The 57,128-nt window shown below is 57.0% G+C and carries 56 protein-coding genes; 45 read left to right on the forward strand and 11 right to left on the reverse strand.

Annotation, left to right across the window (positions count from 1 at the left end; genetic code table 11):
• Both ELR57_RS28600 and lexA read right to left on the reverse strand, forming a co-directional pair.
• Positions 1–168 (reverse strand): transposase (locus tag ELR57_RS28600; RefSeq protein WP_148125550.1); only part of this gene is annotated, 168 nt, incomplete at its 3' end.
• A 456-nt stretch (positions 169–624) separates the two neighbouring features.
• On the reverse strand, positions 625–1,248 hold the full coding sequence (lexA, locus tag ELR57_RS10415) for a transcriptional repressor LexA (RefSeq protein WP_126959008.1): 624 nt from the start codon (positions 1,246–1,248) through the stop codon (positions 625–627).
• 166 nt (positions 1,249–1,414) lie between these two features.
• Between lexA and ELR57_RS10420 the strand changes: the two genes are divergently transcribed.
• The 4 genes from ELR57_RS10420 (at position 1,415) to ELR57_RS10435 (ending at position 3,656) form a co-directional block, all read left to right on the forward strand.
• Positions 1,415–1,873 carry a LysM peptidoglycan-binding domain-containing protein gene (locus ELR57_RS10420; RefSeq protein WP_158629991.1) on the forward strand — a complete coding sequence of 153 codons (459 nt, stop codon included), beginning with the start codon at positions 1,415–1,417 and terminating at the stop codon, positions 1,871–1,873.
• A gap of 214 nt (positions 1,874–2,087) precedes the next feature.
• The gene (locus ELR57_RS10425) at positions 2,088–2,279 is read left to right on the forward strand and encodes a DUF896 domain-containing protein (protein ID WP_126959010.1); all 192 of its coding nucleotides are present in this window, start codon (positions 2,088–2,090) and stop codon (positions 2,277–2,279) included.
• Positions 2,280–2,315: 36 nt separating this feature from the next.
• Positions 2,316–2,834, forward strand: a complete 519-nt coding sequence (locus ELR57_RS10430) for a hypothetical protein (RefSeq protein ID WP_126959011.1) — start codon at positions 2,316–2,318, stop codon at positions 2,832–2,834.
• A 30-nt stretch (positions 2,835–2,864) separates the two neighbouring features.
• On the forward strand, positions 2,865–3,656 hold the full coding sequence (locus ELR57_RS10435; protein WP_126959012.1) for an HAD family hydrolase: 792 nt from the start codon (positions 2,865–2,867) through the stop codon (positions 3,654–3,656).
• 59 nt (positions 3,657–3,715) lie between these two features.
• Here the strand turns inward: ELR57_RS10435 and ELR57_RS10440 are convergent, their stop codons facing one another.
• The gene (locus ELR57_RS10440; RefSeq protein ID WP_126959013.1) at positions 3,716–4,255 is read right to left on the reverse strand and encodes a 1,2-dihydroxy-3-keto-5-methylthiopentene dioxygenase; all 540 of its coding nucleotides are present in this window, start codon (positions 4,253–4,255) and stop codon (positions 3,716–3,718) included.
• A 156-nt stretch (positions 4,256–4,411) separates the two neighbouring features.
• On the opposite strand from ELR57_RS10440, the gene metH reads away from it, so the two are divergent.
• The gene (gene metH / locus ELR57_RS10445) at positions 4,412–7,864 is read left to right on the forward strand and encodes a methionine synthase (RefSeq protein ID WP_126959014.1); all 3,453 of its coding nucleotides are present in this window, start codon (positions 4,412–4,414) and stop codon (positions 7,862–7,864) included.
• A gap of 202 nt (positions 7,865–8,066) precedes the next feature.
• Here metH and tlp read toward each other — a convergent pair whose 3' ends face one another.
• Positions 8,067–8,297, reverse strand: a complete 231-nt coding sequence (tlp, locus tag ELR57_RS10450; protein ID WP_126959015.1) for a small acid-soluble spore protein Tlp — start codon at positions 8,295–8,297, stop codon at positions 8,067–8,069.
• A 160-nt stretch (positions 8,298–8,457) separates the two neighbouring features.
• Between tlp and ELR57_RS10455 the strand changes: the two genes are divergently transcribed.
• The 17 genes from ELR57_RS10455 to ELR57_RS10535 all read left to right on the forward strand — a co-directional run bounded on the left by ELR57_RS10455 (position 8,458) and on the right by ELR57_RS10535 (position 25,957).
• A complete protein-coding gene (locus ELR57_RS10455) occupies positions 8,458–9,438 on the forward strand; it encodes a metal-dependent hydrolase (protein WP_126959016.1) in 981 nt (326 codons plus the stop codon).
• 212 nt (positions 9,439–9,650) lie between these two features.
• Positions 9,651–11,897: a DEAD/DEAH box helicase gene (locus ELR57_RS10460; protein WP_126959378.1), complete on the forward strand. Its 2,247-nt coding sequence runs from the start codon at positions 9,651–9,653 to the stop codon at positions 11,895–11,897.
• A gap of 32 nt (positions 11,898–11,929) precedes the next feature.
• On the forward strand, positions 11,930–13,483 hold the full coding sequence (locus ELR57_RS10465) for a ribonuclease H-like domain-containing protein (protein WP_126959017.1): 1,554 nt from the start codon (positions 11,930–11,932) through the stop codon (positions 13,481–13,483).
• A 108-nt stretch (positions 13,484–13,591) separates the two neighbouring features.
• The gene (locus ELR57_RS10470; protein ID WP_158629992.1) at positions 13,592–14,440 is read left to right on the forward strand and encodes an HAD-IIA family hydrolase; all 849 of its coding nucleotides are present in this window, start codon (positions 13,592–13,594) and stop codon (positions 14,438–14,440) included.
• Positions 14,441–14,458: 18 nt separating this feature from the next.
• Positions 14,459–15,277 (forward strand): Fpg/Nei family DNA glycosylase, encoded by an 819-nt coding sequence (locus ELR57_RS10475; protein ID WP_126959019.1) that lies wholly within the window; start codon positions 14,459–14,461, stop codon positions 15,275–15,277.
• 3 nt (positions 15,278–15,280) lie between these two features.
• Positions 15,281–16,117: a deoxyribonuclease IV gene (locus ELR57_RS10480; protein ID WP_126959020.1), complete on the forward strand. Its 837-nt coding sequence runs from the start codon at positions 15,281–15,283 to the stop codon at positions 16,115–16,117.
• A 5-nt stretch (positions 16,118–16,122) separates the two neighbouring features.
• On the forward strand, positions 16,123–16,473 hold the full coding sequence (locus ELR57_RS10485; protein ID WP_126959021.1) for a cyclic-phosphate processing receiver domain-containing protein: 351 nt from the start codon (positions 16,123–16,125) through the stop codon (positions 16,471–16,473).
• A gap of 2 nt (positions 16,474–16,475) precedes the next feature.
• A complete protein-coding gene (locus ELR57_RS10490; protein WP_126959022.1) occupies positions 16,476–16,793 on the forward strand; it encodes a thioredoxin family protein in 318 nt (105 codons plus the stop codon).
• A gap of 116 nt (positions 16,794–16,909) precedes the next feature.
• Positions 16,910–17,686, forward strand: a complete 777-nt coding sequence (locus tag ELR57_RS10495; RefSeq protein ID WP_126959023.1) for an ABC transporter ATP-binding protein — start codon at positions 16,910–16,912, stop codon at positions 17,684–17,686.
• 7 nt (positions 17,687–17,693) lie between these two features.
• Positions 17,694–18,719, forward strand: a complete 1,026-nt coding sequence (locus tag ELR57_RS10500; protein WP_126959024.1) for a 23S rRNA (cytidine(2498)-2'-O)-methyltransferase RlmM — start codon at positions 17,694–17,696, stop codon at positions 18,717–18,719.
• Positions 18,720–18,868: 149 nt separating this feature from the next.
• Complete coding sequence (locus ELR57_RS10505) at positions 18,869–20,518, forward strand: serine/threonine protein kinase (protein WP_126959379.1); 1,650 nt, start codon at positions 18,869–18,871, stop codon at positions 20,516–20,518.
• A gap of 212 nt (positions 20,519–20,730) precedes the next feature.
• Complete coding sequence (locus tag ELR57_RS10510; RefSeq protein WP_126959025.1) at positions 20,731–21,426, forward strand: response regulator transcription factor; 696 nt, start codon at positions 20,731–20,733, stop codon at positions 21,424–21,426.
• Entirely contained in the window at positions 21,423–22,784 is a 1,362-nt protein-coding gene (locus ELR57_RS10515) for a sensor histidine kinase (RefSeq protein ID WP_126959026.1), read from the forward strand. Before ELR57_RS10510 ends, ELR57_RS10515 begins: the two co-directional genes overlap by 4 nt.
• 117 nt (positions 22,785–22,901) lie before the next feature.
• Positions 22,902–23,759 (forward strand): carbon-nitrogen hydrolase family protein, encoded by an 858-nt coding sequence (locus ELR57_RS10520; RefSeq protein WP_126959027.1) that lies wholly within the window; start codon positions 22,902–22,904, stop codon positions 23,757–23,759.
• A gap of 21 nt (positions 23,760–23,780) precedes the next feature.
• Entirely contained in the window at positions 23,781–24,470 is a 690-nt protein-coding gene (locus tag ELR57_RS10525) for a GNAT family N-acetyltransferase (protein WP_126959028.1), read from the forward strand.
• A gap of 2 nt (positions 24,471–24,472) precedes the next feature.
• A complete protein-coding gene (locus ELR57_RS10530; RefSeq protein ID WP_126959029.1) occupies positions 24,473–25,156 on the forward strand; it encodes a GNAT family N-acetyltransferase in 684 nt (227 codons plus the stop codon).
• A gap of 27 nt (positions 25,157–25,183) precedes the next feature.
• Positions 25,184–25,957 carry an MBL fold metallo-hydrolase gene (locus ELR57_RS10535; RefSeq protein WP_370452247.1) on the forward strand — a complete coding sequence of 258 codons (774 nt, stop codon included), beginning with the start codon at positions 25,184–25,186 and terminating at the stop codon, positions 25,955–25,957.
• 20 nt (positions 25,958–25,977) lie between these two features.
• Here the strand turns inward: ELR57_RS10535 and ELR57_RS10540 are convergent, their stop codons facing one another.
• Positions 25,978–26,646: a thiamine diphosphokinase gene (locus tag ELR57_RS10540; RefSeq protein ID WP_126959031.1), complete on the reverse strand. Its 669-nt coding sequence runs from the start codon at positions 26,644–26,646 to the stop codon at positions 25,978–25,980.
• Between the two features lie 157 nt (positions 26,647–26,803).
• On the opposite strand from ELR57_RS10540, the gene ELR57_RS10545 reads away from it, so the two are divergent.
• Positions 26,804–27,271 carry a low molecular weight protein-tyrosine-phosphatase gene (locus ELR57_RS10545; protein ID WP_126959032.1) on the forward strand — a complete coding sequence of 156 codons (468 nt, stop codon included), beginning with the start codon at positions 26,804–26,806 and terminating at the stop codon, positions 27,269–27,271.
• Between the two features lie 87 nt (positions 27,272–27,358).
• Here the strand turns inward: ELR57_RS10545 and ELR57_RS10550 are convergent, their stop codons facing one another.
• On the reverse strand, positions 27,359–28,105 hold the full coding sequence (locus ELR57_RS10550) for an alpha/beta hydrolase (protein ID WP_126959033.1): 747 nt from the start codon (positions 28,103–28,105) through the stop codon (positions 27,359–27,361).
• 379 nt (positions 28,106–28,484) lie between these two features.
• Between ELR57_RS10550 and pdhA the strand changes: the two genes are divergently transcribed.
• Genes pdhA through lpdA form a run of 4 tightly spaced genes read left to right on the forward strand, consistent with a single transcriptional unit; the run spans position 28,485 to position 33,392 of the window.
• A complete protein-coding gene (gene pdhA / locus ELR57_RS10555; RefSeq protein WP_126959034.1) occupies positions 28,485–29,588 on the forward strand; it encodes a pyruvate dehydrogenase (acetyl-transferring) E1 component subunit alpha in 1,104 nt (367 codons plus the stop codon).
• A 41-nt stretch (positions 29,589–29,629) separates the two neighbouring features.
• Positions 29,630–30,607 (forward strand): alpha-ketoacid dehydrogenase subunit beta, encoded by a 978-nt coding sequence (locus ELR57_RS10560; RefSeq protein ID WP_126959035.1) that lies wholly within the window; start codon positions 29,630–29,632, stop codon positions 30,605–30,607.
• A 28-nt stretch (positions 30,608–30,635) separates the two neighbouring features.
• A complete protein-coding gene (locus tag ELR57_RS10565) occupies positions 30,636–31,967 on the forward strand; it encodes a dihydrolipoamide acetyltransferase family protein (RefSeq protein ID WP_126959036.1) in 1,332 nt (443 codons plus the stop codon).
• Between the two features lie 3 nt (positions 31,968–31,970).
• Positions 31,971–33,392: a dihydrolipoyl dehydrogenase gene (gene lpdA, locus ELR57_RS10570; protein WP_126959037.1), complete on the forward strand. Its 1,422-nt coding sequence runs from the start codon at positions 31,971–31,973 to the stop codon at positions 33,390–33,392.
• A 71-nt stretch (positions 33,393–33,463) separates the two neighbouring features.
• Here lpdA and ELR57_RS10575 read toward each other — a convergent pair whose 3' ends face one another.
• Entirely contained in the window at positions 33,464–35,275 is a 1,812-nt protein-coding gene (locus ELR57_RS10575; RefSeq protein ID WP_126959038.1) for an ABC transporter substrate-binding protein, read from the reverse strand.
• A 444-nt stretch (positions 35,276–35,719) separates the two neighbouring features.
• On the opposite strand from ELR57_RS10575, the gene ELR57_RS10580 reads away from it, so the two are divergent.
• The 8 genes from ELR57_RS10580 to ELR57_RS10615 all read left to right on the forward strand — a co-directional run bounded on the left by ELR57_RS10580 (position 35,720) and on the right by ELR57_RS10615 (position 43,095).
• Positions 35,720–36,211: an acyl-CoA thioesterase gene (locus ELR57_RS10580; RefSeq protein WP_126959039.1), complete on the forward strand. Its 492-nt coding sequence runs from the start codon at positions 35,720–35,722 to the stop codon at positions 36,209–36,211.
• 131 nt (positions 36,212–36,342) lie between these two features.
• The gene (gene thyA / locus ELR57_RS10585) at positions 36,343–37,137 is read left to right on the forward strand and encodes a thymidylate synthase (RefSeq protein WP_126959040.1); all 795 of its coding nucleotides are present in this window, start codon (positions 36,343–36,345) and stop codon (positions 37,135–37,137) included.
• A 122-nt stretch (positions 37,138–37,259) separates the two neighbouring features.
• On the forward strand, positions 37,260–37,751 hold the full coding sequence (locus tag ELR57_RS10590) for a dihydrofolate reductase (RefSeq protein WP_126959041.1): 492 nt from the start codon (positions 37,260–37,262) through the stop codon (positions 37,749–37,751).
• 185 nt (positions 37,752–37,936) lie between these two features.
• Complete coding sequence (locus ELR57_RS10595; protein WP_126959042.1) at positions 37,937–39,427, forward strand: glutamate synthase subunit beta; 1,491 nt, start codon at positions 37,937–37,939, stop codon at positions 39,425–39,427.
• 134 nt (positions 39,428–39,561) lie between these two features.
• Positions 39,562–39,873 carry a hypothetical protein gene (locus ELR57_RS10600; protein WP_126959043.1) on the forward strand — a complete coding sequence of 104 codons (312 nt, stop codon included), beginning with the start codon at positions 39,562–39,564 and terminating at the stop codon, positions 39,871–39,873.
• A gap of 135 nt (positions 39,874–40,008) precedes the next feature.
• Positions 40,009–41,124: a glucosaminidase domain-containing protein gene (locus tag ELR57_RS10605; protein ID WP_126959044.1), complete on the forward strand. Its 1,116-nt coding sequence runs from the start codon at positions 40,009–40,011 to the stop codon at positions 41,122–41,124.
• Between the two features lie 143 nt (positions 41,125–41,267).
• A complete protein-coding gene (locus ELR57_RS10610; protein WP_126959045.1) occupies positions 41,268–42,440 on the forward strand; it encodes a hypothetical protein in 1,173 nt (390 codons plus the stop codon).
• 94 nt (positions 42,441–42,534) lie between these two features.
• Positions 42,535–43,095 carry a 5' nucleotidase, NT5C type gene (locus ELR57_RS10615; protein ID WP_126959046.1) on the forward strand — a complete coding sequence of 187 codons (561 nt, stop codon included), beginning with the start codon at positions 42,535–42,537 and terminating at the stop codon, positions 43,093–43,095.
• Between the two features lie 61 nt (positions 43,096–43,156).
• Here ELR57_RS10615 and ELR57_RS10620 read toward each other — a convergent pair whose 3' ends face one another.
• Both ELR57_RS10620 and ELR57_RS10625 read right to left on the reverse strand, forming a co-directional pair.
• The gene (locus ELR57_RS10620; protein WP_126959047.1) at positions 43,157–44,638 is read right to left on the reverse strand and encodes a methyl-accepting chemotaxis protein; all 1,482 of its coding nucleotides are present in this window, start codon (positions 44,636–44,638) and stop codon (positions 43,157–43,159) included.
• A 24-nt stretch (positions 44,639–44,662) separates the two neighbouring features.
• Entirely contained in the window at positions 44,663–45,244 is a 582-nt protein-coding gene (locus ELR57_RS10625; protein ID WP_126959048.1) for a hypothetical protein, read from the reverse strand.
• A gap of 366 nt (positions 45,245–45,610) precedes the next feature.
• Here ELR57_RS10625 and ELR57_RS10630 point away from each other — a divergent pair, with 366 nt between their 5' ends.
• From ELR57_RS10630 to ELR57_RS10655, 6 genes are all read left to right on the forward strand, one after another.
• Positions 45,611–46,645 (forward strand): LLM class flavin-dependent oxidoreductase, encoded by a 1,035-nt coding sequence (locus tag ELR57_RS10630; protein ID WP_126959049.1) that lies wholly within the window; start codon positions 45,611–45,613, stop codon positions 46,643–46,645.
• Positions 46,646–46,827: 182 nt separating this feature from the next.
• A complete protein-coding gene (locus ELR57_RS10635) occupies positions 46,828–47,784 on the forward strand; it encodes an ATP-binding protein (protein ID WP_126959050.1) in 957 nt (318 codons plus the stop codon).
• Between the two features lie 28 nt (positions 47,785–47,812).
• On the forward strand, positions 47,813–48,688 hold the full coding sequence (locus ELR57_RS10640; protein WP_126959051.1) for a tetratricopeptide repeat protein: 876 nt from the start codon (positions 47,813–47,815) through the stop codon (positions 48,686–48,688).
• A 194-nt stretch (positions 48,689–48,882) separates the two neighbouring features.
• Positions 48,883–49,362: a DUF6530 family protein gene (locus ELR57_RS10645; RefSeq protein ID WP_126959052.1), complete on the forward strand. Its 480-nt coding sequence runs from the start codon at positions 48,883–48,885 to the stop codon at positions 49,360–49,362.
• A gap of 32 nt (positions 49,363–49,394) precedes the next feature.
• Entirely contained in the window at positions 49,395–49,763 is a 369-nt protein-coding gene (locus tag ELR57_RS10650; protein ID WP_126959053.1) for a GIY-YIG nuclease family protein, read from the forward strand.
• Positions 49,764–49,861: 98 nt separating this feature from the next.
• Entirely contained in the window at positions 49,862–51,046 is a 1,185-nt protein-coding gene (locus tag ELR57_RS10655; protein ID WP_126959054.1) for an FAD-dependent oxidoreductase, read from the forward strand.
• Between the two features lie 64 nt (positions 51,047–51,110).
• Here the strand turns inward: ELR57_RS10655 and ELR57_RS10660 are convergent, their stop codons facing one another.
• Positions 51,111–51,866 (reverse strand): SDR family NAD(P)-dependent oxidoreductase, encoded by a 756-nt coding sequence (locus ELR57_RS10660; RefSeq protein WP_158629993.1) that lies wholly within the window; start codon positions 51,864–51,866, stop codon positions 51,111–51,113.
• A gap of 168 nt (positions 51,867–52,034) precedes the next feature.
• Here ELR57_RS10660 and ELR57_RS10665 point away from each other — a divergent pair, with 168 nt between their 5' ends.
• The 4 genes from ELR57_RS10665 (at position 52,035) to ELR57_RS10675 (ending at position 55,404) form a co-directional block, all read left to right on the forward strand.
• Entirely contained in the window at positions 52,035–52,622 is a 588-nt protein-coding gene (locus ELR57_RS10665; RefSeq protein WP_126959056.1) for a TetR/AcrR family transcriptional regulator, read from the forward strand.
• Positions 52,623–52,630: 8 nt separating this feature from the next.
• Entirely contained in the window at positions 52,631–53,467 is an 837-nt protein-coding gene (locus ELR57_RS10670) for a phosphotransferase family protein (protein ID WP_126959057.1), read from the forward strand.
• Positions 53,464–53,637, forward strand: a complete 174-nt coding sequence (locus ELR57_RS27855; protein WP_158629994.1) for a tetratricopeptide repeat protein — start codon at positions 53,464–53,466, stop codon at positions 53,635–53,637. The genes ELR57_RS10670 and ELR57_RS27855 overlap by 4 nt, the downstream gene beginning before the upstream one ends.
• Before the next feature lie 285 nt (positions 53,638–53,922).
• On the forward strand, positions 53,923–55,404 hold the full coding sequence (locus ELR57_RS10675; RefSeq protein ID WP_126959058.1) for an Lsa family ABC-F type ribosomal protection protein: 1,482 nt from the start codon (positions 53,923–53,925) through the stop codon (positions 55,402–55,404).
• A 25-nt stretch (positions 55,405–55,429) separates the two neighbouring features.
• Here ELR57_RS10675 and ELR57_RS10680 read toward each other — a convergent pair whose 3' ends face one another.
• On the reverse strand, positions 55,430–57,103 hold the full coding sequence (locus tag ELR57_RS10680; protein WP_126959059.1) for a ribonuclease J: 1,674 nt from the start codon (positions 57,101–57,103) through the stop codon (positions 55,430–55,432).
• Between the last annotated feature and the right edge of the window lie 25 nt (positions 57,104–57,128).

The following is a 57,128-nucleotide window of genomic DNA, read 5'->3' on the forward strand; positions in this document are numbered from 1 at the left end:
CTGCGATTTTTCTCCGGCATTAGCAAACTTTTTTCTCCATGCACGAATGCTGCTTACGGGAATGTCCAGCTCTTTAGAAACTTCAGCTGGTGTTTTACCGTTCTCTTGCATGTGTTTAATCGTTTGACGCTTAAACTCATCATCAAAATGCTGACGGATATCGCCCATGACACACCTCGACCTTTTTAGTGATTTTATTGTAGCAGGTCGCTGTTACAGCGTGTCTACTTTCTAGACTACATCCAATCGAGTGCGCCGATAGTCGAAAAAGTCGACTAACGTCCCGCCGGTAGCTTGATCGAGAGCGCCGATAGTCGAGAAAATCGACTAACGTCCCGCCGGAAGCTCGATCGGGAGCGCCGATAGTCGAGAAAATCGACTAACGTCCCGCTGGAAGCACGATTCGCAAAACACCTGTACGAACAGCCGGGGCACAGCCCGAACTTTCTCATTTTCGCCATATCCGCCTCTTCCGCTTCGCCAATCGCCCTTTTCAACGTTAGATTAATTTTTATTGGCAAACAGCGAGTCGAGAAGTTGCCGTACGACACGGTCTCGGCCTCGCGGGCACGCATCAAAAAAAAGGACCGAACAGATCGAAATCCGTTCGGTCCTTTTGCCATATTATCCGATGCTGCGGATCAAGCCGATGACCTTGCCGAGAATGCTCACCTTGGTGAGGCGCAGCGGTTCCATCGTGCTGTTCTCCGGCTGGAGACGGATGTGGTCGCGTTCCTTGTAGAAGGTCTTGACGGTCGCTTCGTCTTCTTCCGTCATCGCCACTACGATATCGCCGTTGTTGGCGGCTTGCTGCTGCCGGACGATGACGAAGTCGCCGTTGTGGATGCCGGCTTCGATCATGCTGTCTCCCTGAACGGAGAGCATGAACACGTTCTGATCGCCGACCATGCTAGTCGGAAGAGGATAGTACTCCTCGATATTCTCCGTGGCGGTAATCGGCACGCCCGCCGTTACTTTGCCCACGAGAGGAACCCGGCGAACCGAGTAGTTGAACTGCACGAAGTTCTCGTCTTCTTCATCGAGGATCTCGATGGCGCGAGGCTTGGTCGGGTCTCGGCGGATGAGGCCTTTCTTCTCCAGGCGATCCAGGTGACCGTGCACGGTCGAGCTGGAGGCTAGTCCAACGGCTTCTCCGATCTCTCTTACGGAAGGGGGATAGCCCTTCTCGCGAACTTCGCTCTTAATGAATTCCAGAATCGCAGTCTGGCGATTGGACATCTTCGACACGCCGCAGACCTCCCATAGGATAAGTACATGATGACAAATTATAACACAGAACCGGAGTTCGCACAAACATTCGTTCTCGGGGAACAAATGTTCTAAATTATGGTTGATTCAAACGTATGTTCGTGTTATGATCATACCAGAACAAACGTTTGGGGAGTGGGAGCTCATGGTACATGTATGGGAATTAGGTTCTGGAACTCAACCGCAACGCAAGGCGAACATGCCGAAGAGGGTGTCGTCCGATCGTTTACATAGAAGCCATTCGATCACGCCAAGATCCGGGGCAGAATACGTAACGAGATCCGAAGGCGGATCGAGATCGGCGGCGGGATGGAAGCTGGCAAGAACGTTATTCTTCGTAGCGGCGTTCCTGCTGCTGTTTACGGGGTTTTCCTTTATGAGATCGTTCGCGGATGAGTCGACGCCCGCTGTGCCGGCTGCGGAAGAGGCCGTCGTTATCGCGGATAGCGGCGATACGCTGTGGTCGATTGCTGCCGAGGTGAAGAGAAGCGGAATGGACACCCGGCAAGCCGTGCATCGGATCATGGAGCGCAACAGCCTGACGTCCTCCAGCCTCGACGTCGGCACGAGTCTCATCGTTCCGGTCGAGGTCACGAACAGCTGACTTCACGGACGGAGCTTTTCTCGGAACTGACTTCCTTCTTTCTATAGAAGGGAGTCAGTTTTGTTTTCCTTTGAATCCAAATGAAAGGTCGGACGTATAAAGCAATGGCATCTACAAGCATAGGCGAATGCGGTTGGAAGGCTTCTTGACAACGCCCAGAGGTTAATGTCAAAGTAGGAAGAGGATTTGGACCGGAAGGGGTGTGAATACAGCAATGGATAAACTGATAGAGAGAATCAATGAGCTCGCCCATAAACATAAAACCGTAGGGCTCTCCGATCAAGAGCTTGCCGAACGCGCTGACCTTCGGAAGAAATACCTCGATCGGTTCCGCAAGGCATTCCGTCAACAGCTTGACAATATCGAGATCGTCGATGAACCGCCGAGCCAAGGGCTCACGCACTAACTTGACAATTGAATGGATTAGAGGAGGCCCCCATACATGTCGCGTTCCTGGGAGCGTAAGGTAGAGCGCAATTCGAAAAATATCAATGCACGCCGCAAGAAAGACGGCAAGGACCGGATCTCAGCCCCCGCCCAGCAAGTGGATCGGTTCAAAGGACGCAGCTATGTCGTGCCGATCCTGCTTGTCTTGCTGATGGCGTTCTTCATCATCGTTTCCCAACCGTGGTCTTCCGACTTCCAACAGAGCCAAGGATTGTTCTGGGGTACGGTAGGCTGTTACTTCCTTCTGGCGATCTTCTATTATCTGCGCCGTCCGTTCCTGTCGATCTACAAGGATTCGCTGGAGACTCGCCGTTTCTCCGGATACAAGCGTCTGAAGCCTACGGAGATCCGCAAGATTACCGTGCAGCCCGGCTATGTGACCATCGAGACGGTTAAGGGCACGAATTGGGTATTCTCGAAGCTCATGAATCTTTATCCGATTCAAGCGATGGGCGAGCGGCTTCACGCGTTCGCGACCGCAAACCACATCGAGTGGGAAAAGAAAGACAAATAAAGAAACGCGCATAGAGAAGGGGAACACGGAATGACGATCAAGGCGGTACTTTTTGACCTGGACGATACTTTGCTGTGGGACGACCGCAGCGTAAAGGAAGCTTTCCGCGACACTTGCAGGCTGGCTGCGGAAGCGGCCGGCGTGAATGAAGAGGCTCTGGAAGAAGCCGTACGCAAGGAAGCAAGAGCGCTCTATGAGAACTACGAGACCTTCGCCTTCACCCAGATGATCGGAATCAACCCGTTCGAAGGGCTGTGGGGCAACTTCACCAAGGGCGAGCATCCGATGTTCCGGAAGATGGAAGCGATCGTGCCGGAATATCGCCGCAATGCCTGGACTAGAGGTCTGGCGGCCCTTGGCGTGGACGATCCCGAGCTTGGCCATAAGCTGGCCGAATGGTTCCCGGCCCAGAGAAGAAAGCTGCCTTACGTCTACAACGAGACGTTCTCCGTATTGGACGAGCTCAGCGGCTCGTATCGGCTGCTGCTCTTGACGAACGGTTCTCCGGATCTGCAGCAAGAGAAGCTGAACGGGGTTCCGACCTTGATTCCTTACTTCGATGAGATTGTCATCTCCGGCGATTTCGGCGAAGGCAAACCGTCGCCTCGCCTTTTCGCTCACGCGCTCGATCGCCTCGGCATCGCGGCCGAGGAAGCCGTCATGGTTGGCGACAAGCTGACGACGGACATCAAGGGGGCGAACGGCGCCGGCATCATATCTGTCTGGATCAACCGGCATGGCGCGGTTCGGTCGGACGAGATCGTGCCTCGATATGAGATCTCCGATCTGCAGGAACTCATTCCTCTCCTTAAATCGCTATAAGCATCGAGAAAACCCCGGTTCAGGAACGACGTTCCTGCCGGGGTTTTCTCGATGTCCTTTTACTTGGCGAACGAAGGATCGGCGAACGGATGAGCGATCCAGCCTTCGGTCTCGATGAACAAGCGTACGGCTACGACCTTGCGGAGATCCGTCAGCGTGAAGAAGTGCGGGTTGCCTTCCGGAACGGAGATGACATCGCCAGGGGAGAGAATGACGTCGAAATAGCCGACATCGTCATTGCCCTTGATGATGAAGATGCCTTCGCCGGCGGCGATCGCGCGGACTTCGTCTTCCGTGTGCGTATGGATATTCTCGAACTTCTTCAGCAGCTCTTCGATATTCGGAGTGGCGTCGGAGAGAGCGATGACGTCCCACGTCTTGTATCCGCGACGTCCGGCGAGATCCGTGATCTCGGCGTTGTAGATGTCGAGGAGCTCTTGCTTCTCCGCGTCGGTAGGAGTGAAGTTGTTCGCCAGATGTGCAGGAAGCTTGCTCGTATCCCAATGTTCGTACAGAACTTCGAATTGTTCGAGGAACGAACGGACGTTCTCTTCTCCGGAAATCAGCTCACCGGTGTTGCGCACGCGAATTTGAGCCATGGATTATTCCTTCTTTCCCAATATGGATTAATGAGATTATTATAGCCCAATTAACGCCTGATGTCGACGGTCCTTCAGGTATACCTTTTCGGAAATGATCGATTCTGGTAGTATAAAGGTTAACGATTTCGCAGACGAAGGATGAGGGCTTCTAAAATGACTTTAACGCAAACGAAACCGTCTTTGCAAGGGGAGCTCGAGAAGCGCATTCTGTTCCTGGATGGCGCGATGGGCACGATGATTCAACAAGCCAATCTGACAGCAGAGGATTTCGGCGGGGAAGAGCTCGAAGGCTGCAACGAGATGCTGGTGCTTACTCGCCCGGACGTGATACAAGGCATTCATTCCGCTTATTTGGAAGCGGGTTCCGATATCATAGAGACCAATACCTTCGGCGCGACGGCGGTCGTTCTGGCGGAATACGACATTCCCGAGAAAGCCCGCGAGATCAATCTGGCGGCAGCCAAGCTGGCGAGAGAAGCCTGCGACAAGTACTCGACGCCGGATAAACCTCGTTACGTGGCCGGAGCGATCGGGCCGACGACCAAGACGCTGTCGGTAACGGGCGGCATCACCTTCGAGCAGCTGATCCTGGATTACGAGGAGCAAGCTCTTGCCCTGATCGAAGGCGGCGTCGACGCGATTCTGGTCGAGACTTGCCAGGATACGCTGAACGTCAAGGCGGCGGGAATCGGCGTTCGCCGGGCGTTCGACACCCTTGGCGTCGAGCTTCCGGTCATGATCAGCGGCACCATCGAACCGATGGGAACGACGCTGGCCGGCCAGAACATCGAGTCCTTCTACATCTCGCTCGAGCATCTGAAGCCGATCTCGGTGGGGCTGAATTGCGCGACGGGCCCCGAATTCATGCGGGACCATATTCGTACCTTGTCCGGCATCGCGAACGTTGCGGTCAGCTGTTATCCGAATGCCGGCCTTCCGGACGAGAATGGGCATTACCATGAATCGCCGGAGTCGCTAGCCAAGAAGCTGAAGGCGTTCGCGGAGCAGGGCTGGATCAACATCGCCGGCGGCTGCTGCGGGACGACTCCGGCGCATATCAAGGCGATGGCCGATGCCATGAAGGAAGTTGCCCCTCGCAAGAGAGAAGGCGAACACCCGCCGGCCGTTACCGGCATCGATACCGTCTACATCGAGAACGACGGCCGTCCTTATATGGTCGGCGAGAGGACGAACGTTCTCGGTTCCCGCAAGTTCAAGCGGTTGATTGCCGAAGGCAAATACGAGGAAGCGTCGGAGATTGCGCGTGCTCAAGTGAAGACGGGCGCGCATGTCATCGACGTCTGCGTACAGGACCCCGACCGGGACGAGACGGAAGACATGAAGCAGTTCCTGGAATTCGTCACGAAGAAGGTAAAAGCGCCTCTGATGATCGACACGACCGATCCCGCGGTTATCGAATTGGCCCTTAAGTATATCCAAGGCAAGTCGATCATCAACTCCATTAACTTGGAGGATGGCGAAGAGAAGTTCGAGAAGGTTGTTCCGATCCTTCATCGCTACGGCGGCGCGGTCGTCGTCGGTACGATCGACGAGCGCGGGCAAGCCATCACCCGCGAGGATAAGCTGGAGGTTGCCATCCGCTCGCACGATCTCCTCGTCAATAAGTACGGCCTTAAGTCGGAAGACCTTATTTTCGACGCGCTTGTGTTCCCGGTCGGTACAGGAGACGAGCAATACATCGGTTCCGCGAAGGAAACGATCGAAGGCATCCGCCTCATCAAGCAGGCGCTGCCGAAGTGCCAGCAGATTCTGGGCGTCAGCAACATCTCCTTCGGCTTGCCTCCAGCCGGCCGCGAGGTGCTGAACTCCGTCTTCCTGTATGAGTGTACGAAGGCCGGGCTCGATTATGCCATCGTGAACACGGAGAAGCTGGAACGCTACGCTTCCATTCCCGAACACGAGAAGAAGCTGGCGGAGGAGCTGCTCTACAACACGAATGACGAGACGCTGGCCGCCTTCGTCGCCGCTTTCCGCGACAAGAAGGTGGAGAAGAAGGTCAAGGCGGAGAACCTGACCCTCGAGCAGCGCTTGGCGAATTACGTGGTGGAAGGAAGCAAGGACGGCCTCATTCCGGATTTGGACGAGGCGCTGACCAAGTATGCTCCGCTCGACATTATCAACGGCCCGCTCATGGACGGCATGAGCGAAGTCGGACGCTTGTTCAACAACAACGAGCTTATCGTCGCGGAAGTCCTTCAGAGCGCGGAAGTGATGAAGGCGTCCGTCGCCCATCTGGAGCCGCACATGGAGAAAGCCGATTCCGCCGTCAAAGGCAAGATCATGCTCGCCACGGTCAAGGGCGACGTGCATGACATCGGGAAGAACCTGGTCGAGATCATTCTCTCGAACAACGGCTACAAGATCGTCAACCTCGGGATCAAGGTCCCGCCGGATCAATTGATCGAGGCATACCGCGAAGAGAAGCCGGATGCGATCGGGCTCTCGGGACTGCTCGTGAAGTCGGCGCAGCAGATGGTGCTCACCGCGCAGGACTTGAAGAGCGCGGGCATCGACGCGCCGATTCTCGTCGGCGGTGCCGCCCTTACGCGCAAATTCACGAAGACGCGGATCGCTCCGGAATACGACGGCGTCGTACTGTACGCGAAGGACGCGATGGATGGTCTCGATATCGCGAACAAGCTGAGCAATCCGGAACAGCGGGCGATTATCGAGCAGGAGCATAAGGCCGCGCTGGCTACGCTGACCTTGGAAGGGGAGCAGAAGAAGGAGCTCCCGACATTGACGAGAGCCCGCCGCTCCAACATCTCGCAGGATGCGCCGGTATTCCTTCCGCCGGATTACGACCGGCATGTGCTTCGCGACTATCCGCTGGCGCACGTCATGCCGTACGTGAACATGCAGATGCTGCTCGGACACCATCTCGGCGTCAAGGGCAAGGTCGAAGAACTGCTTGCCGCAGGGGACGAGAAGACCGTTCATCTCAAGGAGACGGTAGAAGCTATCATGACGGAAGCGCAGCATACGGGCTGGCTGAAGCCCCAAGCGATGTACCGCTTCTTCCCGGCGCAATCGGACGGCAACGATATCTTGATCTACGACCCGCAGGACACGGGCAAAGTGCTTAAGCGCTTCTCGTTCCCGCGCCAGTCGGTTGAACCGTTCCTCTGTCTGGCGGACTTCCTGAAGTCCGTGGAGAGCGGCATCATGGATACGGTCGGCTTCCTTGTCGTAACGGCCGGTCAAGGCGCAAGAGAGCAAGCCGACAAGTGGAAGGAGAGCGGGGACTATCTGCGCTCCCACGCGCTTCTCTCGACCGCGCTCGAGGTTGCGGAAGGCATGTCGGAACGGGTTCATCAGATCATGCGCGACAACTGGGGCTTCCCGGATCCGGCGGAGATGACGATGAAGCAGCGCTTCGGCGCCCGCTACCAGGGCATTCGCGTATCGTTCGGCTATCCCGCATGTCCGGACCTGGAGGACCAAGGGCCTCTGTTCGAACTGATGAAGCCGGAGGATATCGGGGTTCAGTTGACGGAAGGCTTCATGATGGAGCCGGAAGCCTCCGTATCCGCAATGGTGTTCGCCCATCCGGAAGCGCAATATTTTAACGTGGATAAAAGTTAATCTCATAAACCGTTCCGAAAATCGATGGATGGAACGAGCGAATCGAGCATAGAAGTAAGTCGTGCCGGTATCGCGCGCCAGCCTGTCATTTCCGGATCGCTTCGCCTTCCGCTTCATCGGAGGGCGAGGGCGGGAAAAGGAGAAAGCGGGCCAGCTAGGCCCGCTTTCTCTTCCTGTCTATAACCTTGCGAACGATCCGAGATCAGGATTCGTCTTGGGCAAATTCCGTCTCGTCGGCAATCTCTTCTTCAAATCCTTGAACCGCTTGGCGCCGGCGGGCGTTTTTCCTCTCCAGCTGAGAAGTTTCTTCCCCGGAGATCTCGTCTGCGTGCTCGTCCAGGTAGTCTTCCGTTTCTTGAATGTTGCCTACCGTATTCGATTTGGCATTCTGGATTCTCTGCGCGTTGTTCGAACGGTCGTCCGGTTTGCTCATTCGTAACCCTCCTGATTATCGTTGTCGTTTCCATGGAGAACGCTTCTGCCGCGTTCCGCCTCATAGGGTGGCAGTTCCAGTCGGTTTCTATCCCTCGCGTAAAGCTCTTTTCTCCGATCGTTTGACTTGCCGTATGGTATAGAAAGGGGAGGATCCGTGTTTGGATACGGGATCGCACTTGCTGTTTGGCTTGTCGCTCGCGGGGTTGGCCCACCTAAGCCCCGCCGTTCAAGGGGACCCGGCGTTGTCCGGGGCAATCGTCTGCGCGACGATGATCGGCTCGCACGCGCCGGACTTCGATATGGTCTACCGGCTTCGCGGCATGGATGAATACCTCAAGCATCACCGAGGCTGGAGCCATTCGCTTCCCGCGCTCGCCATATGGCCGATGGCGGTGGGGCTCTTGACGGCTTGGGGCTGGGGGCAATGGACTCATCTGGCGCCGATCCTGCTATGGTCGTTTATCTCGGTCGTCATCCACGTCCTGCTCGATTGGACGAACGCCTACGGGGTCCGATGCCTGCTCCCGTTCCGAGGCGAGTGGATGCACCTCGATTCGCTGTGCTTGACGGATCCTTTCCTGCTAGTCGTTCATCTTGGCGCGACGTCCGTTTGGTTAACGGGCATTCTCTGGAACTCCGATCCCGGAATCCTCTTCGCGCTTGCCTGGGGCACGACCGCGTTGTATGCGATATGGCGAGTGATTCATCATGACCGGATCGTCTTTAGGGTGAAGCGCCGATTCCCGGAATGGCAAGCCGTTCATGTCCTTCCGGACCTGAGGTGGTTCCGCTGGCATTATATCGTTCAGACCGGAACCGATTTTCACATGGGCGTCATCAAGGGCCGCCGAATCGAACCGTCGGAAGATTTGCCCGCCGGGATCGATCATTCCCACGATTGCGTCAAAGCTTCCATGGCGGTTAAGGTCGTGCAAGCGCTGCTCAGCTTCGCCAAACGAGCGTACGTGAAGTGGCAGCGGCAGCCCGAAGGGGGCTATCTGGTGACTTGGACGGATCTCCGCTTCTGGAGGGAGCGGGATTGGCCGTTACGCGCGGAGGTTCGCATGGATGAGCAGCTGAACGTCATCGAACAGAAGCTGGGCTGGCATAAGAAAGCGTGGGAACCGCCTTACGTATGATCGAACGGAACGAGCCGCGAATTCTCCTCCGGCGGGGGGAGAGACGCGGCTTTACCTTTTCCCGGGAAAGCGCAGGGATCGACAGTTCTGTCGAGCGGATCGGAAAAAGCTCGGCGGCAGACGAAATCCATCCGCTCGGCGCTTCTCGGGCTAGTCAATCGAACAGATATTCGCTAAACTGAGAGATATGTTAAGAGGAGACATGGCCCATGATCACGAAGAAAACGTTGCCTGAGATGATCGCGGAGCTCAGGACCAATGAGAATATAGCCTATTGGCACGAGATGGAACCGCAGGAGGCGCGAACTCGGCCTTTTCCCGAAGACGTCGATCCGCGAATCCGTTCCGCGCTCCAGAGACGCGGCATCGCGGAGCTTTACACCCACCAGGAGTCCGCTTACCGAATGGCCGCGCGCGGCGAGAATATCGTCGCGGTAACGCCGACCGCCTCCGGCAAGACGCTTTGCTACAATCTGCCCGTCCTGCAGGCGATCGCCAAGGACGACACGAGCAGGGCGCTTTACTTGTTCCCGACCAAGGCGCTGGCGCAGGACCAGATGAGCGAGCTGAACGAGATCATTCAGGAGATGGGGATCGACATCAAGAGCTATACCTACGACGGCGACACGTCGCCGGCGATCCGCCAGCTCGTCCGCAAAGCCGGGCATATCGTCATCACCAATCCCGACATGCTGCATTCCGCCATCCTGCCTCATCATACGAAGTGGGTCAGCCTATTCGAGAATTTGAAGTATATCGTCATCGACGAGCTGCATACCTATCGCGGCGTATTCGGCAGCCATGTCGCCAACGTCATTCGCCGGCTCAAGCGGATTTGCCGCTTCTACGGCAGCAACCCCGTCTTTATCTGCACGTCCGCGACGATCGCGAATCCGAAGGAGCTGGCGGAACAGCTGACCGGCAGCCCGATGCGTCTCGTCGACGATAACGGCGCGCCGCGCGGGCGGAAGCACTTCGTCTTCTATAACCCGCCGATCGTCAACGTTCCGTTGAACATCCGCAAGAGCTCGACGGTCGAAGTCAACCAGTTGGCCAAGCAGTTCCTCAAGAACAAGATCCAGACGATCGTTTTTGCCCGAAGCCGGGTTCGGGTCGAGATTATTCTCAGCCATATTCAAGAGCTGGTGAAGAACGAGCTTGGTCCGAAGTCCATTCGCGGCTATCGCGGAGGCTATCTGCCCAAGCAGCGCAGAGAGATCGAGAAGGGGCTGAGGGACGGCGATATTCTTGGCGTCGTCAGCACGAACGCGCTGGAGCTCGGCGTAGACATCGGCCAATTGCAGGTGTGCGTGATGACCGGATATCCGGGAAGCATCGCCAGCACGTGGCAGCAAGCGGGCCGGGCCGGCCGGAGGCATGGAGAAGCTCTGATCGTCATGGTGGCGAGCTCCACGCCGATCGATCAATATATCGTCCAGAACCCCGATTATTTCTTCGAACGGTCGCCGGAGCAGGCGCGAATCAACCCGGAGAACCTGATCATTCTGGTCGACCACTTAAGATGCGCCTCCTACGAACTTCCTTTCAAGGTTGATGAAGAGTTCGGTCCGCTCGACGTGACGGACATTCTGGAATACCTGCAGGAAGAGAGAGTGCTGCATCGCAACGGAGATACGTTCTATTGGGCCGCCCAGTCGTTCCCGGCCAGCGAGATCAGTCTCCGTTCGGCTTCGCAGGAGAACGTCGTCATCGTCGACCAATCGAACGTCGCCGCCGTCAAGATCATCGGGGAGATGGACCGGTTCAGCGCGATGACGCTCTTGCACGACGAAGCGATCTACTTGCATCAGGGCGTGCAGTACCAGGTCGAGAAGCTGGATTGGGAGAACAAGAAAGCGTACGTGCGCGAGGTCGACGTCGAATATTACACCGACGCGAACCTGGCGGTGAACCTGAAGGTGCTCGAGATCGACCGGACCCGGGATCGCGGCCATGCGGCCGTTCACTTCGGCGAGGTCTCGGTCAACATGATTCCGACGATCTTCAAGAAGATCAAGATGACCACGTTCGAGAACATCGGCTCGGGGCCGATTCATCTGCCGGAAGAGGAGCTGCATACGAGCGCCGCCTGGCTGGAGCTGAAGGAGGTCGATCCGGAACTCGGAACGAAGGCGTTGGAACAACTCCTTCTCGGGATCGCGAACGTCCTGCAGCACATCGTTCCCGTCATGGTCATGTGCGACCGCAGCGACGTGCATGTGACCCCGCAGATCAAAGCGGCCCATACCGGACTGCCGACCGTCTTTATACACGACCATTATCCGGGCGGAATCGGCTTGGCGGAGGACGTGTACAAGCGGTTCGACGAAGTGAAGGAAGCGGCGGCGAACCTGATTCGCCGATGCCCTTGCAAGGACGGTTGTCCGTCTTGCATCGGCAACGAATTCGAGAGCTTGGATGCGAAGAGCAAAAGCATCCAGCTCCTGTCGTCCATGTGAAAGAAGCGGGATAACGGAGGGAGGAGAAGCGAGTGAGCAGCATTCGGGATAAGCTGAACCGGCTGAAGGGGACGAGCGGAAGGACGGAAACTTCGGCGCCTCCAAGCAATGGGGAGGCGGGAGGGAGCGGGCAGCCTTCGGCGGGCCAGGCTAAGGATCCGGCAGCGGAAGAACGGGAGGCTCAGGAATCGACCCGTCCAAGCTCGGGGCTGCCAGCGCCATCGGCTCCATCCGAACCGCCCGCTGCAATCGGTCGATCCACTCGATCCATTCGGGTGGACAATTCCCTGCATCCCGCATTCTTGAAGCTGGGGATATCCGAACAACGGAATGCATACGGGGAATTCCTCCTGCGCCGGATCGAATACCCGCTGGACCATCGGCACGGCCATTATGCGCTAGGGGAGCTGCTTCACTACGCGCCTTACTTGGAGCCGATAGCGAGAAGGCAGAATAAGGCGAGGCTCGGAGCCGGCGCCGCGGAGAAGGCCGCAGCGCTGAGCAAGAAGAAGCCGAGCGCCAAGGATTTGTACAGGCTGCCTCGACCGGAGACGGCCGAAGAAAGCGAGAATCCTAGCGCAACGGGAGCCCGCAGGCTGCTGTTCCTGGATACGGAAACCACGGGTCTTGGCGTCGGCGCCGGCAACGTGCCGTTCATGATCGGGTTCGCCTGCTACGAGGAAGAGCGAGGCTCCCTCTTCGTCGAACAGACCCTGATCCGGCACCCCGGCGAAGAGAAAGCCATGCTTCATTATCTGCTCGGCCGAATGGGCGGGAGAACCCACCTCGTTACGTTTAACGGGCGTACGTTCGACTGGCCCGTCCTGGTCAACCGGTTCATCCTGAACGGCTGGAGGCCGAGCGGGGCCGAGCCGTTCCATCTCGACTTCCTTCATCCGTCGCGGGCGCTGTGGCGGAATACGCTGGAGTCCTGCCGGCTCAGCCGAATCGAAGGCGATCGCCTCGGCATCCGGAGGCATGAGGACGTGCCGGGATCGCTGGCTCCGGAGCTGTATATGCGTTACCTGAACGACGGAGACGCTTCGCATCTGGAAGGCGTCTACCTTCACAACGAGCTTGACGTGCTGACGCTCGTGACGCTGTCGACGCACTTCGGGGCTCTGCTGGCTTCCGATCCCGAAGATGAGACGGCTCTTCCCGAAGCGGCGGAGGAGCTTTATCGCACGGCGGCATGGCTTGAGCTTCATGGGGAGCAAGGGAAGGCCGAGCGGCTGTTCGCCGAGCTGATCGGCCGATCCGACGCTTCGGCGGAGCGATGGCTGCTGCCGGCGGCCGACCGGTTCAAGAAGCAAGGCCGATACGAGCAGGCGGTCGAGCTCTGGGTGCGGGCGGCTCGCAAAGCCGAAACGGCCGCGTTCCCCGCCGTCGCCGCTCACGTCGAGCTGGCGATGCATTACGAGCACCGATGCCGCGATTATCGGCTTGCTCTCGAATACGCCGAGCGGGCGCTGGAGCTTATCCAGCGGCTTCCCGGCTCCGGCAGAGAGAGCCCGAAGCGCCGGGAAGAGCGGGAAGCGCTCTTGCATCGTCTGGAGCGGCTGCGGCGCAAGTCGCGAACGTTATAGGAATTAATGCCCTTAAATGCTTGCCTTCCCCTTGGGATTTCGGTATTGTGGGAGACAGCGGCGCAACAAATGGCCTTAAATCGGCAACGCAGAAGGCGAGTGGAGCACATGTCCAAACAAACGATTCCCCATCCGCCTCGGATGACGAAGCCAAGAGCATTGATGTTCGATCTGGACGGAACGCTATATCGGGGAGACGATCCGATTCCGGGAGCCGATAGGCTGATCTCCGAACTGGAGGCGCTTGGCGTCCCCTGCTGGTATCTGACGAACAATTCCACGCGTACTCCGGCACAAGTGGCGGAGCATCTGCATAGAATGGGCATTCACGCGGAGGAAGCGAGAGTCGTTACCTCGGCGGCGGCGGCGGCCCATTACGCGAAGGAGCGCTTCGCGGGACGTTCGGTCTACGTGATCGGCGAACATGGCCTTCGCCACGCATTGACGGAATCGGGTTTTCGTCTGGCGGCAGAAGGAGAGGCGGATGTCGGTCTTGTCGTGCAAGGAATCGACCGTTCTTTAACCTTCGATAAGCTGACGGCAGCCGTACGATATCTTCTTGGCGGAGCCAAGTATATCCTGACGAATCCCGATCTTCAGCTACCGGTGGCGGACGGAATTCTGCCCGGAGCGGGAAGCATCTCCGCGATGCTGCAAGCGGCTACCTCGAAGAAGCCGATCCTCATCGGCAAGCCTTCGACGATTCTGACGCACTATGCGTTGGAGAAGGCGGGCGTCGCCGCGGAGGAAGCGTGGGTTATCGGAGACAATCCCCTGACGGACATCGCGGCGGGCGAAGCGGCGGGCTGCAAGTCGCTGCTGGTGCTCACCGGCGTGTGCACGGAGGACGATTGGCGGGAGCGATGCGAGGCGGCCGGCGCGATGCCTGCAGCCGTTCTGCCCGGACCCCATGAATTATTGGACTATATTCGTTCCATCATACAGACACCGAATTGACGAAGGGATGACAACGACATGTCGGATTGGCCAGAGATCGAAACTTACCGGCGATTGCTCTCGCCGCTCGTCTGCGGCTTGACGATCGTGGATACAACCGTCCATCGGATCAAGTCGATCAACGAAACGGCGGAAGAGTTCCATGACGGGCTCGCCGGACATAAGATCCTCTTCGTGGAACGCAGGGGCAAGCACCTCATCTTCCATCTGGATGACGGCAACCGCCTGCTCGTCCAGCTGATGGCAGGCGATTGGATCTATTACGGAGCCGAGGGAGAGACGAAGGATGACGATTACGCCATCATTCTCACGCTTGAAGACGGCAACCGGATCTTCTTTGGCGGCTTGCGCTACGGTTACGTGCATCGCCTTACCGCGAAGAAGCTGATCGAGCTGATTCGCCCGCTCGGACCGGATCCGTTCGATCCGCGGCTGACCGCGGACAGCTTCGCGAAGCTGCTGGGCGGCAAGCGCGGCAAGCTGAAGACGGCGCTTACCGATCCGAAGTTCCTCTCCGGCATCGGCAGCGGCTATGCGGATGAGATCCTGTTCGAAGCGGAACTGCATCCGGGCCTCCTTAATGCCAGTCTGAGCGAAGAGCAGAAGCGCAAGCTTTACGATTCGATGCGCAAGGTGCTGGAAGAAGCTGCCGAGAACGGCGGCACGGCGGAGCATCCTTTCTCGGCCGACAGCCCGGTCGTAGGCGGCTTCCGCGGCCGGTTCAAAGTATTCGAACGGGAAGGAGCCGACTGCCCTCGTTGCGGCGGCACGATCGCTCTGGAGACGGTAAGCTCGCGGAAGCAATATTACTGTCCGAATTGCCAGAAGGAAGCCTGATCGATGAGGATCGGATGCCATTTGAGCACGAGAAGAGGGTACAAGGAGACGGCTAGGACCGCGGTTAAGCTTGGTGGGAACGCGTTTCAATATTTTCCCAAGAATCCCCGAAGCCTTCAGCTCAAATCGTTCGATCGCGCGGAAGCGCAGCGCTGCGCCGTTTGGTGCCGCGAGAACGGAGTCGTATCGGTAGCGCACGGGCCCTATCCGGTGAATCCGGCCGCCGAAGGCGAGACGGCGGAGCAGATGGCGGCCTGCACGCTGAACGACCTCGATATCGCGGAAGCCTGCGGTTCTTTGGGCGTTGTCGTCCATTACGGCGTTTCTCGCGCTTCCGACCCGTTACAGGGCTACCGAAATGTTATACAATATATGAATAGCGTGCTATCCCGTTGGCAAGGCAAAGCCCTGATCCTGCTGGAGAATCAAGCGGGGGACCACGGGCCGATGGGGACGACTCTGGAAGAGCTCGTTACGGTGCGATCGTTATGCGACAGGCCCGAGGGGATCGCCTTCTGCCTCGATACGTGCCATTGGTTCGCGAGCGGGCAATGGGATGGAACGAATTGGGAACGCTTGCGCGATCGAGGGCATGAGCTGGGCTTCTGGAATTCGCTGGCGGCCGTTCACCTGAACGATTCGCGCTATCCTTCCGGAAGCCGCCGCGACCGCCATGCCCGGGTCGGAGAAGGACACATCGGCGAAGCGCGATTCCGCGAGCTTCTGGCTTCGGATGAGCTGAACGGAATTCCCCTGCTCCTGGAGACGCCCGCAGGGCCGGACGGCACGCACGCGGCCGAGATGGAGCGGGTCAAGCAGTTAAGCCATTCGGAGGTGTAGAGCGAATGATCAACGTATTTCTGGATGATATGCGCCGTTGTCCGGCCGGATTCGTGCTCGCCAGGAACGCGGAGGAATGCTTGCTTCTCATGAGCACGGAAGACGTGAACATCCTGTCGCTCGACTTCGAGCTCGGGATCGGCGAACCGAACGGGCTGTTTGTCGTTCATGGAATCATCGCGGGTGCGTTCTATCCTCGCGAAGTGTTCGTCCATTCTTCCAGCATGATGGGCAGGGCCCAGATGACCAAAGCGCTGCGGGAAGCGAATCCGTCCGGGGTGCTGATTCATGACGGTCCGATGTCGATCGATCGTCTGAACGAAGTGGCGGCCGCCGCCCAAGCCGAAGGAGTCTAGCCATGAGAGAATGGGAAGACGGCAGCTGGAAGCGGGAGCTTGCGGAGCTTCCGGAGGGGAGCTTGCTCTACGTCCATACCCCTCTTTGCGGCACCTGCGCTCTCGCCCGCCGAATGCTCGGAGTCATCGAAGCGATGATGCCCGAGCTTGACATTCAAGCTGCCAATCTGAACGTAATGCCGGGACTGGCGGAGCAGCTCAAGATCGAAAGCGTTCCCTGTTTGTCCATCCTGGACAAGTCCGGCGAGTGGAGGAACGTCTACCGGTTCGGCTCCGTCGTCGAGCTGTCGGACACGATACGCAAGTCTCAAGAAGGATAGCAGGTCGGAACGGGCAGGAAGCAAGCAAGGATAGGATAGCAGAGCTTCGCCCCTTCGCTTGATGACGGGACGAGAAATCCCGACCGACCGGAGGCCGACAGAGGGGAGAGAAGCGCATGAGCGTCATTCATCTGAATCACTTGACATTAAAGCGCGGTGCCAGAGAGATTCTCCGCGGCGTCGATCTGAACGTGCAGGAAGGCGAGCATTGGGTTCTGCTGGGCCGGAACGGCTGCGGCAAGACGACGATGCTGGAGATGATTAACGGGTATCTGTTCCCGACGACGGGGACGGTCGATGTGCTGGGGTATCGCTACGGCACCGTCGATCTGCGCGAAGTCCGCAAGGAGATCGGTTACATAGGGGCTTCCCTGATCGAGAAATTCACGCTGAGGGATCCCGTCTGGGAGATCGTGGTCGGCGGCTTGAACGCTTATCTGAGGATCTACGAGGAAGTGCCGCAGGAGGCGCGCGACAAGGCGTTCCATGAGCTGGAGAGAATCGGCTTCGCCCACATGGCTCATCAGCCGTTCGGCACGCTGTCCCAAGGGGAACGGAAGAAGGTGCTGCTCGCCCGGACGATGATGGCCGATCCGAAGCTGCTCATTCTCGATGAGCCGTGCGCGGGGCTGGATCTGTTCGAACGGGAGAAGTTCTTGGCGGCGCTTGAGGATTTGACCTCGAGGAAAATGTCCATGCTGTACGTAACGCACCATATCGAGGAGATCGTTCCTTTGTTTACGCATGTGGCGCTTATGGCGGATGGACAGATCGTCGCCGCCGGCGCGAAGAAGGAAGTATTGACGCCGGAGCGGCTGCGCTCGGCGTACGATGTGAACATCCAGGTCCAATGGCATCAGGAGCGGCCTTGGATCCGGGTCGAGAAGGGATAATAGAAGAATGGCTGATTTTATCGCAACGGCGAACCCGGGGTTCGCCCCGTTCGCCATGGAGGAGCTGAGACGCAGCTTCTCCGGGATCCAACAATCGGGACTTGCTCCGGGTGAGACGTTCAAGGTGTCGTCCGGTCCGCTGCCGGGAAGCGAGTGGATCGAACTCCTGAAGAAGAAGGAGCCGATCTTCCTGCGGCATGTATTCCCGGTCGATCAGGAGACCGAGCTCACCGGTTCTCCGGAGGAGACGGCAGCCGCGCTCGTTCGTTTCGCTTCTGCCCATGCGGACAAGCTAAAGGGAACGACGGTCGCGGTTCAGGTTCGCAAGTCCCAGGACAGCCCGTTCCCGTTCTCGAGCGCGGAGGGCAGGGACGCGGTGGCGCCGACGCTGCGCGAGCTCGGCGCCGAAGTGGCGGCCCGGGACACGAAGTGGATCCTGTCGGTTTACGCCGCCAAGAAATCCTTGTTCATGGGACTGTCCCGTCCCGAAGACAATCTGTCGGACTGGCCGGGCGGAGCCGTGCGGTTTCGTCGCGAGGAGGGACTCATCTCCCGCGCGGCGTTTAAGCTGCTGGAAGCGGAGAAAGCGTTCAATCTGCCGCTGAAGAGCTTCGTGAACGCGCTGGATCTAGGAGCTGCCCCGGGGGGCTGGACATCGGTGCTGCTCGACAGGGGAGTGAAGGTCACGGCCGTCGATCCGGCCGAGATGGACGAATCGCTTCTGCTGAATCCGCACCTTCGGCATATTCGCAAGAACGCCGCCGAGGTGAGCTTCGCGCCGGGCTCCTTCGACTTGCTCGTCTGCGACATGAGCTGGGACCCGCATCACACGTGCCGGATCGTCTCGGAGCTGGCTCCGGCGCTATCGGCCGGAGCGTCCGGGATCATAACGCTGAAGCTCATGTACCGCAAGCCGATGCACACGATCCAGGACCTGCTGCAGGAATACAAGAAGCACTTCGAGATCCGCAAGGTGAAGCAGTTGTTTCATAACCGCGAAGAGGTTACAATATGGGTAAAGCGTCGGCCGTAACGCCGACTTCGGGAAAGCATCCCGCGATGGAAGTGGAGCTCAATACGGCTCCGCTTCCGACGCGGGATTTTTTTGTTGCAGACATAAACCGGGAGCAGGCTACGAATGGTATGAATGAGTTCTGCTCTTCGCGGAGAGGATGGGCGCCAATGGGACCGAAGCAATCGATTGACGGACTCCCGAAGACGGGAGAGCTGTTCGCGGGAAGGTATCGCATGCGGGCGAAGATCGGACAGGGCGGGATGGGCAGCGTGCTGCTCGCGGAGGATGAGCGCCTTGGCGGCAAGCTAAGAGCTCTTAAGTTCACCTCGAACCCGAGAGAGGAAGAGGAGCGCGGAGACGAAGGTTTTATTGCCGAAGCCACCCTTCTCAGCCAGCTGCAGCATCCGAACCTTCCTCAGATCGTCGATTATTACGGGCCTGCCGGTACAACTCCGCCCTGCATCGTAATGGACTATATCGCGGGAGAATCGCTGGCTTCGCGCTGGCTTCATCATGGCATGCGCTTGCCCTATCGCGAGATTCTGAACGCGATGCTCCAGCTATGCGATGCGCTTCGCTACCTTCATGCCCAGAGGCCGCCGGTCGTGTTCCGGGACTTGAAGCCGGCCAATGTCATGATCGATCATCAAGGTCGGGCGATCCTCGTCGACTTCGGCATTGCAAGAAGATATCGTCCGGAAGCGTCGGCGGATACGATGAGGCTGGGAACGCCGGGCTTCGCCGCGCCGGAACAGCTTCTGGGCGAGCAATCCGACGAACGAACCGACCTGTACGGGCTCGGCGCCCTTGTATACTATTTGCTGTCCGGAGGAGAGCTGGCTTCCCACGGCTACCGCGCGGAAGCCTGTTACCCTGACGTCCCCCGGCGGTTTCGGGATTTGCTCGGAAGGCTGCTCGCCGCGAAGCCTTCCGATCGGCCCGGCAGCGCCCAAGCCCTTTATGATGAGCTCGAGCGGCATTCGTCAGCCCCGGACTCGGAAGCGGCCATGAACCGACGGGCGGCGAGAGGACGAGAATCGAGCGGACGTGCCGTTGGTCCGGGTACTCGAATCATTGCCGTCCTGTCCGCTTATCCCGGTGCCGGTGCGACCTATTTCTCCTTGCTTCTCTCGTGGAGATTGGCGGCGCTGGGAGCCCCGCATTCTCTCGTGGAATGCCCGGGCGGCGAGCCCGAATTGTTCTCCTGGCTCGACGGCGAGCGGCGAATGCCAAGCCGTTCCGTCTTCTGCGATCCTTCCGGGATGCTCCCCATTGCGCCAGCCTGGAAGAGAGGGACGGCCCGCTACTATCCGCTTCATCCGGAGGATGGCTCGCGAAGACAGCCCGAAGGAGCCTTCGAAGGCTGGCTTCGCTCGCTCGAAGGACGCCTTGTCGTCTTGGACGTCTCCAGCCGATGGGAGCATCCCGCCGTAGAAGACTGGGTTGCCCGGCATGCGGACCGGCTTCTGTTCGTGGCGGATTCCCTTCCGCTGAAGTGGAGCGCTCGGCGTCAGAAAGCTTTGCTTCGGATAAGGCAGCTCGCCGGCAGCCGCGGGGCGGACACCGCCTGGATCGCGAATCGCGACATCCGTTTCCGCTATCGGGAGGAGTGGCTCCGGATGCTACCGGAAGCTCCTCTGCTCGCGATCCCCGATGCTCCCTACTCGGATGTCTCTCCGATGCTCTGGAACGGAGAATTTCCCGCTGCGGACGCCCGCATCGCGGCATTGATCGACAGCTTCGCCAATCATCTCTGGGAGGATCGACCTATGCCGGAATGGCGATTCGCGCCTCCCTCCAAAGGTTGGCATCGATAGAACTGGACAAGCATGTTAAAATGTAGATTAGAGTTCCTTTCCTTTCTAGGAACGGATGCTCATTTCTCGCACGCGACGCGGGGAATAGTGGGTCTAACCGATCAAACGGAATCCATCAGCTTCGAATCGCATGCAAGCAAGAACGCGAAGAGCCATATCGGAGTGTAGAACGCTTCGAATTCCGGAAGCAATCGAATACGATGAGGTGTATCATGAGCGAGAATATATTGATTATCGAAGACGAAGACGGCATTGCCCGCATTCTTCAGCTTGAGCTGGAGCACGAAGGCTATTCGGTGGAGCGGGCCAAGGACGGCCGGTCCGGCCTGGAGATGGCGATGGCGGGAGGCTGGGATCTCATGCTCCTGGACGTCATGCTCCCGGGACTTAACGGAATCGAGGTTCTCCGGCGCGTCCGGCAGAACGATACGGTCACGCCGATCATCCTGTTGACCGCGCGCGATACGGTTCCGGACAAGGTTAGCGGCTTCGAGCACGGAGCGAACGACTATGTCACGAAGCCTTTCGCCATGGAAGAGCTGCTGGCGCGGGTGAGAAACCTGCTGCGGATCTTCAAGGCTTCCCGCGAAGGAGAGACCGAAGACGTGCTGCGCATCGGCGATCTGACCATCGAGCTGATGACGCGCAAGGTGTTCCGCAAGGATCACTCGATCGATCTGACGCCGCGGGAATTCGAGCTGCTGCTCTACCTGGCGCGGCATAAGAACGAAGAGAAGACCCGGGAGGAGATCCTCTCGGACGTGTGGGGCTACGAATACATCGGCGACACGAACGTGGTGGACGTCTATATCCGATACCTCCGGCAGAAAATGGACAAAGGCTACCGGCATAAGCTTCTGCATACCGTCAGAGGCGTCGGTTACATGGTGAAGGAGCCCGATGCATGACGCTTCGCTCTCGGTTTACGCTATTTACCGTATTCTGGTTAATCTTTATTCTTATCCTCTATAACATCTTCGTCTACTTCTTCGTGATTCGGGTAACGACGCGCGGAGAGATGCAGATCATGGCGAACAAGACCGACCTGATCGTGGAGACGCTTCGCAAGAACCAGATGGAGGGGATCGAGGATCCCAAGCTGCTCAGCGACATGTACAACGCCAACGAGATGATGAGAATCGTCAACAAGGACATGGAAGTCGTCAACATCGTCGGCATCGACAAAGAACTCAAATCCATTACTCCGGTCATCAGCAACGTGGTGCGCAACGAGACGGTTCGAATCAGCGGACAACGGGTTCTTATCTATTCGGAGCCCCTCTACTATCACGATCAGCTGTACGGGGTCGTGGAAGGCATTCGTCGGCTGACGGTGCTGGACAGCTACCTTCAGATTCTGGTCGGCGCCCTTAGCGTGACTAGCGTCGGAGCCGTCGTGTTCGCGATATTCGGCACCTATTGGTTCACGTCCCGGCTGACGGGCCCGATCGGCCAGATGGTGCAGACGATGAAGGAGATCGACCGCAGCGGGAAGCTCCATCAGGTGAAGCTGGGGCGGGAAGAATCGATCGAGCTGCAGCAGCTCATCCGGGCGTTTAACCAGATGATCGACCGCCTGGATCGGACAATCGAGAGGCAGAAGCAATTCGTTGCCGACGCATCCCATGAGCTGAAGACGCCGCTCACGGTCATCGGAAGCTATGCCGATATGCTTAAGCGTTGGGGCAAGGACAACAACGAGATCCGCGACGAGGCGATCGAGGCGATCGCGAACGAGACGGAGCGGCTGAAGAAGCTGACGCATTCGATGCTGACGCTGGCCGAAGCCGAGCAGGACGATTGGCTCCATATGGACCGGTTCAACGTAGTCGTTGTACTGAGAGAGCTTGCGAATATTCTCAGCACGACGTTCCAGCGGGAGATCCGGGTGCATTCCTCGACCGCGAGCATCATGATGGTAGGAGATAAGGACAAGATTCGCCAGCTGGCTCAGATCCTCATCGACAACGCGCTGAAGTACAGCAAGGAGCCCGTCGATGTCCGAGTGAGGCCGGAGCGCAATCATGTCAAAGTGGAAGTAACCGATTACGGGATGGGCATTGCCGAGAGCGAGATCCCGTTCCTGTTCGAAAGATTCTATCGAGTGGACGAAGCGAGGCATCGGACGACCGGCGGCAGCGGGCTTGGCCTATCCATCGCCAAGAAGATCGTCGACGTGCACGGCGGGCATGTGGAAGTGTTCAGCAAGATCGGCGTCGGCACGACGATCGTCATCCAATTCCCTCGCAACCTTCATCATAATTGAAGCGAAGAGCCGGCTTTCCGTTCGACGGGAGGCCGGTTCTTGTCGAATATAAAGACAATGGCGCTTGCTCCTGGGCTTCAACTCCTTATAATAAGGGAAAGAAAGGATGGATGACGGATGAAAATGAGAGTGTCCGCCGTGCAGTTCGAGCTTCGGGATGTCGACAGCTTCGAACAGCTCGCCGAGCAAGTCACCCACTACGTTAGGAATGCTTCCGAATACGGAGCCAAGTTCGTGCTTTTTCCGGAGTTCATAACGACTCCTCTTCTTGCGATCGGGGATAAGACGGGGAAGGGACAACCGATCACGACCCTCCCGCAGCATACGGATCGCTATATCGAGCTCTTCTCAGGGCTGGCGGTCGAATACGGCATGTATCTGATCGGCGGAACCCATGTGACGCAATCGGGCGATCGTCTTCGCAACACGGCTTTTCTTTTTACGCCTCAAGGGCAGCGCCTAACGCAGGACAAGATTCATATCACGCCTTCCGAGAGGGAGGAATGGAACGTAACCGGCGGAGATGGCGTCGAGGTATTCGACACGGAATACGGCCGAATCGCCGTGCTTACCTGCTACGATATCGAGTTCCCGGAGATCGTCCGCATGGTTAGGGCGAAGGGGGCGGACGTCATCTTCTGCCCGTCCTGCACCGACGACCGGCATGGCTTCTACCGCGTGCGCTACTGCTGCCATGCGCGCGCCGTCGAGAACCAGGTGTACATCGTGACGACGGGAACGGTCGGCTCGCTTCGCAAGGTCGATTTTATGAGGGCCAATTACGGCCAAGCCGCCGTTATTACCCCGAACGATATCCCGTTCCCTCCTCGCGGCATTCTCTGCGAAGGCGAGATCAACGAAGACATGCTGATTACGGCCGATCTGGATCTGTCGCTGCTGGACGATGTGCGCAAGGCCGGCTCGGTCACGACTTGGCGCGACCGCCGCACCGACCTGTATCCGGATTGGGCCTGATCGCCGAAGGGAGAGCTCGGCATGTTCAAGCAATGGATGGCGTACGACGGACAGCGCTTCGTTCCGGCCGTGATCCGCAACTATAACGAAAGCGACTTCGCCGGGCTGATCGACGTGCAGGCGCTGAGCTTTCCGCCTCCGTTCCCGTCGGAGCTATGGTGGAACGAGGAGCAGCTAAGCGAGCATGTGTCGCGATTCCCGGAAGGGGCGCTGTGCGTGGAGATGGAAGGACGGATCGTCGGTTCGATGACCGCGCTTCGCCGCACGTTCCGGGAAGGCGATCGCCACGATTGGGCTTCCGTTACGGATAACGGCTACATTCGCAACCATGAACCGGACGGAGACACGCTCTACGTGGTCGATATCTGCGTCGCCCCTGCCTATCGCCGGTTCGGCCTCGGCAAGTGGCTGATGCAAGCCATGTACGAGACGGTCGTCCATCTCGGCTGCGACCGGCTGCTAGGAGGCGGGCGGATGCCCGGCTATCAGAAGGCGGCGGCGGGCATGACTCCGGAAGAATACGTGAATCAGGTGAAGACGGGCGAGCGTACCGACCCGGTGCTGACCTTCCTGCTTCGCTGCGGAAGGATGCCCGTCGGCGTCGTGCGCGATTACTTGGAAGACGAGCAGTCCGGCAACAATGCCGCGCTGATGGAATGGCGTAACCCTTTTGAGTCCCGTACATACCGAATAGAGAGAAGGAGCGAATAACGATGACCCTGCAATATCACAAAATCGCCTCGATCGAGGACCCTTACTTCGCGAAGATGCATCATCTGATGGGAGAGGTTTTCCCGCCGGAAGAGGTGCTTGCTTACGAGCTCTGGAGAGAACCGCTGCTCGATCCGACCATTCAAGTGTTCGTCGCCATTCAGGAAGGCGAAGTCGTCGGCGCGACCGAATACCGTTACCGGCCCGAGCTTCAAGTGGCTATGACGGACTTCACGATCATCGGAAGAGCGGGTCTCGGGATCGGCCGCTTCCTCCTGGTGGAGCGGGAGAAGCACCTAAAGCAGTTGGAGCGGGAATCGGGAACGGCCTCTCTCGGAATGTTCGCGGAGATCTACAATCCGGAGGCGGACGCGACGGCTTCCTTGTCCTTCGGTTCGGTTCAGCCGATGCATCCGTCCGTTCGGCGGGAAGTGCTGTCGCATGTCGGCTACAAGAAGCTGGACATTCCTTACGTTCATCCGAGCTGGGATCACGAAGGCAAAGCCGTGCAAGGGCTCGACTTCTGCTTCCGTCCGGCGGACGACAGCCTTGAGTCGCTGCCGGCGTCGCTGCCGGCGAGATTCCTGCGCTGGTACTATTCGGCGCTTCCGAATAAGCCGCGGGAGTGGGAAGAGATGATGGAGAGCCTCGAGAAGAAGGATAAGGTGGCCTTGCTGCCTTTGTAAAAGCTTAGCAGGATGGGAATGACACGGATGAAAATTACTTTTCTAGGGAATGGAGATTCGCTCGGCACTCCGCGGGTCTATTGCGAATGCGGGGTCTGCGAGGAGGCTCGCGCCGGCGGCCGGAATGTTCGGCTCCGTCCGTCGGTGTGGCTGGAGTGCGAAGGGGAGGAGCCTATGCTCCTCGACTGCGGACCGGATTGGCGCCTGCAGATGGAGAAGCTCTCCGTGAAGAACGTCAGTCAAGGGCTGCTGACCCATGCTCACTTCGACCACATCGGCGGTCTGGTGGAATGGGCGGACGCCTGCCGCTGGCTGGATGCGACCGCGACGGTCCATACGCCTAAGGAAGTGATCAAGGAAGTGCTGGACCGCTTCCCGTGGATCGGTTCCCGGCTGAAGCTGACGGAGAACGACGGCGGCATTCGCTACGGGGGATGGACGATCGTTCCCTGGAGAGTCAATCACGGGAAGAACGGTTATTCCTACGCTTATCGGTTCGACCATTCCGCAAGCGGCAGAAGCTGGGTCTACTGCTCGGATTCGTTCGATATGAGCGTCGAGGAGAAAGCTCCTCTGATGGGAGTCGATCTCCTCGTACTGGGTACCAGCTATTACCGCGAGCCTTACGAACGGGAAACGCGATCTTTATACGATGTGGTCGAGGGGCTGGAGCTCGTCCGCGAAGCGGGGGTCGGGCAAGCCGTGTTCACGCACCTGTCTCACGATATCGACATGCGCATGGATTACGGATTGCCTGCTAATGTCAGACTGGCGACCGAAGGGCTCGTCCTGACGATATAAGGAGGTTGCTGGCGGAGGAATCAATCGCGGCATCGGATCACGAGCAAACGGCCTTCGCGGAGATGGATCGTTCCGCTTGGCTCGGCCAGCAGATTGCTGACTCCCAGCGACATCCCCGTCCGCAGAGTCGCTTCGTTCAGCGGATACTGGAAGCCATCGAGCGTAATTCCGCTGGCTACCGGCGTCATTGGCAGAAGCGAGACGACGGGATAGCGGTCGGAGATCTCGATATCGCGGCTGCCCGGACCCGACAGGAGGCTGATCTCGTTGTTCTCGTCGCAGAGCGAGGCGTCGCAGCCTTCGGCGTCGGCGATGGCGAGAAGCTGGACGTTCGCCAGGCTGTGGTCGAAGCGGGTGCCGAGGCCGCCTACGATCTTGATCTTCTTGAAGCCCCGCTTGATGGCTTCCCTTATCGCCAGCTCCGTATCCGTCCAATCTTTATCGATCGGATCGTAGGCTTGACATTCTTCCGAAGCGTCTTGGACTTGCTTGAACTGCCGAGCGTCGATCGAATCGAAATCGCCAAGCGCCAGATGAGGGCGGAAGCCGTGCTGGACCAGGTAGAACGCTCCCCGATCGGCGCCGATCAAGTAGTCGCTATCTTGAATCAGCGAGATCGACCAATCGCCCAATTGTCCCCCTGTGAATATAAGGGCGCGCTGAGTCGCCGATGTTGCCGATGTTGCCATAACCAGATAAGCCTCCTATAGTAGAAATGCTTTGGACTTGCTTGCAAGCAGCAGCCCTTGGCAGCAATTGCGGAATTTCCCTTAAGTATAACGCAGACAAGGCGCAAGCGCCTAATCATTAACGAGATTAACGGTCTTGGAAGAGAGGAAGAGAGAGATGTCGTATTCGGTGCTGTTCGTATGTCTGGGCAATATATGCCGTTCTCCCATGGCGGAAGCGGTATTCCGCGACAAAGCGGGGAAGGCGGGTCTTCGGGACCTGACGATCGATTCGGCCGGAACGGGAGACTGGCACATCGGGAAGCCTCCCCACGCGGGAACGAGAGGAGTGCTCGATACGAATCGAATCTCCTATGAAGGGATGCGGGCCAGGCAGCTGAAGCGGGAGGATGGCGAGAAATTCGATCTTATCGTTGCGATGGACACGAACAACGAGAGGGACATTCGGTCCGTCATCGGATCCGATTCCCGGGCGAAAGTCATCCGATTCCTCTCGCTCGTTCCCGAGAAGGGGTTGGACGACGTGCCCGATCCGTATTACACGGGCAACTTCGACGAAGTGTTCGAGATGGTCGGAGAGGGCTGCGATCGTCTGATCGATAGAATCGTCGATCGTAAACAATAAGAGCCGTCCCGGAGGTCGTATCGACCAAAGCAGAGACAGCTCCTTAAACGAGAACAGCAGCCGGCATGCTTGCCGGCTGCCGTTCGTTTACATATGAGCTTCCGGCCCAAGGAACGCGCCGAGCGCCTCCGGAAGCTCGGATTGCCAGAAGCCCCACTTGTGCTCGCCGTCCTTTTCCCGATAATCCACGTATGCTCCTCTTGCGACGAGCGCTCTTCTCGCGGTTCGATTCAGTTCAACGAAGTTGTACGTTCCGTGATCCGTCTCGAACGAGTTCTCTTGAAGTCCGACCGTCATCCATAAGGCAAGCGAGGACAAATCGCCGGAGGCCTGGATCTCGCGCAGGATCTCATCGTAATAAGCGCCGGACAGGGACAGGATTCGGGCGAAGAGCCCCGGGTAATGAAGCGCCAGGGAGAGGCTCGCGGCGCCGCCGAGCGAATCGCCCGCCAGCAGTCTCTCCTCCGGGGTACGGCGGACGGAGAAGTTGGCTTCCACATAAGGGAGCAGCTCCTCCGCGAAAAACCGCAGATAAGCGTCGTGGCGACCGCCTCCGGTTCGATACTCCGACGTGCGGTGCGATTTGTTCACGTCGACGCCGACAATAATATAAGGATCCCAATCCTCCTCGAGAATCAAGCGGTGGGAGATGGTCGCGATTCTTCCGAAGTTGAAGAAGTCCTCGCCGTCCTGGCAGTAAATGACCGGATAGCTGAGCATTTCCTGATAGCCTGGCGGAAGATAAACGCGGATCGACCGCATTCCTTCCTCCAGAATTCGACTCGGAACCTCGTGTCGCACGATCGTTCTTCTGGTAAGCGATGGTTCACTCATCTGACGGATTCTTCCTTTCTTGGCGATAATTCTACGTATGGCCAGCCGTCGGCATGGGTACACCATAGGGATAGCGGCGGGATTTGTCAATAGGAATCGCGGTTAACGCCCGGGTTGGGAGAAGGGAGTCGATGGTCGGCACGCGACGGCGAGCAAAGCCGAAATCCTTGCGCGCGAACGGGATGTAAGCTGTTCCATTGTTAATTGTATTACTGTGTTATATATATAAATGAAATCTGTACTACAAACATTTTGGTAGACAAAGTTAAGCTAAATCAAGAAAAATGGCTATTTTTCTTTGACCAAACGAGTTATACAGCGTTATAATAATCCTATAACAGAAACTCCTCTTCCACAATTCTAGACGAGGTGAGCGATAATGAGCAAAGGTTCTTTGGACGCCCCGGCAAAGCCGGTTAATTCTCTTTCGCACGAGGTGCACTCGGAAGATGTAACCCCGTTGCAAGTATTGTCTCCTGAAGGCGAAGTCATCAACCCGGAGTTCATGCCGGACCTGACGGACGATCAGCTTAAGGAAATCATGTACCGCATGGTCTTCACCCGCGCTTGGGACGACCGCGCGATCAATCTGGGCCGTCAAGGACGCCTGGGCTTCTATGCTCCGGTATCCGGACAAGAAGGCACGATGGTCGGCAGCGAATACGCCCTGACGAAGGACGACTTCGTATGCCCGGGCTACCGCGACATGCCGCAGCTCGTATGGCACGGCCTGCCGCTGTATCAAGCATTCCTTTATTCCCGCGGCCATCAGCATGGCGGCCAGATTCCGGAAGGCGTTAACGTACTCATGCCGCAGATCATCATCGGCGCGCAAATCCTGCACGCTACCGGCATCGCGATGGGCTTCAAGCTGAAGGGCGAGAAGCGCGTAGCCATTACTTACACCGGCGACGGCGGTTCTTCGGAAGGCGACTTCTACGAAGGCCTTAACTATGCGGGCTCGTTCAAGCTGCCGGTTATCTACTTCGTGCAGAACAACGGCTATGCCATCACGACCCCGTTCGCGAAGCAAACGGGCGCCCAATCGATTGCGCACAAAGCGCTGGCAGCGGGCATCCGCGGCCTTCAAATCGACGGCATGGACGTACTCGCGGTTATCTACGCGGTTCAACAAGCGGCGGCGATCGCACGCGACGGCGGAGGCGCTACTCTGATCGAAGCGCTGACGTATCGTTTCCGTCCGCACTCGATGTCCGACGACGCGACCAAGTACCGCACGAAGGAAGAAGAGCAAGAGTGGAGCCTTCGCGACCCTCTGATCCGCTTCGGCAAGTACCTGGAATCGAAGGGCCTCTGGTCCGAAGAAGACACGGCCCGCGTCAGGGAAGAAGCGAAGAATACGGTTAACGAGCACATCAAGAAAGCCGAGCAAACCGAGAAGATGACGGTTAACGGCCTGATCGACAGCATGTTCGAGACCACGCCTGCTCATCTCGAAGAGCAAAAAGCGGATTTCCAATAATACGTAACAGCCGATAAACCATAGATGGGAGAGTTAGCAGCATGGCACAAATGAACATGATTGAAGCCATTAAAGACGCGATGCGAGTCGAGCTGAAGCGCGACCCGAACGTGCTGATCTTCGGCGAAGACGTCGGCCACGTCGGCGGTGTCTTCCGCGCTACGGAAGGACTTCAAGCCGAGTTCGGCGAGAACCGGGTATTCGACACCCCGCTTGCCGAATCCGCTATCGGAGGTCTTGCCGTCGGTCTGGGAACGCAGGGCTTCCGTCCGATCGCAGAAATCCAATTCGTCGGCTTCATCTTCGAAGCGCTCGACCAAATGTTCGTTCAAGCGGCTCGCATGCGTTACCGTTCCGGCGGCCGTTACAACGCTCCGATCGTCTTCCGCACTCCGTTCGGCGGCGGCGTCAAAGCAGCCGAGCTTCATACCGATTCCCTGGAAGGTCTCGCGATCCAGACTCCGGGCATCAAGGTCATCGTTCCTTCCAACCCTTACGATGCGAAGGGCCTGCTGATCTCCGCGATCCGCGACAACGACCCTGTATTCTTCATGGAGCATTTGAACTTATACCGTGCATTCCGCGATGAAGTTCCAGAGGGTGAGTACACCGTTCCGATCGGCAAAGCGAACGTCGTTCGCGAAGGCGCGGATGTGACGATCATCGCTTACGGCCTCATGGTCCACACCGCCAAGAAGGCGGCGGACGAACTCGCGAAGGAAGGCATCAACGCGGAGATCATCGACCTGCGCACCCTGATGCCGCTCGATATCGACACGATCGTCGAGTCCATCAAGAAGACCAATCGCGCTATCGTCGTTCAGGAAGCGCAGAAGACTTCCGGCGCGGCTGCCGAAATCATCGCTCAGATCAACGAGAAGGCGATCCTTCATCTCGAGGCTCCTGTGCTTCGTTGCGCCGGTCCGGATACGATTTATCCGTTCGCACAGATCGAAGACGCTTGGCTGCCGACTCCGGCACGCATCGTGAAGACGGCCAAGCAAGTGCTTGAGTTTTAATTAGAGGCATAAGACAGGAGGATTCGACGTGGCTCGATTCGAATATCGTTTCCCCGAGCTCGGAGAAGGACTGCATGAAGGCGAAATCGTCAAGATGCACATTGCTCCGGGCCAGTCGGTAACAGACGAAGACATTATCATGGAAGTGCAGAACGATAAGGCAATCGTAGAAGTTCCTTGTCCGGTAAACGGCAAAGTGCTCGAAGTGTTCGGCAAGGACGGTCTCGTCATGCACGTCGGCGACGTGGTTGCCATCATCGAAGCGGAAGGAGAGCTTCCGGAATCGATCCACGCTTCCGACGCTCAATCTTCGGGCGGCAACGCCGCAACGGGCGGAGCCGACACGCAAGGCCAGCCGGCACAAGCGCCCGCGGCGGCCGCTCCGGCAGCGCCTGCGGCACCGGCTGCGGAAGCCGCGCCTGCCAACGCCGTCGTTCTGGCTACTCCTAGCATCCGCAAGCTCGCTCGCGAGAAGGGCGTTGCGATCGCAAGCGTGAACGGAACCGGCAAGAACGGCCGCATCACCCGCGACGACGTGCTTGCGTTCGCTCAAGGCGGAGCTCCTGCGGCCGCTCCGGCTCAAGAAGCGGCTCCAGCCGCGGCGTCCGCCGGACAAGCCGCTGCCGCTCCGGCAGCCAAGACGGTTCAAGTAGGAACCGGCGTAGAAGAAAGAGTGCCGTTCAAGGGCATCCGCAAGGCGATCGCGAACGCGATGGTCAAATCCGCTTACACGGCTCCTCACGTGACGCTGATGGACGAAGTAGACGTGACCGCGCTGGTGGCTCTGCGTACTCGCTCCAAGGCGTTCGCCGAGAAGAAGGGCGTCAAGCTGACGTACCTGCCGTTCATCGTCAAGGCGCTCGTCGCCGCTTGCCGCGAATTCCCGGTCATGAACGCCATGATCGACGAAGCGGCTAACGAGATCGTCTATAAGAAGTATTACAACATCGGCATCGCGACCGATACGGACAACGGGCTTATCGTTCCGGTCGTTCATGACGCGGATCGCAAGAACATCTGGTCCATCGCGAACGAGATTCGCGATCTGGCAAGCCGCGGTCGCGACGGCAAGCTGACCCCGAACGAGATGAAGGGCAGCACGATCTCGATCACGAACATCGGCTCCGCCGGCGGCATGTTCTTCACGCCGATCATCAACTTCCCGGAAGTGGCGATCCTCGGTACGGGACGCATCTCCGAGAAGCCGGTCATCAAGAACGGCGAGATCGTCGCCGCTCCGGTCATGGCTCTGTCGCTCAGCTTCGATCACCGTATCGTCGACGGCGCAACCGCCCAGAATTTCATGAACTACATCAAACAGCTGCTCGCTGATCCCGAGCTGCTCGTAATGGAGGTATAAGACATGGTCGTAGGAGACGCTTCTCTTGATATCGATTTGCTCATCATTGGTGCGGGCCCTGGCGGATATGTCGCTGCTATCCGTGCCGCTCAACTCGGTCAGAAGGTCATCATCGCCGACAAAGGCAACTTCGGCGGCGTGTGCTTGAACGTCGGCTGTATCCCTTCCAAGGCGCTGATCAACGCAGCTCACCACTTCGAAGAGATGATTCACGGCGACAAGTACGGCCTCAAAGCCGACAACGTCAGCGTGGACTTCGGCAAGGTTCAAGAATACAAGGGTTCGGTCGTTAACAAAATGACGAGCGGCGTCGAGATGCTTCTGAAGGCGAACAAGGTCGAGATGTTCCGCGGCGAAGTCATGTTCATCAACGAGAACGAAGCTCGCCTGTTCAACGATCAGGAATCTCCGCGCTACCGCTTCAAGAACTGCATCATCGCGACGGGCTCCCGTCCGATCGAGCTGAAGGCGTTCCCGTTCGGCGGACGCATCCTGTCCTCGACCGAAGCGCTCTCGCTGCCTGAAGTTCCGAAGAGCATGATCGTCATCGGCGGCGGCTACATCGGCGCCGAGCTCGGCCAGATGTACTCGAAGTTCGGCACGCAGATCACGATCCTCGAAGGCGCGGACACGATCATCCCTGGCTTCGACAAGGACATGAGCCAACTCGTCGTCAAGAAGATGAAGAAGAACAACGTCGAGATCGTGAACGGCGCGCTTGCGAAGAGCGCCGAGCAGACCGACAAGGACATCACGGTGACTTACGAAGTGAAGGGCGAGACGAAGACCGTTACCGCCGATTACCTTCTCGTTACCGTCGGCCGTCGCCCGAACACGGACGGAGAGCTTGGCCTCGACCTCATCGGCGTCAAGGTCGGCGAGCGCGGCCTGATCGAAGTCGACGACCAATGCCGCACGAACATCAAGCACATCTTCGCGATCGGCGATATCGTTCCGGGCGCCGCTCTTGCGCACAAGGCTTCCTATGAAGCCAAGGTTGCCGCGGAAGCGATCGCGGGACTGCCATCCAAGGTTGACTACAAGTGTATCCCGGCCGTCGCGTTCACCGATCCGGAGTGCGCGAGCGTAGGCTACACCGAGAAAGAAGCCAAGGAGAAGGGCCTCAACGTCAAGTCCAGCAAGTTCCCGTTCGGCGGCAACGGCCGCGCGGTAACGCTTGACGGCGCAGACGGCTTCATGAAGATCATCTCCGACGCGGAGACGGGCCTTGTCTACGGCGCGCAAATCGCCGGCGTCGAAGCATCCAACATCATTGCCGAGCTCGGTCTGGCGATCGAGATGGGCGCCACGGTCGAAGACATCGCTCTGACGATCCATGCTCACCCGACGCTGGGCGAGATCACGATGGATACGGCGGAACTGGCGATGGGCCATCCGATCCACACGCTTGCTCCGAAGAAGTAAACACCCTTGCTAAAAAGCCCGATCCAAGCAGCAGAGAATGCTGCTTGGATCGGGCTTTATTCATATGCGCCTTAAGTGAGATTCTCCAGCCAGATGTCCTTGAAGTCGATCCATCCGAGCGAATTCAGGCTTGCGCCGCGGACGGACGGGTGAAGGTAACGATTGACGCTCTGGTGATAGAGGAACATAATGGCTGCTTCGTCTCGCAGCCGATCTTCGATCTGGCGGAGCGCCAGACGGCGATCTCGGATCGTCTCGGCCTTCAACGAATCATCGATTCGCGACCGGATCTGAGCGAGCCGTTCCGGGTCCAAGTAGCTGCTGACGATGCAATTCCCATGCTCGTAAAGCTCGATCTCGCAGACTTCGTCCTCGACGAAGATGATCCGGTTGATGGCAAAATCGGCATCCCCAAGGGAATCGCCGCCGTCTATCGACTCTTTGAAGCTGGAAACGATGATCTCCGTCGGGATTCCCCATTCGGCCAGCCTGTTGACGATCCATTGCGCATCCTTGCTGAAACGGTCGCGCGTGCGCAAGCGCAGGACGGAGCCGTCGTAACGGCTTTCGCGCAGCGCCGCCCGAATCCGTTCCGGATCCAGCGAGCCGACGGGAGAAGCCATGCTGACCTCGGGCCGGAAGCTGGTCGCGGCCAGCATGCGTTCGCTTCCGAGTTCCTTGACGAGGTCGTCCGAATTCAGGATCATGCGGACGGCGCGCCGGAACGCTTCGGACTGCTGAGGGCCTTGCCGGTTCAAGTTCCAGATGACCAAGACGCAGCCTTCGCACAATTGCGCCAGCCGTTGGCCCTCCTCTTCGGTCGACAACGCCTCGATGACATCCTGTTCCTTGTCTTTGCTCTGCATCACTTCAGGCAGCTCGTTCAAAGCATCCTGGCAATTCTCCGGCACCGTTACGATTCGTACTCCATCCAGATAAGGACGGCCGGCGTAATAGCCGGCATGGGCGCCCAGCGTAATCCCGTTCGGAGTGTAAGAGAGAAGACGGAACGGACCGCTGCCGACCGGCAGCATCCAGAAGGCTTCTTCCGACTGTCCCCCTAGATCCTTCGGCAGAATCGAGATCGCCGACGTGCAGAGGAATCGGTCGAAGATTCGATTAGGCGCCGTCAATTTAAACCGAACGACCCAAGGGCCGACCGCCTCGACTTCCTTCAAGCCGCGAAGAACCCAGCTGTTCGGCTTGCCGGAGCGAAGCCTATCGCATGTATAGACGACGTCTGCCGACGTCAATTCGCGGCCATTGTGGAACAGCACTCCCTTACGAAGGTAGAACACCCATTCCATGGCATCCGGGCTTGACTTCCAGTCATGGGCGATTCCTCCCACGATCTTCTTCTGGCTCTCGTCGAACTGGACAAGCCTTCCGAAGATTTGGCGGATCACATGGGAGTCGAAGCCGTAATTCACTTCGGCGGGATCGAGCGTCAATACCGATTGGAACACGGGGAAGCGAAGGATGTCGCGGGGGATCATGCCGTCGCGTTCAATCTTCTCGTACCCGAAGTGTCCGTTCAGCCAGTCCAGGAACTTCTCCTTGGCGCCCGTACCTTCCGAGAAACGGTCCACCAATTCGAACGAGTGCTTGTAATCCCCGCGTTCGACAAGGCTCCGGCTCGTGTCGAGCAAGAACGTTTCCTTATCCGATAGGAAAGCGATGCGGGAGCGATTGCCTCTTCCGACTCCGGGAGACCATCGGATGAGCCGTTCTTCCTCGAGCTTCCTCAGCACCAGCTTCGCGTTGCGGGGCGTGCAGTATAAGAGCTCGGACAGTTCGTCGACCGTCGCTTCGTAGAACTCCTCGACTTTCCCTTCGCCGTTGTAGCGGTCGTACAACGTTAAGTATCTCTCGGCCGTCAACATGGCAGATCAGCCCTCCAATCGCTTCGTTCCTTAAAAGGTGAAATCTAATAATAAGATTCTACGCTTTTTATCATCTTTTGAGAAGTCCATAATTGGTATCAATAGGATACGAAGTGGGGGAGTACAAACATGCTGGACCAAGAATACATGCTTGAGAAAATGCGGGAGAGCGGCAATCGGGAGCTTATGAGGATCGAGAAGAGGTACCAGGCTGGACAAGAAGGGCGGGATAGCCGGTCTAGCTCGCGAAAGATCAGGCGTCCGCGAATGCTGGCCATCCTCCTGTCAATAATCGGACGGAACGCCACCCGATAATCCGTTGCAGCTCTGCTGGCTTCCTGCCGAATTTTATTTTCTTGCCGCGCGGGCTCGTTTCGGGCTTCTGGCAAGACTATAATAAGGAATAGACAGGCAGCGACAGCTGGCAGAGAGGGGTAGCGCAACATGAATGCCAATGGCAAACCGACGAGCGTCTCTCGTTCGATAAAGACGATGCTCGTTTTTCCGGGGGATACGAATTATCACGGGACGATGTTCGGCGGGAACTTAATGAAGTACATAGACGAGATCTGCGTGATCGCCGCGATGAGGCACTGCGGACGCCGGGTGGTCACCGCTTCGACGGACAGCCTCGACTTCAAATCTCCGGTGCGGATGGGGGAGGCGGTCGAGCTGGAAGCGTTCGTGTCTTGGACCGGAAGGACGTCGATGGAGATCTACTGCATCGTTCGGGCCGAGAACCTGGAGACGGGGGATCGGCGCACGACCGTTACCTGCTTCAACACTTTCGTGGCGGTCGACGAGAACGGCAAGCCCGCGCCGGTACCGGCGGTCCTTCCGGAGACGGATATCGAGAGAAAGCTTCACGCGAGCGCGCCGGAACGGGCGGAGATGCGCAAGAAACGGCGGGAAGAAACTTATTATATCGACGATTAGAACTCGACAACGGAGCACGGGCGAATCCCCGCGCTCTGTTTTCCATTAAAGCGTTAATTCAATTATGATCGACAGAAACCTCACAATAAGCTAAAATGATCAGTAAATAACGACAAAAGGTGTGTAAGGAATTGCGTAATTATTTGGATCTGCTGCAAGACGTGCTCGATAACGGCGTCAAGAAAGAAGACCGTACGGGAACGGGAACTCTTAGCGTATTCGGCAGACAGCTTCGCTTCGACCTGTCGAAGGGATTCCCACTCGTGACGACCAAACGCCTGCATCTCAAGTCGATCGTCCACGAACTGCTCTGGTTCTTGAGCGGAGACACGAATATTCGTTATTTGAAGGAGAACGGCGTCTCGATCTGGGACGAATGGGCCGACGAGAACGGCGACCTGGGACCGGTTTACGGCTCTCAATGGCGCGCTTGGGAGACTCCGGACGGCCGCGTCATCGATCAGATTACCGAGGTTGTCGCCGCTATCAAACGGAATCCCGATTCCCGCAGGCATATCGTAAGCGCTTGGAATGTCGCCGAGATCGACAAGATGAAGCTGCCGCCCTGCCACTTCGTGTTCCAATTCTACGTTGCGAACGGCAAGCTCAGCTGCATGCTGACGATGCGTTCCATCGATACGTTCCTGGGATTGCCCTTCAACATCGCTTCCTATGCGCTCTTGACCCATATGATCGCCCAGCAGTGCGATCTGGACGTCGGCGAATTCATCTGGTCCGGGGGAGACACGCATATCTACAGCAATCACCTGGAGCAAGTCAAGCTTCAATTGACGCGCGAACCGCTGCCGCTTCCCAAGCTCGTGATTAAGAGAAAGCCGGAATCGATCTTCGATTACCGCTACGAAGACTTCGAGTTCGCCGATTATCAGTACCATCCGGGTATCAAAGCGCCGGTAGCCATCTGATTTTGCGCGGCTGCGGCTCTCAACTCCGAACGATTATTCGGAAATGTAACCGAATGTTCGGTAGTCACCGCCGTCGGCCTTATGGTATGATAGGATTACTCCGTTAGGGAAAAGGTGTTTAAATGACGATTACGCTGATCGCGGCGGTTGCGCGGAACGGGGTTATCGGAGCGGACAACAAGCTGATCTGGAGACTTCCCGCCGATATGAAGTTCTTTAAGAGCCAGACGATCGGCAAGCCTGTTCTCATGGGAAGGAAGACCTTCGAATCGCTTGGCAAGCCCCTTGTCGACCGCACGAATATCATTCTGTCCAGGACGCTGGAGACGGCTCCCGATTCATGCGTGCTCGTTCGCACCGCGGATGAGGCTATCGAGAGGGTCGGATCCGAAGAGGAGCTCATGGTGATCGGAGGAGCGGAGATTTACCGCTTGCTGATCGGCAGGGCAGACAGGCTTGTGCTGACCGAGATCCGCCAGGATTTCGAGGGGGATGCGCACTTCCCCGAATTCGATCGTTCGGATTGGGAATTGGTCTCCCGAACGGAAGGCGTCCAAGACGAGCGGAATACGCTCCCTTACGCATTCTGCGTCTATGAACGGCGCTCCGTGTAGACAAATCGTACAAATTATTCAGAGAAAAATCCATTCTAGCTATAAAGGCCCGTCTGGTAGGATGAGTTAAATTAACGGCTCATGGATGCAAACTTAGACTCTTGCAACTTTTGAACTAGACGGCTATATTAAAGGGTACTATTAGCGCTGCGTGTGCGAAACACCGATAGATGGAGGAAATGAAGATGTCTACGCCTACGGGATTTATGGAATATCAACGCGAGCTTCCAAGCGATCGCGATCCTCTGGAACGCATCAAGGACTGGAATGAATTCCACCGGATGTTCTCCGAAGAACAATTGCGTACTCAAGGTGCCCGCTGCATGGATTGCGGCACTCCTTATTGCCATACCGGAATGGAACTGGCCGGCAATGCTTCCGGCTGCCCGATCAACAACCTGATTCCGGAATGGAACAACCTCGTCTATCGCGGTCTCTGGAGAGAAGCGTACGAACGCCTGTCCAAGACGAATAACTTCCCCGAGTTCACGGGCCGCGTATGTCCGGCTCCTTGCGAAGGCTCCTGCACGGTCGGCCTTATCGGAGATCCGGTAACGATCAAGACGATCGAGCAAGCGATTATCGACCGCGCCTTCGAAGAGGGTTGGGTCGTTCCCCAACCGCCTAAGGCTCGCACGGGCAAGAAGGTTGCCGTCGTAGGCTCCGGACCTGCGGGACTCGCAACGGCGGCTCAATTGAACAAGGCTGGACATACCGTAACGGTATTCGAACGTTCGGACCGCCTCGGCGGCCTGCTCATGTACGGCATTCCGACGATGAAGCTGGAGAAGGACGTCGTTCAACGCCGCGTCGATCTTCTTGCGGCTGAAGGCATCAACTTCGTGACGAACACCGAGATCGGCAAGGACATCACTTCCGAGCAGCTGGTCGCGGAATACGACGCGGTCGTTCTGTGCGGCGGAGCCACGAAGGCTCGCGGCGTCGGCAATGTCGAAGGCGCGAACCTGAAGGGCATCTACCCGGCGATGGACTTCCTGACGACGAGCATCAAGAGCTACTTGGACAGCGGATTGGCAGACGGCCAGTACATCGACGCCAAAGACAAGCACGTTATCGTGATCGGCGGCGGAGATACCGGCACGGACTGCGTGGCGACGAGCCTTCGTCTCGGCTGCGCCAGCGTATCCCAGTTCGGCACGCACGCCAAGTCGCCTGAAGTCCGCGACGAAGTGAATAATCCGTGGCCGGAATTCCCGAACGTCTATACCCTTGATTATGCTCACGAAGAAGCGAAAGCCCTGTACGGCGAAGACCCTCGCGCCTTCTCCGTGTTGACGAAGAAGTTCGTCGGCGACGAGAACGGCAACGTGAAGGAGCTGCACACGGTTCAAATTCGCCGATACGTCGACGAGCAAGGCCGCAAGATCTACGAAGAGATTCCAGGCACCGAGAAGGTATGGCCGGCTGATCTTGTTCTCGTGGCGGTCGGCTTCGAAGGACCGGAGAGCACGATCATCGATCAGCTGGGTCTGGCGACGGATCGCCGTTCGAACGTGAAGGCGGCTTACGGCAAGTACAAGACCAGCGTAGACAAGGTATTCGCCGCAGGCGACATGCGCCGCGGTCAAAGCTTGATCGTATGGGCGATCAACGAAGGCCGCGAAGCGGCTCGCGAAGTCGACAAGTACTTGATGGGATCGTCGATGCTTCCTTAAGGCGGCAGCGGTTCGACATGAACGTTACCATTCGATAGTTAGAGGGTTGTCCTCGGGTTCAGGGATCTTCAGGATCTCCTGCCGGGGGCAGCCTTTTTGCATGAATACCCTCATAAGTTGGAGGCAAGCCATCGATGATTAAGTACGGAGACGACCGGATCACAGAGCTCAAGTTCGCTCAATTCCACCCGCGGATCGAACGCAGAAACGAGCAATGGGTCGATGTGGAGCTCAAGTTCGAGACCAAGCCGAATACGGACGAAGTGCCGGACGACCTGATCGAATTGACGGCGCTCGTCATATGCACTCGGGCAGGCGCACCGATTCAGATCGAAGCCCAGGATGAAGGCTGCGACTGCGAATATCAATTCACCTTCTTCGAGAAGGAGCAGATCGAAGCATTCATTCTTAGCGAACCTATGCAGGAGGCCATTCGTCAAGCTTAACATCCCGTGAAGAATACATGATTGGGTGCGGTTGGCGAATCTAGTTCTTCCCCCAAATCTTTCCTCTATGATAAACTAAGCGAAGGGAAGTAGACTACCGATCGATAGTCGCTTAGGGGAGGGGAACGGAAGCGGATGAATAGCGCGGTGCTGCTGTCGCCTTCGGATGTCGTCGTCATCCGCCGATATGTCCAGACGAAGTACGCCCCTCTGCCGAGCGCCCGGCAGGCGGAGATCGTCGCGGATGCTATCCGCGGCACGATCGAGCGAAGGCTTCCGGATTTAAAGCCGGAGATCAAAGCCCATGTCACCAAGGAACTCATCCGACGATGCCTGGTGAGCGAAGGTAGAGACGTGATTCCGGAGGACGTTCTCGAGGTATGCTCGGAGATTCGCATCGAGGAGCCGAAGGACCTGGATCGTCTGTACGACTGGCTGGAGGCCCGCGAGTCCGGCAGATGGACTCGCGAGCAGATCGCATCTCTAGTGAATAGAGGGAGCCGGAAGCTTGCCTCTCTAGGGGAAGAGCATGCCTTGACGGCTGTCGCGGAGCCGCTGCAGCCCGAATGGGGATCGCTTGCTCCGGCGGCTCCATCGGATAAGTCGGCGTCTTTGTCGGTACCGTGGTGGCATTGGCGCCGCAGCACGTTATGGGGAGCGTTGTCTGCCGCTCTAATAGCCGGCGTCATTCTCTGGACGATTCCGGAGATTTACGGAAGCAATGGCGATACGGCTATCGAAGCAGCTCCTCCGCAATCGGCCGTTGCAGAAGCGGCGCGAGCGGATGCCTCCGGAATGCCGGTCGAGCTCCGCTATATGGACTTTGAGAGGGAACCGGTGCTTGCCTACTTGCACGGACGGGACTCTTTGCTCGCGCAAGAGCCGTATTTCACGGCCATTATCGAAAGCGCGAGAGAGTTCGATGTGAACCCCTTGCTGCTGTTGGCCATAACGGGTCAGGAGCAGGGCTTCGTGCCAAGAACCCACAAGCAGGCGAAGGAGATCGCGAACAATCCGTTTAACGTGTTCCATAGCTGGCAGGAATACAATACCGATATTCGCGACTCCTCGCGCATAGCCGCCAAGACGATCGCCAAGCGAGGCGGCTCGACCCCCGAAGGGGAGGATGCGATCGAATGGATCAATCGCAAGTATGCGGAGGATATGGCTTGGTCGACGGGGGTTCGCCAGCTGTTCGCCAAGCTGACGGAGCTTTCCCAAGCTCGATCCGATCAAGAAGCCGTTCAATAGATAGAGCAAGAATAACAGCCTGCGTTCCGTCCCTTGATGGGGACGTGCTCGCAGGCTGTATTTTTTGATTTCTCCTTGCGTTGTATCCGAAGAAGAGAAGCATATACTCCTAGGGTGAACGACGAGGGAGGTAGGGATAGAGAATGGTTCGGCTAAGCCCGGAATACGCGGTTCGGGTCGCCTCTCAGCTTCTTCCGATCGGAGCGGAGCTGGCTTATCTGGAATATCCGGCTCGTCATCCGGCGGTATTGGCTGCGGATCTGGATGGCGACCGGAATCCGGAGATCACTTGCGTCTATCGAACGGCGGAAGGCATGCAGGCGCTTATCGCGAAACACTCCATCGAAGGCTGGTATACCGCCTGTCGGATGAAGGGGCCCGGTTACGGCGTTGCCCGGATGGCAGCGGCGCCTATCGCCGGAATCTATCCTCCGACCTTGGCGGTCGGGTGGCAGATCGGAGAGAGATGGGCGCAGCTCGATTTATGGCAGTATGAACAGGGCGGTTATCGGCATCTGACCCCATCCGATATCTTATACAGCAAGCTTGCGATCGTGGAGTCCTCGCCGGGGCGTAACCGCGACGGGCTCTGTCGCTTGGCTCTCTGGGTCCAGGATACCGAAGAAGCGTATCGGGTGGATCTCTATCGCTGGCAGGCAGGGGGCCTAGTCCGCGATCCGGAGGCGTATCCCGCCTACTTCGCGAACGCGGTCGTTCCCTACTACACGAAGCTCGTCAGCGAACGGCCCGGTTCGACTCTTTATCGGCGATTCCTGGAAGAGGCTCGCGGCCAAGCGGGGGGGACGGCTCCGAGAAGGGAGACGGCCGTCGATCTTACGGTATTGGCGCCGGAGCGCGCGCGCGATGTTGCCCTCGAAGCTGCGATTGCGGCCGCGTACGGAATGACTGCGGAGGATCAAGGAAGCTATGCTTATAACCGGCTGGATCTTAACGGCGATGGAAGCCCGGAGACGATCGTGTTCTTGTCCGGCTCGACATTCTGCGGGTCCGGCGGATGCAGCGCGGCGATCTTCCGAACGGAGGACGGGAACTATCGCCTGCTCTCCAAGCTTACTCTGGTCCACACGCCGATAATCGTGGGCAACACGATGACGAACGGCTATCGGGACCTCATCGTAATCATATCCGGAGGAGGAATACAGGAGCCCGTCTACAAAATCCTTAAATTTAACGGCATAAACTACCCTTCGAATCCTACAATTGAGCCTGAGCTACCCGCTGGCGCAAGATTGGAAGGGAAGGCGATCCTGGGGGACGACAGCAGCCTATTCTCCGGGATTCCGCTGAAGCCTTAAAGATTCTGTTTGCATTTTCCGCAGATGAATGAGAAAATTTTCTTGCAACGATCATACCCGAGCCTTTGCAAGGATGGAATCTGGAGGACCCGCAATGAGAAGAAGCACTATCGCCGTCGATATGGACGATACGATCTGCCATCTTGTTAAACGCGCCATTTATCACAATAATAGAGAATTTCCGACTCATCCGCTGCGATACGAGGACATGATGGATTGGAACACCGACCATCTCCGGCATCCCGACAGCACGCAGGAAGTGTTCTTCGGCAGGCCGGGGCTGTTCGAGGAATTGGAGCTGTACGACGAGCATGTGGTCGAAGAGATGGAGAAGCTCCATCGCGACTACGACGTCCTTATCGTTACGGCTGGACAGCCAGGGACGATAGGGGAGAAGTGGAACTGGCTGCAGAAGCACATGCCGTTCATCCCGCTCGAGAACTTCTTCGTCAGCAAGCGCAAGAGCCTGATTCAATTCGATTTGCTGATCGATGACGGCCCTCACAACCTGCTGCCGGCGATCGAAGCGGGGCGGAAGGTACTCTGCATTCCGCACCCTTGGAATGTTAGATTCCGCCAGCAATACGATTTTCCTCTGATGGATTCGTGGAAGAACGCGAAGGAACGCGTCGATCAGCTGTTGGAGAGGAATTAAACGATAGGAATAATCGAAAGGCCCCGCCGGTCTTAACGACTTGGCAGGGCCTTTCGGCTTCTTATCGGGTACGATCGATCAGCTGTTTAAGCTCCGATACGAGCTTGTCCAGGCTGCCGTAGCTGTCGACGACGCCTTCGATCTTGTTGTTCTGATCCTCCAGGCTGGCGCACACTTCCTCAAGGGAGGACATGTTGCGTTCGGCGGCGGAAGCGATCAGATTCGAATCGCTGGCGATGCCCGAGTATTTCTCTCGGACGCTCTCGGCCGACCGATAAGCAAGTTCCGCCTGCGCTTTGACCCGATCCGTGTTGCCGGAGATGTTCCCGATGATCTGGTTGACCTGAAGGCAGGCCGCATGGCTGGCCTCGACGGCGATCTCGCCTCTGGACACTTCGTCGCTCACCGCTTCGATCTGCGTGCGCACCGCGTCTAGAATGGACGCGATCTCGGCGGTCGCCGAGCGAGAATGGTCGGCCAGCTTGCGAACCTCCTGAGACACGATCGCGAAGCCCTTGCCGTGCTCGCCCGCGCGGGCGGCTTCGATCGCGGCGTTGAGGGAGAGGAGGTTCGTCTGGTCGGCGATCTCGCCGATGGTGCCGATAATCGAACTGACGCGATCGTTCTGTTCGCTGAGCGCGTTCATGAGCTGAACGGTCTCGCGGATGATCAGGCGAACCCGGCCGACTTCCTCGGAGAGCGCGGCAATCCGGCTCTCTCCGGCATGGGTCAGCTCCGCCGTCTCGGCGGAATAGCTCCGAAGCCGCTGCGTTCCATCCGCCAGATCCGTGATGAACCCGTCTACCTGATGCACCGAGCCCGAGACCGAGATGACGGCATGGCTCTGCTGCTCGATATCCTGGGACATCTCTTGGAAGGCGGCTGTCACTTCGCGGGAGATGTGGCCCGTCTTGTTCACTTCGTGCTTCTGGCTGGTACTGAATTCGCTCAGCACCTTAATGGACGACTCAAGCTTCTCGACGAGCCTGTCGGACAATTCCTTGGCTGCCGCCGTCTGTTTATGCTCTTCCGTCACTTGCCGCTGCAGCTTCTCCCCGAAGCGGGCGGAAGTCGCCAACGCGGCGGTAAGGAAGATCAGGTACAGGTAGAGATAAAGCAGGGAATCGTTCGGGAACAAAGTATCGCCCAGCTTCGGATCCAGGAATACGTACGTCGTCGTCGCCATGCCGAGAAGACCCGCGAGCAGAATGGGCTTGTAGTTCGAGTAGAGAGTCATGAGCGCCACGTTGACGTAGACCAGAAAATAAGTGCTGACGATCGGATTCGGGTCCGAGACGATCAAGAGAAGGGTGATCACGGACAGGATGACCGAAACGAGATACATCACGTACTGGCTCATTATGCGTTTGTAGGTCATGACTGTCGCGCTGGAGCAAGTGATACCCCCGAATACGATCAGGATGACCAGCATTCGGAGCGGAAGATCCGCCGAGAGATCGGCAACGATGCCGAGGAGGAGCATTCCCCATAGGATTTTGACATAAAGCCGATTTCGTCTGTCCAGAACCGTCAGTTCGTTCATTATGTACCGCCTTCACCGATTAAATTATCTAGTTAGAACATTCTCCGCCAGAACGGGCAGTTCGACGCCCTCCAGCACATCCAGGTCCAGCCAATCGTACTTGGCCGGGTATTCGAGGATGGACTTCACGTCGAAAATTACCGGAATGACGGTGTCGCCTTTGTAGTAAAGCGATCTTCCCACCTTGTCGGTAGGTACCCGATACGTGATTCGCAAGGCTCGATAGAAGACGGGTTCCATCAGAGACAGCAGATAATGATAGCCGTTCGCTTTGCAGAATCCGACCAGAAGCGTAAGCATCTCGGTCAGATAAGGTCCCCGGTGTTCCTTAAGGAAAGCGATCTTGTCGACCTCGATCGCCTTGGAAGGATCAACCGCCACCCAGGGGTGCAGGGAGAAGGGGGCGATGGAATCCAGCCGGCTATCTTCCGGGCGGTAAGGCTTGAATTCCGCCGTACCGGCAGCCTCTCCCAACGGAGTAACGGACAGATACCTGCCGAGATATTCCGTCGAGAACTCGAACTCGAAATTTTTCTCGCGCCAAACCGTCATCCAGATGTAGTTAAACAGCGCAGCCTCCATTTCGTTTTGTACTTTCTTGATCATACGGCATCCCTCCAAGTCCTTCTTTTCTCTAACGGACAGTCTGCTTCTGACCGGAATTTTTCGTTTATCAATTCACCTCCTTTAGGACTATATAAGTATACTATCGGAAATCTATGGAAACTTATTAGAAAATACTTTCATAATATAATAACACATGGGAATTGTCGACATTAAAACCATGAATTCGTTTCTTCTTCAGGGCTCCTATTGAACGAATCAATAGATCGAATCGTCCGATAGACAAAATCTATCGATCGGCGATTGACTAGTTCCGCAGGGGAATGTAAGATTGTTCCTATCCATACATATCCGACCGGGAAGGTTGTATATGAAAATCAACGATTCCTGCGGGAGGCACCTCCATTCATGAAGATCGCGCTGTTCAGTCTGCTGATGAATATCCCGAACGCGGTGACGGGAGAGACTTTAACCGATTGGCAGAAGCTGCAGAACGTCATAAAACAAGCGGAGTTAGCCGAGAAGCTCGGCTTCGACGCCTACGGGATCGGGGAGAGACACGGCCAACCCTTCCTGTCTTCGTCCCCTCCGGTGGTGCTCACCGCTATCGCGGCCCGAACGACGCGAATCCGGCTTCTCACGACGGTAACGGTCCTTAGCGTTCTCGATCCGGTGCGGGTCGCCGAAGATTACGCTACGCTCGATCAATTGTCCGGCGGCCGGTTAGAGCTCATGATCGGCAAAGGGAACGATCCCCGCCATTATCCCCTGTTCGGCATTCCGGAAGAGGAGCAGTGGGATTCGCTTGCCGAGCGTTACTACTTGCTTAAGAGGCTTTGGGAGGAAGAGAACGTGAGCTGGGAGGGGAGATATCGTCCTGCGCTGCATCAGGTGACGACCCAGCCGCGGCCGTTCCAGAAGAAGATCCCGATCTGGCACGGCAGCGCGTCCAGTACGCTGTCGACGGAACTGGCGGCCAAGAACGGAGACCCGATTTTCTCCTCGAACGCCTTCCATCCGATGGCGAAGTACAAAGCGCTTATCGATCATTATCGCGAGCGCTGGGCTTATTACGGCCGCGATCCCGAGGACGCGATTGTCGGCTCGGGGGCGGGAAGCCTCTTCCTGGCGGACACGAAGGAAGAAGCGATCGAGCGGTATCGCCCTTATTATCAAGCGTTCAGCTTGACGGAAGCGGCGCAGCACAATCGCTCTCCCTTCACCAGCTTGGAAGACACGGTCGAGAAAGGCCCCGCTTTGGTCGGCAGCGCGGACAGCGTGATCGAGAAGATCTTGAAGTATCATGAGGCCTTCGGGCATCAGGTTCTCGCGATCAGCGTCGACGGGTTGACCGAAGCGGAGCAGAGGGAGCAGGTGGAACGATTCGCCTCGGACGTATTGCCGGTGCTCAAACGCGAAATCCCCGGCAAGGTGTGGGGATAACGGTTATCCTAGTAGGCCAGTCCTTGCTTTCTATTAGGTAGATGCATTGACTAAAAGCAGAGAGACGAAGCGGAATGGATCCGCTCGCTTCTCTGCTTTTGCGTTTGCAGAATCAGGAATCTTATGGTTACATTATATGGTAGATCGATAAAAAGAGAGCGCAGGCCAAAGGAGAGGGCAAAATGTCGGACCGGGACGAGATCGCCGAGCAGCGGCGCAAGAACCTGAAGCTAATCCACTTTAACCACGACGATCAATCGCTTGTCGAGTCCGAGAAGCCTAAGGAGACGTTCGCGGACGTAGGCGGCCTGGAGGATGTCAAGAAGAAGATTCGGATGAACTTCATTCTTCCTCTTGAGCAGCCCGAGGTGTTCGCGGCGTACGGGAAGCACGCGGGCGGCAGCCTTCTGCTGTTCGGGCCTCCCGGATGCGGCAAGACGTTCCTGGCAAGAGCCGTTGCGGGGGAGATCGATGCGAATTTCCTCCATATCGAGCTTCAGGCGATTCTCTCGATGTATTCGGGACAGAGCGAGCACAACCTGCATGATATTTTCGAGAAAGCGCGACAGAGCAAGCCCTGCGTCATTTTCATCGACGAGTTGGATGCCATGGGGGGAAGCCGACATCAGATGAGGCAGCATCACGATCGCATGCTGGTGAACCAACTGCTGCTCGAGCTGGACGGCCTGCAAGCCGAGAACGACAAGGTATTCGTGATCGGAGCGACCAACACGCCATGGTATCTGGATTCCGCCCTCCGGCGTCCGGGCCGGTTCAACCATCTCGTATTCGTTCCGCCTCCGGAAGAAGCCGAGCGCGAGACCATTCTCGGCCTTAAGCTGGCCGGAAAGCCTGCCAACGGCCTTAACCTATCCAAGATCGCGGCCGATACCCGGCTGTTCTCCGGGGCGGATCTGGATCAGGTCGTCAAGGACGCCGTCGAGTCGGCGATGGAACGTACCTTCGAGACGGGGATCATTCAACCGATTACGATGGACGACTTGAAGAAAGCGGTCAAATCCCGAAAGCCGACGACGCTGGAGTGGTTCTCCACGGCCAGAAATTACGCGACCTTCAGCGACGTTAACCAAGACTATCAGATCGTGCTCGACTACGCGAAGAAGCACAGCCTTAAATAATAGAAGCCGGAACGGGGGAGAACAGCGGGTGGAGAATGCCCAGCAAGAGGCCTATTCGTACCGGAACGTCGACCAGCTGATCGAGTGGCATCGATATAAGGAAGCCCTGAAGGAAGCGGAGCAGATCCTGTCGCGCAGCCCGGAAGACCCGGATGCCATGGCCTTGATCGCCAAGGTCTATCTGATGCTGTCGGAATATCCGAAGGCGTTGTACTGGTCCGCAGAAGCCCTGAAGCGCGAACCGGAGCATGAACAAGCCTGGTACGTGCGCGTTCTCGTCTACTATGAGACGAGAAACGCCAAGGAATTCTACGCTGCGGCGGACGAAGCGATCCGGATCAGCCCTTACGAGGGAATGTATTACTTTCTGAAAGGAAGCCTGCTTGCCAACAAAGCCAAGCTTAAGGAAGCTCGGAATCTTGTTCATGAAGCCTTGGCGCTCGAACCGGAGACGCCGCTCTATCTTGCGTTTCTGTCTTATATCGAAGCGTTGGACGGCCGAATGGCGGAATCCGCCCGTCTGGATAAGCAAGCGGCACAGATCGGCGCGGAATCGGCGACCGTTCTTCTCTATCTCGGGCTGGCGGCGCGATGCCGCGCCGATTACAAGCTGGAAGAAACGTACCTTCGATCGGCCGTTCGCCTGAAGCCGAACAGCAAGCAATATCAAGACGAATATCTGGAATGCATGCAGCACAGCTATCGGATCTTCCGCGTTATGCTCTGGCCGTTCAAATTCTTGCGCCGATTGAAGCCATGGCAGATCGCGGTTTGCTGGTTTTTCGCATTTCTCCTTTTTAAACCGTTGCTCGTCTTATTTATCCTTGCGTATCTCGCCGTGCATTGGGGAACCAAAGGCTTCGTGCATGTCAAGGTATTCGGATGGCGGAGAAGGCCGGGCTGACCGTAACAGATTCCAACACGTAAAGACGTCGTTAGGGAACGAATCCCTGCGACGTCTTTTTAGCATGCACAGGAGCATTATTGACGGCGGCTTTGTTTTCCGTTACCATTGAACGTAATTATTAATTTAGTAAATTAGTAAATTAGTAAATCTTAAAAGTAGTATCCATCCAATAATGGAAATGAGGAAGCCCTATGAAAATTCCGACTTCATTAAAGCATAAGCCGGTTATCGTGGCAGAGGATTACGGTCAGATCGACGGACGCTCCGCGGGGGACACCGATACTCAAGGCTTGAGTCTAGGTCTTGCCCAATGGAACGATCGCGGCAAGGTCGACATCTCCGCCAAAGTATGGAGGTACACGGGCGAGAAGTGGTCCCGCCAGTCGGAGGAGCTGCCGCTGCATCGCGTGCTGGATTTATCGATCCTGATCTGCCGCGCTCTGGAGCACTTCCGCGAGTCCTATCGTTATGAGGGCTTGTACGATCCGGAGAATCCGGTCATCGATCGGATCGGCCTCCAGGGTGAAGCGATGACGGTATCGGTCTGCACCGACAACGAGAAGATCCGCGAGGATATCAAGCTGTTTAACCAAGCTCTCAGCGATGACGGCGAATTGATCGGGGAACGGCTGAGCACGCTCTCGCGGCTTCTGAAGGAAATGGGCTATTAAGGGAAGGAATATCGCATGAAGGAGGCATCGACGTGGATAAAAGCAAACGCAAGGAGCTTCAAGAGGAATATAAGCAAATAAAGACCTTTATGGGGGTCGTTCGGATCACGAATCGGACGAATGGCAAGATGTATGTCGATTCTTATCCGAACCTGAAGAACAAATGGCTGACGATCCAGATGCAGCTCGATATGGGCCGATTCGCGAACGCCGAGCTGCAACGGGATTGGACGGCGCTCGGGAAGGACGCATTCGATTACGAAGTCTTGGAAGAGAAGGACACGACGGATATTCTGGACGTTCGCTGGGAAACGAAGCAATTGGAGAAGAAGTGGTTGGAGAGGCTCCAGCCGTACGGAGAGAAAGGATACAATAAACCGAAGCCAACGACAAATGAATAGCGTTCTCGCAAAGCCCTTGCCGACGTCGTGCAAGGGCTTTTTTACGGTTCATATTCCGTTCATATCCGGTCCTTATTCTTATCGTGGAGGTGTTAAATATGACAAATCAACATCCAAACCAGAATTCAAAGCCGAACGCAAACCGCCGCATTGCCATCATTGGAGGAGGACCCGGAGGGCTGACGCTTGCCCTTATTCTCCAGCGCCACGGGATCGAATCGGTTATTTACGAGAGGGAGCCGGTCGAATCCAACCGCGATCATGGAGGTTCCCTCGATATTCACGAGGATTCCGGGCAATTGGCATTGAAGGAGGCCGGGCTGCTGGAAGCCTTCCAAGCCATCGCCCGTTATGAAGGCGAAGACTTCTTGCTCGTCGATAAGAACGGAACGACCTATCGCAAGGAAGTGGCCGAGGGAGACAAGAAGGGTGACCGGCCGGAGATCGACAGGGGAAGCCTATGCGAGCTTCTGCTAAGCGACTTGGATCCGAGCCGCATTCGGTACGGCTTTAAGTTAATTGAGGCGATTTCCCTTGAAGACGGCAGGCATGAGCTGCGATTCGAGAACGGACATATCGATACGGTCGACCTGGTTGTAGGAGCCGACGGAGCATTCTCCCGAATTCGGTCGCTTCTGACGGAATCCGCGATCGAATATTCGGGTTTAAGCATGGTAGAGCTCAACGTCGAAGATGCCGCCAAGATTTACCCCGATCTTTACGCCTATAACGGGCGCGGGAAGATGTTCGCCTTATCCGATAACAAAGCGATTCTAGCTCAGTTGAACGGAGACGGACGAATCAAGGTATATCTGAGCTTCCGAGCCGATCGTGATTGGCTGGACACGAACGGAATTCCGCTCGATCAGCCAGCGGAAGCCAAGCGAATGCTGCTGAACTATTTTGACGATTGGGATGATAAGCTGAAGAATTACATTCGCTATGCAGGAGATCGGATCATTCCGAGAAGAATCTACATGCTTCCTGTAGGGCTTACCTGGACGTCCCGCCAGGGCATCACTCTCATCGGAGATGCCGCGCATCTGATGTCTCCATTCGCGGGAGAAGGAGTAAACCTTGCGATGCTGGACGCTTCGGAACTTGCGTTATCCCTTGTCCGCAATGAGGATCTCTGTGAGGCCGTACGCGAATACGAGAAGAAGATGTACGGCTACTCGTCGCAATCGGCCAAGGACTCCGACGAGAATCTTAAGTTAATCTTCGGCGATAATGCCGCCGAGAAGCTGAATGAACTGTTTGATCGGCTGCAGCAGCATGCCTAACCATAAACAGGAAGAACGGCTTCGGGGATCTCCCCCCGAAGCCGTTCCGTTTGGCAGCGCGCGATTATTGGAATATCTCGCCGCCGGCGCAATTGACGATCGTGCCGTTCAGCATGTCCGCTCCGGTCGTCGCCGCAAAGATGACCACCTCGGCGATATCCTCCGGAGTCGCCGGAATGTTCGGGCCGGTAGAGGCTGCCAACTTCGCGAAGCGTTCTTCCGACATCGTCGTAACCGCATTCGCCGCGATATTCGTGATCATGGTGTTCGGCGCAACGCCTACCGCCCGGATATTCAGGTCCTGGTAGTCTTGTCCGATCGATTTGGTCAGCGCGGCCAAGCCGTGCTTCGTCGCCGAATAAAGGCCGTTGAAGGCCGTCGGCTTGAAGCTGTTCGAGGATACGGTGTTGACGATGCGCCCGCCGCCGTTCTTCAGCATAACCGGAATGACGTATTTAAGCCCGAGGAACGCTCCCTTAAGATTAACGCCGGTTACCCGATCGTATTCGCTAAGCTCATATTCGTGAAGCAAACGTAGCGGAACCATGATTCCCGCGTTGTTGACGAAGTAATCGATCCGGCCGAACGCTTCGACCGTTTGCTCCACATAGTTCTTCACGTCTTCCTCGCGAGAGACGTCCGCTTTGATGAAGACCGCTTGGGCACCACGCTCCAACACGAGGGATAACGTCTCTTGGCCGGCTTGCTCGTTGAAGTCGACAAGAGACAGGCTGTACCCTCGCTCCGCGAGCTTTAGGGCGACCGAACGGCCCAGGCCGGTAGCCGAGCCGGTAATCAAGAACACTTTGGATTCGCTCATTCTGAACACCTCTCCGGATAGGATGATCATTCACAGATGCTTTTTTTACACCGCATCGTTCAGATGGTACCATAAGAGCAAGAAACGCGATGAACAGAGGCTTTTAGAGGTGTAGTAAATACGACACATGCATGGACAAGTGTCAACTAAAAATGAAGGAGAGTCCTTATGGCCGGTCCCCGTGATTATCCCGATATCCGCGTCGTTCGCACGAGAACGCAGCTGAGGGAGGCGCTGATCGATCTTCTGCAGGACGCCGGCTTCGAGTCCGTGAACGTGGCGGATATTGCCCGCCGGGCAGGCGTTAACCGAGTGACGTTCTACAACCATTATTCCTCCAAGGAAGAGCTGCTCGCCGAGGTTCTCGATACGCAGCTGGACGAGTATGTCTCGTTGATCGACAAGTTCGATCCGAAGACGCAGACCGAAGGATTCCATTCTAGCCATGAACAATTCATCCGGCTTAATTACGAACACTTCGACCAATACGCCAAGGTCTATAAAATCCTCCTGTCGGAGGAATTTCCCGCCTACACGAAGAAATTCATAGAGATCATGCAGCAGAGCATCCGCCATGTCCTGTCTCATATGAAGAGGAAGCCCGGGCTCGAGGAGGAAGATTACGCCTTCTTCAGCGAGTGGATCATCGGAGGGACGATGCAGACGGTCCGCAATTGGATCCGCAACGGACAGTTTCCTTCCGCGGAAGTGATTGCAAGGCGAACGGTACAGACCACCAAGTTAATGCTGTTATGAGAATACAGATGGAGACGAGAGGGGCAGCCGAAGTGGTTATTGGTCGTCAGGTGGGGATCGGCAATACGGCGAGCGTGTACGAATGGGGAAGCAATGAGGTCGTCAAGCTGTTCCATCCAACCGAATTCGCGCGTTCGGATGCGGAGAAGGAAGCGAGAAACGCGGAACTCGTCAGCGAGCTGAATCTCAAGGCTCCGCGCTACTCGGGACGAATCGAGTACGAGGGCAGGCATGGTTTGATCTACGAGAAGATCGAGGGACCGACCATGCTGGTCAGGATCGAGCCGAACCAAGAAAGCGTAAGTTACCATGCGAGACTAATGGCGCAGCTTCAGCACGAGTTTCATCAAGTGCGAGTCGGACGAGAATCCAATCTGAAGAAGGAACTGCTGGGCAGGTTGAATTGGACTCCCGAATTGAGCGATGCCGAGAAAAGCCGGATCCGGGACATTGCGGCCGGCTTGCCGGACGGAGACGCGTTCTGCCATTACGATCTGCACCCCGGCAATATCATCCTGTCGCCGAACGGCCCTGTCTTGATCGATTGGATGAACGTCCTGATCGGCGATCCGGCCGCGGACGTGGCGAGAAGCGCCATGATCATCCGGTCGTCCGACCTGCCGCCGGATGCCCCGGAATGGCTGCAGAACAGCTGGCTGGCCGACCGCAGTCACCGTTTGTTTTTCTACGAGCAGTATTGGAACGAATACCAAGCGTTATCCGGCATGAATCAACAGAACGTAGAGGACTGGTTGGCGCCGACCTGGGCGGCACGAATCCTCGAAGTCGATCGGAGCTCAAAGAACGATTTATTAACCCTCATCAGAGAGAGGATAACGGCGTGACAACGATAGAGCAAGCGATTCACCTTAGACAATCCGGGCAATTGGACCAAGCTCGCGAGCTTCTGCTTGAACTCATCGAGATGAAGCCGCTCAATCCGGAAGCGCGGTATCAATGCGCATGGGTGCATGATGTCATGGAGCGGGACAAGCTCGACAAAGTCTGGAATTAATGGACTCCCAGGGTTGAAAATCGGGTTGCGGGCATGCTATGATGCAAGTAATTCAAGGACGGGAGTGACTGCGATAATGTGATTCTTCTTGCTAAGGCTCAAACAAGATACGCGAGTTTATCGCCTATTTTATTTGCCTATGCAAGAAAGTTACGTTATCCGTTCACTCAGACGAATATCCCGAGCGAACCCTGATTCAAGAGGGCTCGTCCCGTTGTATTTATTTGAGTCGCGAGAAAGTAACTTTCTTGCGGCTCTTTTATTTTGTACGCGGGAGGATAATTTATGTCATTAATTAATGTGCGAAACCTAACCTTTGCCTATGAAGGCAGCTACGATAACGTCTTCGAGAACGTCAGCTTTCAGATCGATACCGACTGGAAGCTCGGTTTTACGGGAAGGAACGGAAGAGGAAAAACCACATTCCTGAACTTGCTGCTCGGCAAGTTCGACTATTCCGGCCACATCAGCTCCAACGTCGATTTCGATTATTTTCCATACCCGGTCAAGAACAAGGAAGACAATACGCTGGATATCATCGGCGAGATCTATCCCGATTATGTCCATTGGGAGCTCATGCGCGAGCTTAACCTGCTTGAAGTGGAGGAGGATGCGCTCTATCGGCCGTTCGAGTCGTTATCGAACGGAGAGCAGACGAAGGTGCTACTGGCCGCTTTGTTCTTGAAGGAGAACAACTTCCTGCTCATCGACGAGCCGACCAACCACCTGGATCGGAAAGCGAGAGAGCTGGTCGGCGAATACTTGAATTCGAAGAAGGGCTTCATTCTAGTCTCTCACGACAGGGCGTTCCTCGATCGCTGCATCGACCATGTGCTCTCGATCAACAAGACGAATATCGAGATTCAGCAAGGCACCTTCTCGAGCTGGATGGAGAACAAGCAGCGTCAGGACAACTACGAGCTGGCGGAGAACGACAAGCTTCGCAAGGATATCAAGAGGCTAAACGAAGCGGCTGCTCGCACGAGCCATTGGTCGGACGAAGTGGAGAAGACGAAGAACGGTACCCGCAACTCCGGGCTTCGGGTGGACAGGGGCTTCGTCAGCCACAAAGCGGCGAAAATGATGAAGCGATCCAAATCGCTCGAGAATCGGCAGCAGGCGGCGGCGGAAGAGAAGTCCAAGCTTCTGAAGAACATCGATACGACGGAGAGCTTGAAGATCGCACAATTGACCTATCACAAGCAGAAGCTTGTCGAGGTTGAGCGCGTATCCATCTTCTATGGGGACAAAAAGGTGTGCGAGGATGTCAGCTTCTCGATCGAGCAAGGAGACCGGATTGCGCTAAGCGGCAGGAACGGAGCGGGCAAGTCCAGCCTTCTCAAGCTGATTCTAGGGGAGGAGATCCGCCATACGGGAACCCTGAGAGTAGGGAGCCAGCTCCGAATCTCCTATGTGTCTCAAGATACTTCCCATCTGAGGGGAAGCCTGACGGATTACGCGAGGGAGCACGAGATCGACGAGAGCCTGTTCAAAGCGATCTTGCGGAAGCTGGACTTCTCCAGGGTCCAATTCGAGAAGGATATGTCGGACTTCAGCGGCGGCCAGAAAAAGAAGGTGCTGATCGCAAGGAGCTTGAGCGAGAAAGCTCATCTGTATATCTGGGATGAGCCGCTCAACTTCATCGACGTCATCTCCCGCATGCAGATCGAAGAGCTGCTTCTTGAACATGAGCCGACGATCCTGTTCGTGGAGCACGACCTGGAATTCCATCAGAGCGTCGCCACGAAGTTCGTCGAGCTCTCCTGAGGCGAAGAGGACGTCGAACGTCCTCTTACACCTCGATCAGGATCGGAAGGATCATGGGGCGTTTCTTCGATTGGGCGAAGAGGAACTTCGCCAATTCATCCTTAAGGGCGCGCTTCATGGCGCCCCATTGCCTGATCTTGGCTTCCCTCAGTTCGGATAACGTGGCCCGCGTCCGTTCTTGGACCTGCTTGATCAGATCGTCATTGTCCTTCATGTAGACGTAGCCGCGGGAGATGACGTCAGGTCCGGACAGGATCGAGCCGTCCCGCTTGCTTAACGTAAGGACGACGATCAAGATGCCGTCCTCGGACAGCTGCTTGCGGTCCCGGAGCACGACGGTTCCGATGTCTCCGACGCCCAGACCGTCCACGAAGGCATCTCCGGCCGGAATCTTGTCGCCGAGCGCGACCGATCCTTTCGAGAAGGCAACCGCATCCCCGTTGCCTACGATTAGGATGTTATCGGGCTCGATTCCGACGGCTTCCGCGAGCAGGCGATGCTGATAAAGCATTCGGTATTCGCCGTGGATCGGGACGAAGAAGCGGGGCTTCATCAGGGTGAGCATCAGCTTGAGCTCCTCCTGGCTGCCGTGCCCGGAGACGTGCATCCCCGTCGAAGACCCGGATCCATAGATGACTCGGGCCCCCAGTTGGAACAGGCTGTCGACGATGCGCGTCACGTTCCGCTCGTTGCCGGGAATGGCGCCAGCCGCGATAATGACGGTGTCTTCCGGGTCGACGCTCATCTGCCGGTAGCTTCCGTTCGCCAGCCTGGCCAAGGCGGCCATCGGCTCTCCTTGGCTTCCCGTACAGAGGACGGTTACCTGCTCGGAAGGCAAGCGGGACGCTTCATCCGCTTCGATGAGCATGCCGTCCGGGATCTCGAGATAACCGAGCTCCTGGGCAACATTGACCACGTTGACCATGCTTCGCCCGAGCAGAGCAAGCTTGCGTCCCGAAACGATAGAGGCCCGAATGACCTGTTGCAAGCGATTGACGTTAGAGGCGAACGTCGACACGAACACCTTGCGCGGGGCATGCGCAACCGCTTCTTCGATGTGCGCGCCGACCAGGCGTTCCGACGGCGTAAACCCGGGGCGTTCGGCGTTCGTGCTCTCGGACAGCAGGAGCAGGACTCCCTGGGAGCCGATCGACGCCATGCGATGCAGGTCGGGATACTGCCGGTTCTCCGGCGATAAGTCGAACTTGAAGTCTCCCGTATGAACGATTGTCCCGAGAGGGGTATCGAAGACGACGCCTAGGCAGTCGGGGATGCTGTGGTTGGTGCGGAAGAAGGAGGTCCGGATCGGACCGAACTCGACGACCGATTCGGCATCGATCACGTTCAAGGACGCGTCCCGCAGCAGCCTATGTTCCTTAAGCTTGGTCTCGATAAGGCCTAGCGTCAGGGCGGTCGCGTAGACGGGAACGTTCAACTCTTTGAGGAAATACGGGATGCCGCCGATATGGTCCTCGTGGCCGTGAGTGACGATCAGAGCTTTGACATTGTCCGCGTGTTCAAGCAGGTAAGCGATATCGGGAACGATCAGGTCGATGCCTGGCAAGCTCTCATCCGGGAACTTCGAGCCGCAATCGATGACAAGGATCTCCTCGCCATATTGGATGGCGTACATGTTCTTGCCGATTTCGTTCACTCCGCCGAGCGCGAAGACCATTCCTTGGTCCGGTGTCCGAGTCATGGCGATTCCTCCGTTGGTAAGGTCA

Origin of the sequence: Cohnella sp. AR92 (assembly GCF_003990975.1) — a bacterium.
Classification (GTDB): Bacteria; Bacillota; Bacilli; order Paenibacillales; family Paenibacillaceae; genus Cohnella.

What these genes read in the sequence shown, in the direction of transcription:
- ELR57_RS10540 (WP_126959031.1), bottom strand. Translation starts at nt 26,646, where the DNA reads ATGGCAACATCGGCAACATCGGCGACTCAGCGCGCCCTTATATTCACA.
- ELR57_RS10420 (WP_158629991.1), top strand. Translation starts at nt 1,415, where the DNA reads ATGGTACATGTATGGGAATTAGGTTCTGGAACTCAACCGCAACGCAAG.
- ELR57_RS10635 (WP_126959050.1), top strand. Translation starts at nt 46,828, where the DNA reads ATGTCGGACCGGGACGAGATCGCCGAGCAGCGGCGCAAGAACCTGAAG.
- ELR57_RS10475 (WP_126959019.1), top strand. Translation starts at nt 14,459, where the DNA reads ATGTCGGATTGGCCAGAGATCGAAACTTACCGGCGATTGCTCTCGCCG.
- ELR57_RS10530 (WP_126959029.1), top strand. Translation starts at nt 24,473, where the DNA reads ATGACCCTGCAATATCACAAAATCGCCTCGATCGAGGACCCTTACTTC.
- ELR57_RS10520 (WP_126959027.1), top strand. Translation starts at nt 22,902, where the DNA reads ATGAAAATGAGAGTGTCCGCCGTGCAGTTCGAGCTTCGGGATGTCGAC.
- ELR57_RS10665 (WP_126959056.1), top strand. Translation starts at nt 52,035, where the DNA reads ATGGCCGGTCCCCGTGATTATCCCGATATCCGCGTCGTTCGCACGAGA.
- ELR57_RS10470 (WP_158629992.1), top strand. Translation starts at nt 13,592, where the DNA reads ATGTCCAAACAAACGATTCCCCATCCGCCTCGGATGACGAAGCCAAGA.
- ELR57_RS10615 (WP_126959046.1), top strand. Translation starts at nt 42,535, where the DNA reads ATGAGAAGAAGCACTATCGCCGTCGATATGGACGATACGATCTGCCAT.
- ELR57_RS10610 (WP_126959045.1), top strand. Translation starts at nt 41,268, where the DNA reads ATGGTTCGGCTAAGCCCGGAATACGCGGTTCGGGTCGCCTCTCAGCTT.
- pdhA (WP_126959034.1), top strand. Translation starts at nt 28,485, where the DNA reads ATGAGCAAAGGTTCTTTGGACGCCCCGGCAAAGCCGGTTAATTCTCTT.
- ELR57_RS10525 (WP_126959028.1), top strand. Translation starts at nt 23,781, where the DNA reads ATGTTCAAGCAATGGATGGCGTACGACGGACAGCGCTTCGTTCCGGCC.
- ELR57_RS10660 (WP_158629993.1), bottom strand. Translation starts at nt 51,866, where the DNA reads ATGAGCGAATCCAAAGTGTTCTTGATTACCGGCTCGGCTACCGGCCTG.
- lpdA (WP_126959037.1), top strand. Translation starts at nt 31,971, where the DNA reads ATGGTCGTAGGAGACGCTTCTCTTGATATCGATTTGCTCATCATTGGT.
- ELR57_RS10680 (WP_126959059.1), bottom strand. Translation starts at nt 57,103, where the DNA reads ATGACTCGGACACCGGACCAAGGAATGGTCTTCGCGCTCGGCGGAGTG.
- ELR57_RS10645 (WP_126959052.1), top strand. Translation starts at nt 48,883, where the DNA reads ATGAAAATTCCGACTTCATTAAAGCATAAGCCGGTTATCGTGGCAGAG.
- ELR57_RS10480 (WP_126959020.1), top strand. Translation starts at nt 15,281, where the DNA reads ATGAGGATCGGATGCCATTTGAGCACGAGAAGAGGGTACAAGGAGACG.
- ELR57_RS10560 (WP_126959035.1), top strand. Translation starts at nt 29,630, where the DNA reads ATGGCACAAATGAACATGATTGAAGCCATTAAAGACGCGATGCGAGTC.
- ELR57_RS10605 (WP_126959044.1), top strand. Translation starts at nt 40,009, where the DNA reads ATGAATAGCGCGGTGCTGCTGTCGCCTTCGGATGTCGTCGTCATCCGC.
- ELR57_RS10495 (WP_126959023.1), top strand. Translation starts at nt 16,910, where the DNA reads ATGAGCGTCATTCATCTGAATCACTTGACATTAAAGCGCGGTGCCAGA.
- metH (WP_126959014.1), top strand. Translation starts at nt 4,412, where the DNA reads ATGACTTTAACGCAAACGAAACCGTCTTTGCAAGGGGAGCTCGAGAAG.
- ELR57_RS10595 (WP_126959042.1), top strand. Translation starts at nt 37,937, where the DNA reads ATGTCTACGCCTACGGGATTTATGGAATATCAACGCGAGCTTCCAAGC.
- ELR57_RS10485 (WP_126959021.1), top strand. Translation starts at nt 16,123, where the DNA reads ATGATCAACGTATTTCTGGATGATATGCGCCGTTGTCCGGCCGGATTC.
- ELR57_RS10580 (WP_126959039.1), top strand. Translation starts at nt 35,720, where the DNA reads ATGAATGCCAATGGCAAACCGACGAGCGTCTCTCGTTCGATAAAGACG.
- ELR57_RS10620 (WP_126959047.1), bottom strand. Translation starts at nt 44,638, where the DNA reads ATGAACGAACTGACGGTTCTGGACAGACGAAATCGGCTTTATGTCAAA.
- ELR57_RS10600 (WP_126959043.1), top strand. Translation starts at nt 39,562, where the DNA reads ATGATTAAGTACGGAGACGACCGGATCACAGAGCTCAAGTTCGCTCAA.
- ELR57_RS10575 (WP_126959038.1), bottom strand. Translation starts at nt 35,275, where the DNA reads ATGTTGACGGCCGAGAGATACTTAACGTTGTACGACCGCTACAACGGC.
- ELR57_RS10515 (WP_126959026.1), top strand. Translation starts at nt 21,423, where the DNA reads ATGACGCTTCGCTCTCGGTTTACGCTATTTACCGTATTCTGGTTAATC.
- ELR57_RS10510 (WP_126959025.1), top strand. Translation starts at nt 20,731, where the DNA reads ATGAGCGAGAATATATTGATTATCGAAGACGAAGACGGCATTGCCCGC.
- ELR57_RS10670 (WP_126959057.1), top strand. Translation starts at nt 52,631, where the DNA reads ATGGAGACGAGAGGGGCAGCCGAAGTGGTTATTGGTCGTCAGGTGGGG.
- ELR57_RS10505 (WP_126959379.1), top strand. Translation starts at nt 18,869, where the DNA reads ATGGGACCGAAGCAATCGATTGACGGACTCCCGAAGACGGGAGAGCTG.
- ELR57_RS10435 (WP_126959012.1), top strand. Translation starts at nt 2,865, where the DNA reads ATGACGATCAAGGCGGTACTTTTTGACCTGGACGATACTTTGCTGTGG.
- ELR57_RS10590 (WP_126959041.1), top strand. Translation starts at nt 37,260, where the DNA reads ATGACGATTACGCTGATCGCGGCGGTTGCGCGGAACGGGGTTATCGGA.
- tlp (WP_126959015.1), bottom strand. Translation starts at nt 8,297, where the DNA reads ATGAGCAAACCGGACGACCGTTCGAACAACGCGCAGAGAATCCAGAAT.
- ELR57_RS10675 (WP_126959058.1), top strand. Translation starts at nt 53,923, where the DNA reads ATGTCATTAATTAATGTGCGAAACCTAACCTTTGCCTATGAAGGCAGC.
- ELR57_RS10430 (WP_126959011.1), top strand. Translation starts at nt 2,316, where the DNA reads ATGTCGCGTTCCTGGGAGCGTAAGGTAGAGCGCAATTCGAAAAATATC.
- ELR57_RS10440 (WP_126959013.1), bottom strand. Translation starts at nt 4,255, where the DNA reads ATGGCTCAAATTCGCGTGCGCAACACCGGTGAGCTGATTTCCGGAGAA.
- ELR57_RS10550 (WP_126959033.1), bottom strand. Translation starts at nt 28,105, where the DNA reads ATGAGTGAACCATCGCTTACCAGAAGAACGATCGTGCGACACGAGGTT.
- ELR57_RS10545 (WP_126959032.1), top strand. Translation starts at nt 26,804, where the DNA reads ATGTCGTATTCGGTGCTGTTCGTATGTCTGGGCAATATATGCCGTTCT.
- ELR57_RS10490 (WP_126959022.1), top strand. Translation starts at nt 16,476, where the DNA reads ATGAGAGAATGGGAAGACGGCAGCTGGAAGCGGGAGCTTGCGGAGCTT.
- ELR57_RS10630 (WP_126959049.1), top strand. Translation starts at nt 45,611, where the DNA reads ATGAAGATCGCGCTGTTCAGTCTGCTGATGAATATCCCGAACGCGGTG.
- ELR57_RS10535 (WP_370452247.1), top strand. Translation starts at nt 25,184, where the DNA reads ATGAAAATTACTTTTCTAGGGAATGGAGATTCGCTCGGCACTCCGCGG.
- ELR57_RS10625 (WP_126959048.1), bottom strand. Translation starts at nt 45,244, where the DNA reads ATGATCAAGAAAGTACAAAACGAAATGGAGGCTGCGCTGTTTAACTAC.
- ELR57_RS10425 (WP_126959010.1), top strand. Translation starts at nt 2,088, where the DNA reads ATGGATAAACTGATAGAGAGAATCAATGAGCTCGCCCATAAACATAAA.
- ELR57_RS10655 (WP_126959054.1), top strand. Translation starts at nt 49,862, where the DNA reads ATGACAAATCAACATCCAAACCAGAATTCAAAGCCGAACGCAAACCGC.
- ELR57_RS10500 (WP_126959024.1), top strand. Translation starts at nt 17,694, where the DNA reads ATGGCTGATTTTATCGCAACGGCGAACCCGGGGTTCGCCCCGTTCGCC.